This is a genomic window from Candidatus Enterococcus murrayae (assembly GCF_017315985.1).
In the GTDB taxonomy this organism is placed as follows: domain Bacteria; phylum Bacillota; class Bacilli; order Lactobacillales; family Enterococcaceae; genus Enterococcus_A; species Enterococcus_A murrayae.
This window is the reverse complement of record NZ_JAFLVR010000021.1, coordinates 57672-115342: the sequence shown is the minus strand read 5'-3', so window position 1 is coordinate 115342 and position 57671 is coordinate 57672. Positions and strand designations below refer to the sequence as shown.

Genomic DNA, 57671 nt, shown 5'->3' with positions numbered 1-57671 from the left:
AAGTGTTTTTCCATCTTCAGATTGCTTGGTGAGGATTGATTTTACTTTATCCTTGAAGCCTTCAGGTGCTTCATCAGTCCAGGTTTTCCCGCCATCTGTCGAGTATTGGATTTTGCCATCCTTGATTTTCATCGAGACTCCGCCTTCGACTGGGACAGTGAAGCCGTTTTCCAGCCAATCGTCGATCTCCTTCAACGGATCTGACCAGGTTTTTCCACCGTCTTCTGAATATTTCCACTGATTTTCCTTTGGATCAAACTCAGAGACTTTTTTGCCATCCTTGCTTTTCCAAGTTAATTTGCCATTTTTATCGACTTTTACGCCCTCAGGAGCTTCTTCTGTCCAAGTTTTTCCGCCGTCAGAGGAGAATGTCCATTTATCCTCCTCCTGTTTCATGATCACGCCGTTTTCCTTGTCGCTAAAGGGGAATCTGAAGGTGTTCTGATTGGACGTGCTGGTAATACTTTTTGATTTAGAATTCTTGTAGTGGAGGCGCCCATCTTCGTCTTCGTAGATTCCATCGGGCGGCGTTGTTGACCACGAAATTCCTTCATCCGAAGAAAACTCCCATTTCCCATTGTTTCGACGAATTTTCACATCATCCACATTGGTTTTCTGGGTTTGTTTATTGGGAAAGTTCACTTCTGTTTGGCTACTGTTTTTTACCTCTGTGACAGCTTTTCCAATATTATAGGAGACAACGGAAAGTCCGATCAAAAGAGTGAGTGCGAGGACTCTGGCTGTGAAAGGAATAGAACTTAGGAACGTAGAGCGAGAGGATTTGGGTTTTCTGTTGTTCATGTTAACGACCTCATTTCATTTATTGATAATGCTACTATAGGGGGTGAACCTATAATGAAGCTGTAGTATCAACGAAGGAGGGTGAAATTATTTATTTTAGGTAAAGAACAGTTTTATTACTCGTGTTATTTTTGCGATTCAAGCTTCATTAGAGGTTCGTCCTTTATAATTAGGTAGAGTCTAGGTTTTAAGGAGGACGATGAATGAAGCTTTTACTAGTTGAAGATGAGGCGATGTTAGCTGAGGCAACGGCTCAAATATTAAAAAAACAAGGATATTTAGTAGATATAGCAGAAGAAGGCGTTTATGGATTAGATTGTCTTCTTTCAGGTGTCTATGATTTAGCCATTTTAGATATCATGCTTCCAAACAAGGACGGCTTGACGATTTTAAAAGAAGCGCGGGAGGCCGGGATAGAAATTCCAATTCTCATGTTAACAGCAAAAGGAGAGCTGGAGGATCGAGTGGATGGGCTGAACAGCGGGGCAGACGATTATCTATGCAAACCGTTCCAGTATCAGGAATTATTAGCCCGATTAAAGGCCTTAAGCAGACGAAAAGGGTCGTTTAAAATCGATGGGCTTCTTTCCTTTGGGGATTTTGAATTGAATCCGTACAATTTGCGCTTGAAGACCCAGTCCGGCGAACTGAATCTAACAAAAAAAGAGGCCAATATTTTGGAACTCCTAATAGCAAATTATCCGCAGCTGTCCTCGAAGGATCGAATCATCGAAAAGGTCTGGGGCTATGATTCAGAGGCGGAATACAATCATGTAGAGATGCATATGTCGCTTTTGCGAAAGAAGTTGCGGCAAGTGGAGAGTGTGACGCAAATCACGGTTGTGCGGAATCTAGGCTATCGGCTAGATTTTGCGAAGGGTGACGACTATGATTAATCAGTTTAGAAAACGATTGATCGCGATGACGACTGGATTTGTGGCCGTCATTTTAATCATAGCCTTCTCCACAATTTTTATGACTACCTATCTAAACCAAAAGTCAGATACCTATGAAAAATTGAATCAGGCAGAGCAGCTGCGGATCACCGGCGGCAAGGTGACCTTCGATGAAAAGAGCGATGATGCAGTAGAAATCAATCGAATCGTGACCGGCGCAGGCGTCTATTTCAATATGCTGGTAGATAAAACCGGCAAACCGATCATGGTGGATTCAGCCTTAAAGCTGTCCAAAAAGCAGTACAACAAAGCAGCGAAGCATGCTTGGAAGCAGCAAGAGGGCGGCGTGATTAAAATGAATGGGCGAGAATGGCAATACATTGTCGCTCCAGCCATCGCTAATTTTGATTATGGCAGCAATGATCAGGATAAAGAGATCAGGAAGAATGATGAAACGTATCTTATGCGTTTTTTAGACGTCACGGACGCGAAGAAAAGCTTGTCTTCTTTGGCGACCACTTTGGTCATTGTCGGCCTCGGATTAATGCTTCTTTTCTTTTTAGTGATCCTTTTCTTTACTAATCGCGCGATTCGTCCGATGGAGGAGGCCTGGAAAAAGCAAAAGCAGTTTATCGCCGACGCTTCACACGAATTGAAGACACCATTGAGTATCATTTCGACAAATGTCGATGTTCTTTATGCTAGTCAAGAAGAGACCATCAGCGATCAGCTAAAATGGCTGGACAATATCTCCAGCGGAACCAAGCGAATGAATGGGCTGGTAAATAAATTGCTTACGGTCGCAAAAGCCGACAGCAGCTTCGATCAGTTAACTCTTACAAATATTCAATTGGACCAGTTGCTGGCCAATGCGTTGACCAATTACGAAACAAAATTCGAGGAAAAAGGGATTACGGTCAACAAGAAGCTAATGAAATTGACAGCAAAAACCGATGAGATCATGCTGCAGCAGCTCTTTGATCTCTTCATTGATAATGCCAGCAAATATACGAACAAGCATGGCTCATTTGATGTTTTACTAGAAGCAAAAGGACGAGAGTGCGTGATTGTTTTTCGAAACACTGGCGATGGAATCGCGAAAGAGGATCTGCCCAAAATTTTCGATCGTTTCTATCGCACAAACGAGGTTCGTCAAAAATACGAAGGCAGCTATGGCTTGGGCTTATCTATTGCGCAAAACATTGTGGACCAATTAGGTGGAAAAATCGACGTCGAAAGTACAGTGAATGAGGCGACAGAGTTTACGATTCGTCTGCCGTTAAAGAGACTGTAAGAAGGGACCAGCGATCATTGGCAGCTGCCAATAGAAATTTCGGGTTGTTTTATTGTGAGCTGGACGGTGCCGCTTCCAATAAATCGATTGGGCACTCCTTCAAGGCACATGTTCATTAACTATTACGACAATTAAAAGGGAGCAACTGAGAAGGGAAGAAAAGCTTGACCTCAGTTGAAAAAAATTAAATAGAAGAGATTCGATCGGTTGATATGAGGATGACATATCAGCCGATTTTTTATTTTGCTGAGGAATCGCTCCCTAATTCAAGGTTCATTATAGGTTGAGTCGTTATAGTGAGACCACCACATTTCAATGATGTGGGTGAGGAAGGCACAGAGAAGGGGAGTCATAAAATGAAGGCAACGATTTTGAAGACGAATAATTTAACAAAAAAATATTCTGGTAACGCAGGCGTTAAAAATATACATATGACGTTGGAAAAGGGGGATATCTATGGATTTATTGGTCAAAACGGGGCAGGAAAAACCACCCTGTTACGGCTGATCACCTCGTTGATCCATCCAACAAATGGAACGCTTGAGCTTTTTGGAAGCGGCGAAGAGCAGGACCTGATCAACGCGAGAAAAAAAATCGGTGCGATGATCGAAACACCTGCCTTCTTTCCAAAAATGACAGCACGAGAAAATCTGAACTATTATCGCATTCAAAGAGGGATCGCAGACGAAAATGAAATCGAACGGGTTCTGAAATTAGTCAATCTAGATGCGACCGGAAGTAAGAGATTTAATCAGTTTTCCCTTGGAATGAAGCAACGTCTGGGGCTTGCGTTAGCAATCATGGGCGATCCTGAATTATTGATTCTAGATGAGCCGATCAATGGATTAGATCCAACAGGAATGATCGAGTTTCGCGAAATCATTAGTAAGCTAAATCAGGAAAAAAAGATCACCATCTTAATTTCCAGTCATATTCTTTCAGAGTTAACTCAAATAGCCACAAGATATGGCATTATCCATCGCGGAGCACTATTGAAGGAATTTACTAAGGAAGAGCTGAACAAAAATACGCAAGGGTATATCTCTATGAAGGTGAGCAGCGCGGTGAAGGCTGGTGAAATCATTCAGTCAACGATGAGTACGAAGCAGTTTGAGGTTCATTCGACCGAAGAGATTCGACTATTTGATTTCCATAAGGATACGTCCAAGGTGATCGATCTGCTAAGTTCCAATGGGATAAAAATCTATTCGTCAAACGAAATAAAAATAAATTTGGAAGACTATTTCATTAGTGTCATAGATGAAATAGCATGAGGGAGCACAAACGATGGTTAATATAATTAAATCAGATATTTTTCGAATAAAGAAAGGATCAGCGGTCCGCAATGTCTTTCTAGCGGGAATAATCATTATCGTCATTACAGGAGTCAACATGCTGGGTTCCAGCAGCGGTTTCGGAGGTGTCGGTGTTCAATCCACTGCTAGTGCCGCGAGGTCATTACCTGGAAACGGAGCAGAATTCGTTCAGCAGATGCGGGACGACGGGCTATTTCCATTCTTTATTTTAGCCTTCGCTGTGGCGGTGCTGGGTGCTGAATATTCCACCGGAACAATTCGCAACAGCTTGTCCTATTTTGTTGATCGAAGGAATGTCTTTTTTGCGAAATGTGTCACCGGATTTCTATGCTGCTTAACCTACACCATACTATGCTTAGTAGTAAGCTTTGCAGCAGGGACAATTTTGTTTGGATTTGGCGGCTTCAATCTAACCCTTATCACAAGAATTCTGGTCCAGATACTCTTATCTACACCGTTGTATATCGGGATGATCGCTATTGGAAATGGCTTGCTCGTTTTTACCAAGAAAACAAGTATCACCATTACGACCTATTTAATTGGCTTGATTGCTTTTCCGTCCGTCACCTATCAAATCTATCAGCTATTTCCAAAAGCCGAGTGGCTGACGCTTTGCGACCCATTGTCTGCCTTTTCCATGCTATCAAGATTTTGGGAATTTCCTATAATGACTGTAGGGATGGTTCTGCTATTTTGGGTCATCCTAGACGCGCTTTTATTGTTTGCCGGGGCACAGTTGTATGCTGATGCAGACATTGCCTAACAAAAGTGAAACGACCACCTGAAGAGTGAAACACTATGCGCTTTTCAACAAAATAAAAATGAAAACTATCGAAAGGAAACGTTTATGAGAAATACTAAAAAGGCAGTGATCACTTTTCTGATTCTCTGCTTTGCATTGAGCACAATCTTCTATGTACTGATTATCAACTATCAAATAATGAATATGTCATATCTATTGATGTGGTGTCCAGGAATTGCTGCGATCATCGTCAAGCGGCTTTATCATCGTGATGAGAAAATGTTCAATCTAAAAAAAGGGAAATTGAAATACGTGTTATCAGGCATAGAGATTCCACTTTTATATAGTCTTTCGTCCTATGGAATCTATCTAATTATGCGAGGAAATGGTGTTATTACAGGCAATACACTCCGAACCCTTTTAAGTCAGCCGTTAATCCTACTCTTGTATATAGCCATCTTTTTTATTACCGCTTTAGGAGAAGAAATCGGTTGGCGCGGCTTCTTAAATCGTGAAATGTTTGAGCTTTTTGGCTATCGCAAGGGGGCATTTCTCACAGGTTGTATCTGGGCTATCTGGCATCTGCCGCTGATAGTCACTGGCTATGTCTCCAGCATTCCCGTTTGGTATCAGGTTCCGATCTATGTAATCCAATGTATCGCCATGTCCTATCCAATGTCTTATTTAAGCCTCAAATCAAAAAGCGTATGGCCCGCTGCAGTGTTCCATTTTGCACACAATTTCGTCATTCAAATTCTATTAGACCAATCCATCGGTGGTCAAAACAAACCGTACTTAGTAGGCGAGACAGGAATACTAACGATCGCGATTATTTTGATTGTTTGCTACTTCTATGCAAAGAAACCACTTGATTCGCTGGAAGAGAGTCGGGCGTTTGAAAATAGATAGATTCAGTCTTAAAAAAAGTGAGGGCTGTGGGGATTTTTGACAATCTCTACAGCCTCTTTTCGCTACATTATCAATATTCAAAGAAGCGTCAAAAATAGTATAAAGAAAAAATAAAAAAGCGAACGAACAGATTTCTTTAATAATTTAAAGAAATCTGTTCGTTTACTTTAATTTTGTAAAGTATTTTTTGGAAAGACCTTTGAATTGGTTATGCTTCCCATTCGGAACGATGGTAATGAGAAAATATATGAAGATAAAATTGCGTATCTTATTTTTAAACAGAGGGGGAATAAAATATGTATTTTAAAAATAGCTTTGGTAAAATTTATTTAGAAAACGGGAAGTTATATGTCGACACAGAAGTTTGCACAATCACTGTCGATCCAAAGGACGATGACACACGAGAAAAATTCTTGAAAGAGGAGTTTGACTCTCAAGTGGAGAGGCTTCAAATGGCAGAAATGGTTTTACCGCCAAAAAATAAGTTTTAAATCAAAGACTCAACAACAATGAATCGATCTTTCTGCCCAAGACAGAGAATGAATCAGGTCCTGGCTAGGAGGATCGTTTTATTTTGATTAGTACAAAACAGTTAAGGCATTCATAACTCATAAATCAACTAAATCCTTATAGGTCTCATGGTGTTCTTGTATAGACTGATTCATTAGAAAATCGATTTTCGAATCATCATGGGTATTTATTTTAGTGATCGCTTCTTTCAATTTATCCTCATCAAGGAATACGGTCTCTCCAATAGTTAGATTATTCTTAGCCAAAAAATCTTTTGATACGGAGATCATAACGGAATTTCCAACCAAGCGAAGTTTTCTTTTTTTACTATCCATAGGAATAACTCCTTTCCCTCTTTATCTAAAGTATACATCGTTGGTACAAATTGTTGAGTGAGAATGTGGAACCCGCTTAAAAAAATCGCCTTGTCGAAAGAAACGTCAAAATAGTATATAACACAAATAAAAAAGCGAACGAACAAATTTCTTTAATGATTTAAAGAAATCTGATCGTTTACTTTAATTTTATAAAGTATTTTTCGAAAAGACCTGTGGATCGATTGATTTTTCCATGTTTCCATTTCTTCTTTTTTCGATTCATAACGATAAAAACGAGAAAAATCTGTCCAAATAAATATGCTATACTTTTGTTTGAAAGGGTTTTAACGATTCATGGGTAAAGTATTGACGTATCGCGGATAAAGGAGATTGAACAGATGAAATATACGGATCCTTGGAATATGATGCAAATTAGATTAGTCCAAAAAAATGAAAAGGTGCATTATTACGATAGCAATGTTCACATTATTTATGTTCTTGTCGGTGAAGTCGAAATAGCATATGACACCCATACAGTCTCCTTGAAAAAGGATGATTTTATGTTGCTATCCCGGTCTATTCCTCATGATTTATCAATCAATGCTTCCTCAAAAGTATTTGAACTCTCGTTTAACTATTCTGTAGTTGATGAGATTGAAGATAATAATTATGATCTGATATTTTCTGGAAACTCAGTGTCAGAAGGTTCTTTAGTAGATACTGAAATAAAATCGGAAATCAATGGGTTGATCGAATCATACATATTTAAAGAAAAGAGCAAGGTGTCGAGTGTATTGAAGCAATATTTCTCTTTACTTGAACTACTCGAAGATAATTATATTCATCGTAGTAAATTAACTACTGCAAAAACAATGGCAAAGAAAGTAATAGAATTGAAGAGTTTTCTGGATAATAATTTTGATCAAGACATCCGTATTTCTGAAATAGCCGACAAAATGTACGTTTCTCAACATTACCTTTCCAGAAGCTTTACAAAACAGTTTGGAAAATCAATGACAGAGTATCTAATTGAAAAAAGATTAGAAAAAGTGAGGATTGATTTATTAGAAACAGAAAAGTCTATTACAGATATTGCTTTTGCTGCTGGATTTAACAATATCAACTCATTCAATCGGCTGTTTAAAAAATATCAAGGACTCACACCTAGTGAGTATAGAAGTGAAGTTAAAGCAAATGTAAAATTGGCTTCCAAAAAAAATCTGCAGGAAGAAGACCTAACCTATTTAAAAGCTTATTTTGGGAAAGAAAAGAAGCACTTAATTGAAGAAAATCTTTTATTGAATAATGGACTATCAGAAAAAAATGATTTGGATAAGTCGTTGATTAATCTCGGTTATGCTGAGGATATCCTCATGTCTGGGTATTACCAACAGCTAGAAAAGGTATCTGATAGTAATTTTTTTGATTACGGAAGATTATGGGGCTTATTAAGTAACAGTGTTTTTCCAAAAATAGAAGGCAGGTATGATTTCACTAAAGTAGATATGATCTTGTCTTCGATCATTGATGCGGGGATGATTCCCTTTATTGAACTAGGATTTAAAGGAAAGACAATTTATAAGACGCATGGTGAGCCGATTATCCATACACCGTATACTCTCTATTCGAATACGATTGAAGATATCCTTGAAAGATGCACGGTTTTCTTTGAGCATTGTAAGAACAAGTATGGAGAAACCGCATTAGACAAATGGATAGTAGAAATATGGAAGCCGAGCGAAATCGTGGTAAAAACGAATAGTTTATCTGATTTGATGAAAATCAGATCCGAAAATAAAGTGATCGATATTTCAAATACTGAGGGGTACTTGTGGTTTTTCAAGAAGGTCTACAATGAGATTAAAGCGGTCAATTCCAAAATAATGATTGGCGGATGCGGGTTAAGTTTAGATCTCGAAAAGGAAGATATAGAAAATTTTCTGTTAAGCTGGCAAAAAATGGGCACCTATCCGGATTATTTTAGCCTTTCCTTATTTCATATGGACGAGATTACTCATTCACTTTATACAGGAAAAAGATCCAACCCCATTTCCCCAGATACGGAATATATGATCAACAGTGTAAAAGAGTTCAAAAAGATACTGTACAAATTTAAGAGCGATCTTCCTTTGCTTATTACAGAATTCAATGTCACAATTTTGAATCGGCACATCATAAATGATACGGCGTTTAAAATGACCTACATTATAAAAAATATTCTTGATGTAAAGAAAGAAGTATATATGATGGGCTATTGGCTATTGTCAGATATATCGGTTACTTCATATGATACGAATGAACAGGAAATTTTTGGAGGAGCAGGCATACTTACAAAAACAGGGATTCCAAAATCTGCTTATTACGCGTTTGATTTTCTAGACCGTTTATTTTCAGAGGTGATCTATAAGGATAAAGAGGTGTGTTTTACTAAAAAAAATGACCATCATTTTTCTGGTTTATTCTATTTCTATAATCACCTAAATGCGACCTATTATTACAATAGCGAGGGAGACTTCCATGAAAAAAATATTTACTCGATTTTCAAAAGTAAGAAAAAAAAGAGATGGGATTTAAAAATTGAAAATGTCGAACCTGGATACTATACGATTCTATCCTTTAAGATGGGGAGAGATCATGGCAGCTTGCTGGAGAGGATCGTTGAGCTAGGGGAAAATAAGGAGCTTTCTAAAGAAGAGATCGATTTTCTTTGGCATAGATCAAGGCCTGATCTTACTAAGAGCATTGTCGAAGCTCAAAATCGCATACTGAGCTTTTCTGTTGAACTAGAATCACATGAGGCCTTATTGGTTGATTTTCGTCGAAACCAGACATAACTGTTGAATGCAGTTGTGTCTTTTTTTACGCATATTGTACATTTGAAAGGTCAAAAAGAAGTGATTTGAATGTGTTCAAAATAAACAACCCAATGGAAACAGTCATATGAGTACTATGCTTTTTTCTTTTTCGTATTAAGAAGAAAGCTTCGAAAGTGATTAATATGTAATTGTAATCGATTACAACTACATGAAAATGGAGGATTACAATGGCTGAAAGAGAAATGGATATTGAACCTACAACTGTTCAAAAGAAAAAGATTTCTAGAGGACGCATGATGCTTTATGGGATGGGAGATTTGGCCAGCCAGTTCGTTTGGACGTTTACTGGTACATACTTGACGGTATTTTATACAGACGTTGTTGGGCTAGCTCCAGGGGTTGTGTCGGTTATTATGTTATGTGCTCGATTGTGGGATGGTATTAATGATCCTATGATGGGGAGTGTTGCAGAAAGAACTAAGAGTAAATGGGGGAGGTTTAGACCGTACATTTTGTTTGGGACGCCGTTTCTTGCTGCAGCTACAGTACTGACCTTCACAGCTCCCTTTGGAAACGGGACTGCCGGTGTTGCTTGGGCTGCTGTCACTTATGTAGTCGCAGGAATGCTCTATACGCTAGTAAATATTCCGTACGGTGCTTTGCCGGGTGTGATGACCGAGGACGCGAATGAGAGAAATGAACTAAATGCTTGGCGTTCGGCAGGAATGAATGTGGGCATGATCATCGTGAACTTCTGCTCTTCTTTCATTATGTTGAGATTTTCGGAGGGATCTGAAGTAGCGACTGGACGAGGCTATTTTGCGACAGCGGTGATTTATGCCATTATCTCGGTTCCGATGTTCTTTGCTGTTTTTGCTTCAAGTAGAGAAATCATTAAGGTAGCTGATGATAAACGAAAGGTCCCTATCAAAGAAACGTTTAAAAATATTGTTGGAAATAAGTATTTAATGCTCTTATTTGGAATTATGGTTTTACAGATGTCAGGTTTTATGGGGAGAATCGCACTAACCAGCTACTATGTCATTTATTGTTTGGGAGCTTTCACTCTGATTGCATTGTTGATGACGATACCTTCTATTGGGGGAGTCATCGGTTCAATGCTGGTAGTACCTTTGGTTCGACGTTTTGGAAAAATAAAGATGTTGGCAATTCCCTTAGTTGTTCAAGGAATCGCATTGTTGATTATCTATTTTGCGGATTTCGATAATCTTCCATTGATTGTTTTTGGCCATATCCTATTTGGATTATTCAACATGGGAGCGCCAATTACACTTTCAATGATTGCGGATGCGGTGGATTATCAGGAACTAAAAACAGGTATTCGGACGGATGGGACTGCCTATGCAACATATGGATTGGCAACGAAATTAGGAAATGCTATCGGCGCATCAGTTGGCTTGATCATTATGGGCTATTTCGGCTATCAAGCCAATGCGCAGCAAACACCAGAAGCGCTTCAGGGAATCAATCTGGTTACAAATTTATTGCCGGCATTCTTATTCTTTGCAGCTGCTGGACTATGCTTCTTTTGGAAAATGTCAGATTCGGATGCAGATACTATCAGAAAGCAGCTGGATGAACGACGTGTTGAACAAACTTTAGGCGAATAGTGGATGACCATTAAAAGGATTTGCTGCCGCTCAGATAGTATTTTAACGGACATTTCGATTTGATTGGTCATGTTTGAAGATTATTGGAGCGTTAGGATGATGAATAAACTAGGAACTATGTATTTATGGAGAAGAAAAAAATGACAAAATTAAGATTTGGAATTATTGGATGCGGCGGAATTGCTCACAGCAAGCATTTCCCGGCATTAGCAAAATTAGCAGATGAAGTAGAAATGTCGGCTTTTTGTGATATCGAAATTGATCGGGCAAAAGAAGCTGCTCAACAATATGGAAGTGCGGACGCCTTAGTTACAGCGGACTACAAGGAACTGTTAAACGAGAAAAGTATTGATATTGTCCATGTACTAACACCAAATATTTCACATTCGTTCATTACTGTAGACGCTTTGGAAGCGGGCAAGCATGTGCTGTGTGAAAAACCAATGGCGATCAATTATGAGGAAGCTCAAAAAATGTTAGAAGCAGCGAAACGAACGGGGAAAAAGCTAACGATTGGCTACCAAAATCGTTTCAGATCTGATTCCTTAGTCACACATGAGGCCTGTCAGAAAGGTGAGCTAGGAGAGATTTATTTTGCCAAAGCTCACGCTGTTCGAAGAAAAGGTGTCCCGACATGGGGCGTTTTTCCTGACAAAGAGAAACAAGGCGGAGGTCCATTGATTGATATCGGGACCCATGCACTAGATTTGACATTATGGTTTATGGATAATTACAAGCCAAAAATGGTTTTAGGTTCTACTTATCAGAAGCTGAAAGACAATCCAATGGCCAATATGTTTGGTCCATGGAATCCAGAATCATTTGAAACAGAAGATTCAGCTTTTGGCTTAATCAAAATGGAAAATGGTGCGACGATCTTTTTAGAAGCGGCTTGGGCCCTAAACATGATTCAGCCAAAAGAGGCGCAGGTTACATTGTGCGGAACGGAAGCAGGAGCAGAAATGTTTGGCAAAGCCTACTTAGACGAAGGGTATGTCGTGTTTAATAAGGCTGACCATAATCAGTTGGAGCAATCCCAGCCATCTGAAACCGGCGGTGTATTTGGTTTCAGTGGTGAATCGAAAGAACAACGTGATGTAGAAGCTAGACAATGGATTGATGCAATCAAAACAGGAGAAGATCCGCTTGTCAAACCTGAACAAGCTATTGTTGTGACCCAGATACTGGAAGCAATCTATCAATCAGCTAAAACAGGAAAAGTCATTGAATTTGATTAATCAGGATATTTAGGAGGAAAAAAGATGACACATAACATTAAACGAGGGGTCACTGCCTATAGCTACAATAAAGTTTACGGCATTTCTATGGACTTTGATGATATTTTGCAGGACATTCAAGACACAGGTGCTACAGGAGTTGAAATTCTAGCCAATTCTCACATTCCCAAATACCCAAATGTTAGCGATCAGTGGATCGAAGAGTGGCATGGTAAGCTGGCTCAATACAATCTTGAGCCGGCTGAATATGGTCATTGGGTAGATTCTCGTCTATACAAAGGCAGAGAACTAGATACAAAAGAAAGTATTGAGATGCTGGAGAGAGATTTTATTTTAGCGAATAAGCTTGGCTTCAAAGTGCTAAGAACAAAGCTTGGTGTAATCGATGACACATTGACTCCGGTAAAAAATTGGCGTGAATTCATCAAAGGAGCATTAGGCCTGGCAGAAAAATACGATGTTCGGATGTGTCCGGAGATTCATAGCCCAACTATTTTAGATTCTAAAATGATCCATGATTATGTGGAGTTTATTGAAAAAGAAAATACGAAATTCTTTGGACTGAATATTGATTTTAGTATTTTCCAAACAGGCGACAATTCATTGATTGGATTTGGTGAGAATGATTTTGTAGGTCCTCCGTGTGAGCATAGTAAGGTAGAAGAATTAATACCGTTGTTAAAATATGTGTTGGTCTGTCATGCAAAATTCATGCGAATGGATGAGAACTTCAATGAGGTAGTAATTCCATACAAAGAAATCATTGAGATGCTAATTGCCAACAACTGGGACGGATACCTTATCAGTGAATACGAAGGAGCAAAGGCTGACGTTCCGGGACAAACGTCCGATCAAATCAAACGTCACCAGCTTATGATGAAAGAACTGTTAGGAAAGTGAGGAGCACTATGTTAGAAAAAGAATGCATTCAATCAAGAGGATTCAAAAACATCGTTGAGGATAATGAAAAAGTCGGCTTCCAATTTGAGATACGATTAATGTACTACCGTGGTTTATGGCTATCTCAAATTCGTCCGATTTCAGTAAAAATCGATGGAGAAGCGATCAATCAAGAAGATATTTTGTGGGAAATTGAAGGGGAGGAATATACTCAGACAGAGATGGAAAAAATAGGAGATATCCAGTGGAATGTATTGACTCCTGCAATTATCCGCGTCAAAAAAAATGGTGGATTAGAATCGGGATATCATGATTTAGAGATCGATCATCGTTTCAGTTCTTCTTATATGCCTCCTGATATGGATGAGGTCTTGAGCTTCGGTTCGCATAAGCGACGTCTATTATTGATTTAGTAGAAAAAGAATAGAAAGGAGCGCTCTTCATGCTGAACTTTGGAATTATCGGTTACGGGTTTATGGGAAAAACTCATGGGAAAATGATCCAGGAGCTTGATTATGGAAAGCTCATAGCAGTGTGTGATAACCAAAAAGAACAATTGAATGATGTTCCAACAGAGGCTAAGACCTTTTTGAAGGCAGATCAATTATTGGCAGAAGCCGAGATCGGTACGGTCATTATCGCGGTACCTAATCACCTCCATCTGGAAATGGTGAAAAAAGCAGCGGCAGCGAAAAAGGATATTATTTTAGAAAAGCCTGCCGCGATGAACGGAAATGAATTTCAGGAAATGATGGCTGTCACAGAAGCGGCGGGTGTTCGCTTCACAATCCATCATCAACGACGCTGGGACAAGGATTATCGCTTGATGAAGGAAGTTGTTGAGAGTCAAACGTTAGGCGATATCTATACGATCAAAAATAGTTTGTACGGCTTCAACGGAAACATGCACGATTGGCATGTGTATCCAGAGTTTGGCGGTGGGATGCTTTATGATTGGGGCGTTCACCTGCTGGATCAAATGCTGTGGATGATCCCCGGCAAGCTGAAAACGGTTTATGCCGATGTGCGAAATGTCATCAATCAAAACGTTGACGATTATTTTAATATCCAACTGTATTTTGACAGTGGGATCACTGGACAGGTAGAACTAGGAACGTATTTCTTAAAAGACGAAGCTTCCTGGTTTGAACGCCATTGGTTTGCGGGCGGAAACAAAGGCAGTGCCTATGTTGACGGCTTCAATCCGCAAGGAAAGATCGTCCGCACCAGTGAGCTGTTGACCAATGTACCTGGGAAAATCACTATGACTGCCGCTGGACCGACTCGTTCCTTTGGTCCGCCGCCAGAAGGTCGCTTAGTCACTGAAGAATTGCCTGATGTGACGGTTAATCATCAAATGTTCTTTGATCATTACAATCAGTACGTAGAAGGAAAAGAAGAATTAATCGTCAAACCGACAGAAATCCTGCGCTTAATGAAGCTTTTAGATGCGATCCGTGTTTCCGCAGCTGAGCATCGGTCAGTGGAGTTTGAATAAAACAGGCAATCAGGATCAGAACATCATTAATCGAAGTAAGTCATTTGAGAGATCCAACATTCATTTCTAAGGTTGAGAAAACAATTGATTCCACAAATGTTTCCGGTTAAAATAGTTTAATTTGTACGGTTAAAAAAATAAATCGACCACTAAAAAATCTTTTTTTAGTGGTCGATTTTTTCTAATAAATAGAGAGCTTTAGATAGGCTTATAAACGCACCTGAAACCTCTTTTCTTTATCATTCAATTCAATAAAAGCAATCGTTCCGCCATGCTTCTCCACGATTTTCTTACTAATCGCCAGACCTAGGCCGCTGCCGCCTTTGGTCGAACGAGAATCATCGCCGCTGACAAAAGGCACAAATAACTGTTCCTGAAGGTCCTTAGGAATCTGACTGCCATTATCCGTTACTTCAAAGATCATGCGACTGTTTTCGGTATATAGTCGAATATGGACAATCGTCCCAGCTGGGTTGTGGCGGATACTATTGCTGATCAAGTTATCAAACACTCGCCGCAATTCCACGGCATCACCCGCCAGCTTTAAGGGTTCCTCTGGCAGATCAAACATCAATTCAATCTCATTTTCTTCCGCGATTTCCAACTGCTCTAGCAAGACCTCGCGAACCAGCTCAGACACATCCAGCTCCTGCAAATGAAGCTGATAATCTGGGCTTTCCAGCTTAGAAAAAATCAACAGGCGAGTCACCAATTCGCTCATGTGATCGGTTTTAGAAATGATTGTCTCCATCGTCTGTTCCAGCTTTTCTTCACTAATCAAGCCATCAGCAACAGCCTTCGCCGTACCTTTGATGGTTGTGATAGGAGTCCGCAGGTCATGAGCCATGTTGGCAAATAATAGTTGCCGTTCCTTTTCATAGGCCAGCCGCTGCTGTTCTGACTGCTTCAGCTGCTCGGCCATATGGTTGAAGGAATCCTCGATCTCAATGTATTCATACTCTGCATTCAGATGAATCTTCTTCTCGTAGTCGCCATGATTGATCGCCCGCAGACCATCCATCAACACCTCGTTTGGCGCGACAAGATGCTCCTTGACAGATTTAGAATAGCGCCAGATGCAGAAAATGAAAATGAGGAAACTTGGAATCAACAAGAGAAGGATCCCTCGTAAGGTTCTTCTACCAGTGGGGGAGTTGAAGCTTGTAAAGGTCATGTTGAAATTTCCCCAAAGTCGGTTGCGGGGCAGCTTGGCGATGCAGATATATTCCTTCCCATTTTTAGCGGTAAAGGGAGCAAAAGTCGCTAAATAGCTGTCATCCATATTTCCTATTGTCAGCGATAGGGGTCCGATCTGATGGACACGATGATTCATAATCGCCTGCAGGCCGTCCATTGCCAATAATTGATTCTGGGTGTAATGCTCCTTTTTCTCCATTACCTTGCCTTTGGTATAAATCACACGATTGTTTTCATCTAGAATCTCTACCCAGCCGCCGACATCATTCAATGTTGTAATATCTATTTTTTCGTAATCTGGCCGAACGATCGTGTCAGCACCTAGATTCTTAGCCAGGTCATTCGTACTATTCATGAAAAATTGAGCGATTGTGATCAGAATCATCAGTAAGGCTATCAGCAAAAGCGACGTTGTCACATATTTTCGAGTTAAAAACCGTCCTAATGTTTTTGGCTTCTTTTTCATGGCACCATCTTATAGCCTAGACCGCGGATCGTCTGGATATAAGATGCCCCCTCTCTGTCGCCGATCTTATCTCGCAGTCGGCTGATGTAGACCATGATATTGTTATCATCTACGATATAAGTATCCTCCCACGCCGCTTCGTAAATCTGTTTTTTCGTAAAAACTCTGCCCGGGGAGCTCATTAGTAAACGTAAAATTTTAAATTCAATCGAAGTCAGATTCAACGATTCCTCATTTTTATAAAGCAAGCATTGATTCAGATCCAGTGTCAGATCATGGAGGCTCAGTGTCTCAGGTTCAGCGACTTCCTTCGCACCCAAGGAATAGAAGCGGCGGAGCTGGGCTTCTACTCGAGCCACCAACTCCAACGGATCAAAAGGCTTCGTGACGTAATCATCTGCGCCAACTCCTAGTCCCAGCACCTTGTCTGCACTCGCATCTTTGGCAGTCAAAAAAATGATGGGGATATTTTTCTCTGAACGAATCGCCTTGATCAATTGATAGCCATCCATTTTCGGCATCATGATATCTAAAATCGCCAGATCGATGCTTTCCTGCTGTAGACATTCCCACGCCGCAGCGCCATCCGCTGCCGTAAAAACCTGATAGCCATCCTTTTCCAAATAAAGCGTCACAAAATCAAGAATCCCTTGTTCATCATCTGCTACTAAGATCGAAAAGCCCATCACCAACACCTCTTTTTCATTTAGGTAGAACACATACGCGTATATGCTTCATAGATTCATTTATTTTCTATCATTATACCGTTTCCAACCGCTATTTTATATCCACTCTTTTGAAAAGCAGAGAGGCGATGGCCAAAAGGCAGCCAATAATCAAAAACGAAGATAGGAGAGCGGGCAATAAATACTCGGCGTCACCAGCGATAAGATTGTTGCTGACGGATAGGGCAGAATATTTTACAAAAGTAAACGCATTGGAATTAATTAAATAATTTACCGCAAATAGTCCGATCAATGCCGTGATAAAAGCGATGAAAGGGGACATGTACAAACCGACTAAGAATGTTAACGCCATAAATAATGCCAGATGAAGATAGATGAACCCGACACTAGCCGCCAAACCAGAGACAGTCACTGTTGCCGAAGCAAAATTTCCGTTACCAAGACTTGAATTTGCGATAAACAAGTAGTAGCTGCCAAGAGCAGACAAGGTGAATAGAGCAAAAGCCCCCGCGACAACTGTCATCAATGCCAAAAATTTCCCGAAAATCACACGCCCTCTTTTGCCAATTCGAAGCAAGGTCATCTTGATCTGTCCACTGGCGATCTCGCCAGAAAATTGAAAGGCCGCTACTAAGATCAGCAAAATGCCCCAGATACCCAATCCGCTAAAGAACATCCATAAGGTTCCGATAAATTCCAGACAAGCAAAAGTACCGTTGTTCGAAGCCGCATCACCAGTCATGGTCAAGCCGCCGGTTGAGATTCCAAATGCCATAATGAACGCCAGAATTGCTGGGATTACCAAGATCAAGCTGTTTTTCCGTTTCATTATTTTAATCAATTCCATTTTATAAATCATCCACAATTCCATTTTTGTACCCTCCATTTTCTACTTCATTAACTCGATCAAGCGTGCTTGCTGATTCTCAAAATGCCGATTTTCATCAGAATAGCTGATCACGCCGCCGCTTAGAACTAAGATGTTATCCGTCAAATCACAAACCTCCTGCATCTGATGACTGGAAAAAAGAATTGCCGTTCCTCGTTCCCGACACAGCTTTTTCAATAACTCTTTGACTTCTTCCACGCCGATCGGATCCAGCCCTACAAACGGTTCATCCAAAATCAGCAGCTCCGGCTCTGTAATCAGCGCCAAAGCTAGCGCCAACCGCTGTTTCATCCCAAAAGAAAAATTCTTCACCTTTTTCCGCGCCGCATTCCCCAGCTCGACGAACACCAAGCTCTCCTGAATCCGCTGCTTTCGCGCGTTCTTTGGAATCGAATCCGTCAGCCGAATCGACAGCATCAAATTGTCATACGCATTCAGATCCTCATAAAACTGTACATCCACTAGCGAACCAATCTTCGCCTTCACCCGAGTATCAGATGAGTCCAAGCGCTTCCCGCGAAACGTCAGCTCACCATCAAAGTTTGTCGTCAATCCTAAAACACATTTCATCAACGTCGTCTTTCCGGCACCATTCCTGCCAAGTAGTCCAGTAATCTTTCCCGGCACTAGCTCCAGATGGATGCCTTTCAAAATATCTGCCTTGCCATAGCTCTTATGCAGATCGTTGATTTCTAAAATAGTCGTCGTCATTTTGTCGTCCTCCTGTTTGTCTATGGCTCAAGTATAGGGAGACAAGCTTTCAGAGAGAGTGGGTTAACCTTAAAATAAGCTTTAAATGGATGAGGTATCAGGAAGCTATAAATTTTTGCAGCGAGGGTTAATTTGCATTTTAAGGAAGAGCTGTTTAAGAATTGTGAGTTTCGCTTCAGTCTATTCGTGGGTATTGTAGACAGTTTTAAAAAAATGATTTGAGTCATTTAGACTCCAAGCTGTTCAATAGAAATAGGAGTGGAGCGTTATTTTTCCGCTATAAAAAGCAATGTTTATCTTTTCAATTAGTTTTTTGTGAAGGTAGACGTTTTCTTATATGGCTGAAATAGCTAAGGTTTCAGGTATTTATATTTGGAAAAAGCCAAATATAAAATTTGGTTATAACCCAAAACAATCTTCATTATGCTATAATAGACGGCGTACAAATCAATAAGTACGGGTTAGTCTATTCAAGAAAAGGGAGAGAATTTCTGATGGGAAAAGTCGCTTTACGAAGAAAAAAGATTATTGAGATATTAGGCAGCAATCCAATTATTTCATTAACAGATTTGGCCTGCTTATTAGACGTTACCACAGAAACGATCCGAAATGATTTGAAGTCAACCTATCTTATTGATAAGGTGGTTCAAGCACATGGGAGTGTAGCATTAGCTCATACGACAAATGCTAGAGATGTTCCCTATTCTTTTCGTAAAGAAGTCAATTCGCAAGTCAAAAATAAAATTGCTGATCAAGCTTGTCAGTTGATTTCGCCAGGTCAGGTGGTAGTTATTGAGCATAATAGTATTTCGGTAATGTTGATTCATCTACTAAGTCAAAATCCTGAGTTATTGAGTAGCATCACAGTTATTACTAATTCTTTTAGTATTATGCAATATGTTCAGGAAAAGCAGCTCGAAACGCACATCATTTTTCTAGGTGGAACATTTAGTTTAAAACAGGAGAATTCGTTTGGAGCAACTACAGTGGCCCAAATGAAGAATTTAAGAGCAGATATTTCTTTTTTGAGTCCTGGAGCAATCAATGAAAAACTAGAAATTACTGCATACAAAGAGCAAGACGCAGAATTACAAAAAGAGATTATGAAAAGCTGTAAAAGAAACGTTCTGTTGGTTGAAAAAAATAAATATCCGGAAATTGCCATGTGGAATGTGAATCTGGCTACTGACTATGATGAAATTATTACCGAACTTTCCTTTTCCTCAGAACAAGAAAAATGCCTATATGAACACAAAGTAAACGTAATTACAATTTAGAATTTTAAAGAGAAGTATTGGTTATATCCAAAACTTCTCTTTTTTCAACCAATAAATTTGGTTTAATCAAAAATATTATTTGACAAAAACCAAAAACATGATAGTATTTGAGATGAAGAAAACGTTTTATTCAAAAAATAAGGAAGAGGTATCTCAAAACATGGACAATAGTGAAATTTTAAAAAAATTAGAACGACCACAAGGAAAGATTGATGTCGTTTTAGACACGGATACATTTAATGAAATTGATGATCAATATGCTTTGGCATATATGATTCAATCCCAAGATAAATTTAATATTTTAGGGGTTTATGCAGCACCTTTCTTCAATCATCATTCTACAAGTCCCAAAGAAGGAATGGAAAAAAGCTATGATGAAATTTTGAATGTTTACAAATTATTGAATCGTACGGAATTTAAAGCGATTACATTTAAAGGATCTACAGACTTCTTGACGAATGCAGAACCAACAATGACTGCTGCTGTTCAGCACTTGATCGATACAGCGTTGGAGCATTCACCTGAAAATCCGCTATATGTAATTGGAATTGCGGCAGCGACCAATATTGCGACAGCTATTTTGTTAGAACCGAAGATTGTGGACAATATTGTCGTCTTGTGGCTAGGAGGCTTAGGATACGAGTGGCATAACAATTTATCATTTAATTGCCGTCAAGATTTAGTTGCAGCAAGAGTACTATTGGATACACCAATGCCTTTAGTACAGTTTCCTGGAATGGGTGTAATCTCTGCTTTTGCGACGACTGGACCGGAATTGGAGTATTGGTTAAAAGGGAAAAACAGTTTTTGTGATTACATGGTTGATAAAACAGAGAAGGAGGCCCAAATTACAAACTTGAAGAATGGCGGGAAAGTTTGGTCCCGTGCATTATGGGATATTGTTCCTATCGGCTGGTTATTGAGTGATGAGTTTATGAAGGACAAGCTTGTCTATAGTCCAATTATGCAAGACAATCACTATTATAGCTGGGATTTCAGAAGACATTTTATCAAGTATGTCTACTTTGTTGAACGGGATAAATTAATGGAAGATGTTTTTGAAAAGTTGGCGAATATTGACAGTATTTAGAAATGGAGGATTTTATAGATGGGAAAATATGATAATCTGAATGATTTTATCATTGAAAATGTGGGTGGGGATAATAATATAACGGCACTGACGCACTGCGTTACTAGGTTGCGTTTCACATTGAAGGATGAAAGCTTAGTGAACCGAGAGGCATTAGTTAATCACGGTGAGATTATGACTGCACAAGCGGCGAATGGCCAATATCAAGTAGTTGTTGGAATGCAGGTTGATGATATTTATCAAGCTATGCTGCCGAAATTATCTATCTCAGGTTCAACGGTCGAGAAGGATAGTGAACAAGCGAAAGAAGGGGACAAAAAGACGCTATTGAATCGTTTCATTGATACGATCACTAAAATCATCACGCCAACATTGGGGGTGATGGTAGGTTGTTCATTGATACTAGGGGTACAGTCTTTACTAGTAGCTTTTCATGTCATTACACCTGGTGATGGGACATTTGTCATATTGAATGCGATTGGCTATGCATTGTTTACTTTCTTTCCAATTATTTTAGGTTATACAAGTGCTAAGACCTTTGACTCGGATCCATTTATCGGCATGATTGTCGGAGCTGCGTTAGTTTTTCCGAATTTGGTGGCGGATCTGACAGGATCAGATGTTCTTTATAAACTATTTGACGGCACTATTTTTCAAACAAATATTCATAGTAATTTCTTAGGACTTCCAATTGTTTTTCCACAGAATGGCTACACATCGACAGTTATTCCAATTATTCTTTCAATGTTCTTTTTATCTAAGCTAGAACGATTCGTGAAGGGGATTATTCCAAAATCTTTACATTTTACCTTTGTGCCATTTTTTACTTTGATTCTTGGTGTTCCAGCAACGATTTTAGTCTTCGGTCCCATTGCCAATGTAGCGAGCAGTCTTATTTCAAGTGCAATTTTGGGCTTATTCAGTTTCTCACCAATAATTGCAGCGCTGTTTATTGGGACATTGTACACACCTTTAGTTATTCTAGGACTACATTGGCCTCTAGTTGCAATTGGGATCAATAATTTGGCAACAACGGGAACGGATTATTTACTACCCATGATCTTTACAGCACCTTTAGCTCAAATGGCGGTTGTATTTGCTGTTTATTTAAAAACAAAAAATCCAGAGGTAAAGAAAATTTGTGTTCCAGCCATGGTCTCTGACTTTTTCTGTATCATTGAGCCTTCAATATATGGAATAACGCTGCCAGTGAAGAAGCGATTTGTATTTACTTGCATAGGAACTGCAGTAGGTGCTTTGATCATCGCAATGGCAGATGTACACAATTTCGCAAGTACTATTGGAGTGTTGGGGATTGGCGGTTTTATCAATCCGCAAACAGGGAATACTAGCTTTGTATTAATTGTTGCGTTAGCGACACTAGCGACGATGGCTGTTTCATTCTTATTGACCATTTTTACTTACTCAGAAGATTAAAATAGTAGCCAAGCAGGAACGTTCTTGCTTGGCTACTTGTGAATAACAGACAAAACGGAGGTAGAGAAATGTTTTTTGATCGATTTAAGAAAAAGAAAGAAACGATTGTCACACAGCCTGTTGAAGGGAAGCTTTTAGCATTATCTGAAGTGGCCGATCCAGTTTTTTCACAAGGCGTAATGGGAATAGGATTTGCTGTACAACCGTCGAATGGAAAGATTCTTTCTCCTGTCAATGGAGTGGTAGAAAGTGTTTTTCCGACAAAACATGCCATTACTTTAAAAAGTGAGACGGGAATAGATGTATTGGTGCATATCGGAATTGATACAGTTGAATTGAATGGTGAGGGCATTCAACCCCGTGTATCAGTTGGAGAAAAGGTGACTAATAGGACACAAATTGCTGAGGTTGATTTAGAAAAATTAGCAAAAGCAGATAAAGCCAGTGATATCATCATTGTGTTTCCAAGCTTGAATCAGGAATTGATTAAACAGTTCGACCTGTCAGGAACAGCTGCGACAGTAGCAATATTGTGAGAGCAATGAAGATGAAAGCTAAATTGTTAATTCATTTATTTGGAAGCAGCCTTATGGGAATGGGGATTAGCTTGCTGATTTGGTTGGAATTGGGCGTAGATACGATCAGTCTCTTATATTTAGGCATTCAACAGTATTATGCACTGCCAATATGGCTTTTATGCCTTCTATTTAACTTGATAGTCGTCCTGCTTGTTTGTTTGATTAAGCGCAATGAAATTGGTTTAGGAACAGTCATCAATTTCTTAGTTCTAACGCTTTGTCTAAAATATTTTCCATTGTTCTTGATCCGATTTTCACCAGACAGTTTATCTTGGATTTTCCAAGGAGCGCTTCTTTTAGCAGGTGTAGGAATTCTAGCAGTTGGTTGTGGGATGTATGCTTCGGCTAACTTAGGCAGTGCCGCACTAGAATCGTTAAGTACGGCAGTATCCAAGAAATTTTAGGATTTCTTTTCGAAGGGTTCGAATGTTTTTTGATGGTTTATTAGTGGTGACCGGTCTAATATTGGGAGCAAAAATTGGCTTAGGGACTATTCTATGTGTTTTCTTAATCGGTCCTATTTCACAACAGGTGCAGAGAAATATCGTACTATCAAAATAATATAAAAATAAGGGATGATTCTATAAAATGGAGAAATTACTAGAGACAGCAGGCTTTTTGAAGGAGCGAGGAGTTGAAGAGATTGATTTTGGATTAGTATTAGGTTCAGGACTTGGTGAACTAGCAGAAGAAATTGAGGAAGCGATTATAATCCCTTATCAAGAGATACCCCATTTTCCAATAGCTACTGTTGTAGGGCATACGGGTCAACTAATCTATGGAAAATTATCAGGAAGAAGCGTTTTAGCAATGCAGGGACGTTTTCATTATTATGAAGGCTATCAAATGGAAAGAATCGTTTATCCAATTCGTGTTATGAAGGTATTAGGATGTCATTCATTGATTGTAACCAATGCTGCAGGAGGAATAAATAAAGATTATCAGCCAGGTGATTTAATGTTGATTACAGATCAAGTGAATTGCATGGGAAGTAATCCGTTAATTGGTATAAATATTGAGGAGCTGGGTCCACGCTTTCCAGATATGAGTCAGGCATATGACATGGAGTATCAACAAAAAATGAAAGAGCTTGCGAAGAAACTGGGCATACCTTTGAAGGAAGGCATTTACTTAGCGTTCTCTGGACCAGCTTATGAGACTCCCGCTGAGATTCAGATGGCTCGAATATTAGGTGCAGATGCTGTTGGAATGTCTACTGTTCCAGAAGTGATCGCAGCAAAGCATGCTGGAATGAAAGTTTTAGGAATTTCTTGCATTACTAATTTAGCAGCTGGCTTACAGCAGAACCTGAATCATGAGGAAGTTGTTGATACAACTCAGCGAGTAAAGACCATTTTTAGTCATTTAATTAAGAAAGCATTGATGATTTTGTAAGAAAGTAGGAATACGATGGAACCATTGCAAATGAAAAGAATACCTAAGGTTGAGTTACATTGCCATTTAGATGGTTCGATCCGAAAGGAAACGTTGCGCAGTATTTACGTAGAGCAGAATAATCCGTTACAGCTGTCAGATGAAGCGCTGCATCAAGCGATGACTGCAGCTGAACGGTGTGACTTAACTAATTATTTGACATGCTTTCGGATTGTTTCATCAGCTCTGCATACTAAGCAAGCTCTACAGCTAGCACTTTTTGATGTAGTAGAACAGGCTGTTGAGGAAAATATCTTCTATTTAGAAATTCGATTATCCCCATTGCATTTGGCCACGGAGAATTTTTCTATGGAAGAAGTAGCTGAAGCCTTAATTGAAGCCGCAGATTTAGTAAAAGTACGATATCCGATCCAAATTGGGTTAATTTTTTGTTGTATGCGACAGCAATCAGATAGTCAAAATAAGCAAGTCATTGATTTGGCGAAAAAGTTTTTAGGCAAAGGAGTCGTAGCGATTGATCTAGCTGGAGACGAGTTGAAGTTTCCCACGAGAGACTATCGTTCCTTATTCATTTATGCCAATCGACTAGGCATTCCATATACGGTTCATGCAGGAGAAACGGGGAGTTTGCAAAGTGTGCTAGATGCGATTGATTTCGAAGCAAAACGAATAGGTCATGGCATAGCTTTAGCAAAATCGCAGAAAGCTATGGAGAAGGCTCAAAAGCAAGGAATTTTATTAGAAATGTGCCCTGTTTGTAATATTCAGACTGGCGCGGTTGCTAGTTGGAAAGAATATCCGGTTAAAGAATTTCTAGAAAATGGATTGCCAATTAGCTTTAATACCGATAATCGCACCGTTTCTAATACGACATTAACAAATAATTTTCTTCAAGTCGCTCAAAATTGTTATTCGTTGTCTGAAAAAGAAGTTCTCAAACAAGTGAAAACAGCTATTGATTATCTTTTTGTAGATGAAGAAAATAAGCAAGCACTGCAAAAAAAGTTGAATAATCATCAACTATACGGATAGAATGAAACGATGTTCAACAAATATGAGTCAAAGAAAGCGACTATCCATCAAATGTTCGTGGAAAAATCGATTGCTAGCAAGATAAAAGCGCTCCATGCTATAGTTATAAAAAAATGCAGAAGCAGGTTTTGCGAAAGGAGCGTACCTTGGAAGAGCAACGATTGAAAGAACTGTGGCAAACATACGGCAGCGAGAAACGCTTCAACTACTCAAAAATCAAGGACAGATTAGGGGATAATCACTCAATCGTAAAATTTAAGGCGGACGAACCGATCGTCATGCGGGGAGATTTTCCAACATATATCTACTTTATTCGCAGCGGTGTGGCTATTGGAATCAGGGATTATGAAGATGGAAGTGAGTACGATTATTTTCAGCTGGATGAAACCAACGGAAGTATCGGCCTTCTGGAAACATTGGCTCAAAAGGAGGAAATCATCGCAACAATCACCTGTCTCACCGAGGTTACGGCGGTGCGCGTTCCTTCAGCGACTGTTTATCAATGGATCATGCAGGATTTGGAGCTTTTGCGCTTGAGTGCGAATTTGCTAGCGGATGATCTGTATCATCGATCGGGCAGTGACGGGCTATTTTATCAGCTCAATGGGGTTGATCGGCTTCGCTACTATTTAGTGGAATACTACGACAAGCAGGTCAAAAGTGGGGATGAGCTTGTCGAGATACAAGAGATTCGGGAGAAAATCGGCCATAAGCTAGGGATGAGCGTTCGAACGGTTGGCCGTTCCTTGAAAAAGCTGCGAGACAACAAAGAAATTGTGAGTATCGATCGTAAAATTTACGTAGGATCAAATGAGAGGCAGCGATTGCAGAAGCATTTGATTCGCGTTTGAAAACAAGGAAGAGTGTACCGCGAAGGGTCATGTGACCTTTCGTGGTCTTTTCATTTTAAATATACTAATGGCAATAGAAAGGAAGCCCTTACAAAGAAGCGGCTTGCTTTTAAAAATAATGAAAGTAGGAAGAGAGATGAAACGAGGATTAAGGTATGATTTTGGACTGCAGGCATTGATGCTGATCCCAGTCGGTGTTTCCTTGAATGTTGTCGGTTATCAGCTGTGTACCATACTGAAGCTGCCAGTTTTTATTGATCAAATCGGCACTTATTTAGTAGCGATGGTAGCTGGTCCCTGGGTAGGCTTGATGACGGGATTTTTGGGAAATGTCGTAAATGGGATGCTAAACCCGGTAGCGATCCCGTATGGTTTAGTTTCCATGAGTATCGGATTATTTGCCGGCTTTTTCTCACGCTTTAAATTTTTTAACCATTTGATCGGGATGATCGTGGCTTGTGGTGTACTGACGGTCGTTTCTGCCGGAACCGCGGCGATAGTGACGGTATTTATGTTTGGCGGCATCACCGGAGCAGGGACGGACTTAGTAACAGCAGCATTTCTAGCAGCTGGTCGTCAATTGTGGGATTCTGTATTTTCAACGAATATCATCACTGGTACGATCAACACGATCTTGAATTTTGCCATCAGCTATTTAGTCGTCAAACGGATTCCGCCGCGTTTCTTGGTTAAGCTGAACTATGGTGCGCCTTATATCAGCAAGGAGGTGTTGAAGCATGGCTAATCCGATCGAAAAATGGTACCCCTCAACCAAGCTCATGATCGTTCTGACAGTGATCATCATCAGCATGTTTTCAACGATCCCGCCTGTGCAATATGTCCTGTTTGGCGCCGCGCTCCTGTTGAGTGTCTTCTCAGGAAAAATCGGCAGGTTTTTGAATACCTTTTTCAAATCCATTTTTGTCATTGTCATATTTATTTTTTTAGTTCAGGTATTCATTGTAAAAAATGAAGACAGTCAACCGCTTTGGTGGTTTATCGGCTACTCGCAAATCGGGATGGACACAAGTATCGGCTTATCTTCACGAATCGTTGCTATCAGCTCGATCATTATTTGGTTCTTTCAGGTCACCAGTGTGAAGGATATTGTCGCGGCACTGGAAAAAGCCCGAATTCCGAAAAAGGTCACCTTTGTCATTTCCGCAACGATTCAGCTAGTGCCTCAGATGACCAAGCTTTCACAGACGATCTCTGATGCTCAGCGAGCTCGAGGAATAGAAACAGAAGGTTCTGTACTGGTACGGATGAAGGCCTTCATTCCAATGATGGGGCCATTAGTATTAACATCGATTCAGCAAACCGATGAACGAGTGCTGACATTGGAGGCTCGCGGCTTTTCTGCTCCAATAAAGAAAACGGCCTATTATTCTGTTAAGAAAACGCCGCTGGATTACACGATCGTTGTTCTTTGTCTAGTAGGCTTGATCGCCTATTTTGTGGGAGGTCCATTATGAGTTTAATTGAATTAGAAAATGTTACGTATCGATATCCATTGGATTCGGAAGCGATTATCAAAAATATTGATTTATCCCTTGAAAAGGGAAAGGTCTATGGCCTGATCGGCAGCAACCAAGCAGGGAAGACCACGCTTTGTAATATCATTCGCGGATTTATCCCAGAGATGTTTTTAGGTGAGCTGTCTGGAAAAGTGACCTATAAAGGCCAAGCGATCCAGCAATACAATATCGGTGCTCTGGCCGCGGAGATCGGCTACTCCTCGCAAAATCCCTTTACCCAAATTTCAGGTGTCAAGGATACAGTGGAAGAGGAGATCGCCTATGGTATGGAAAATATCGGCGTGTCTTACGAGATCATGCATCAGAAGGTCCAAGAATTGATCGACCTCTTTAAGCTGAATGAGCTGAAGGAAAAGAATCCCTTTGAGCTGTCTGGCGGACAAAAGCAGCGGGTCGCACTTGCGTCGATCGTTGCGCTAGATCCAGAGGTCGTTATCTTGGATGAACCAACCTCGCAACTAGACCCGCAAAGTACCGAGGAGGTCTTTGAGATTATTGCGATGCTGAAGCAGCAGGGAAAAACCATTATCGTCGTCGAGCATAAGGTGGATCTGCTGGCAGAATACTGCGACGAGATTATTTTATTAGAACAGGGTCAGGTAATAAGAAAAGGAACTGCCCATCAAGTACTGAGTGATCCCGACATCCTAAATCATGGCGGTGCGCTGCCTCAAGTTTCCTTGTTCTATCTGCAATATCTTAAGGAGCATGCCGATGTACCAATCACGATGGCGGAAGCAATCAGAAAACTGAAAGGAGCGACTGCGTGATGAGCTTTTTAAAATTAGAGAACGTCAGCTTCAGCTATCCCAACGGGTTTGAAGCGACTCAAAATGTTTCCGCAGAATTTCAGCTAGGTGAAGCTGTCGCGATCATCGGACAAAACGGTGCCGGAAAAACGACGACCGTCAAATTAATGAACGGCCTGCTGCGCCCAACGAAGGGACAGGTGCTAATCGACGGAAAAGAAACCAAATCCCTAACCACCGCCCAAATGGCAAAGCGCGTCGGCTACGTCTTTCAAAATCCAGACGATCAGATTTTCCAAGAAAGCATTGAAAAGGAGATCGCCTACGGACCCAAAAAACAAAAATTAGCTGCCGCTGTTGTTGAAGAAAGAGTACAGGAAGCCGCTAAAGCCTGTGGATTGCTGAATGTTTTAAAGGAGCATCCCTATAATTTGCCCTATTCAAAACGAAAATTTATCACGATCGCTGCGGTGATGGCGATGGACCCAGAAGTCATCATCCTCGATGAACCAACAGCCGGACAGGATCGCGAATCAACCGAATTACTTGGAAAGTTGATCCAGCTGCTGACCGAAAAAAATAAAACAGTCATTACCATCACACACGATATGGAGTTTGTCATTAAGGAATTTCAACGCGTTCTTGTTTTCGCCGAGAAGCAGCTGCAAAAAGAAGGCACGCCAAGAGAAATTTTCTGGGACGAAAGCCTGCTCCAGATCAGTGCTCTGAAGCAGCCATACATTTGTCAGCTGGCAAAAGCCCTTGGCTACCAAGACATCCTAACGATGGATGAGCTGGGAAAGAAGGTCTCCGCATGAAACATCTTCTGATCGATTGCGATCCCGGTCATGACGACGCACTAGCGATCATGGCCGCGTTGGCTAACCCAGAAAGCTTTAACATCTTAGGAATCACGACCATCGGCGGCAATCAAACACTAAAAAAAGTAACCGAAAACGCCAAAAACATTCTGAGCTTCTTAAACGCCAAAGTTCCTTTAGCAGCAGGCCAAGCAGGCCCCTTAGTCAAGCCGCTGCAGACCGCTCCCGAAGCACACGGCGACTCTGGAATGGATGGTCCTTACTTTGATGGCGCCGATTATCCAATCGCTTCTACCAACGGCGTCCAATTTTTAGCAGAAAAAATTCGAACAAGCAAAGACAAAGTCACACTAGTCGCCTTAGGACCATTAACCAATATCGCACTGCTGATCAAAAATTATCCTGAGCTGCTTCCGCAGATTAACGAAATTTCCCTAATGGGCGGCGGTATCCATCACGGCAACCAAACATCACTTGCCGAGTTCAACATCTACGTCGACCCAGACGCAGCAGAGATCGTTTTCCAAAGCGGACTACCAATCATCATGTCCGGCCTAGACGTAACCGAAAAAGCAGAGATCACCGTAGCAGAAATCAATCAGCTAAAAAATCAAGGAAAGGTGAGCCAACTAGCCTATGAATTACTGTCCTTCTATAATCAATCTGGACGACAATTCGGCTTCATCAACTCACCGATCCACGACCTCTGCGCGGTCGTGTACCTATTAAAACCAGAACTATTCAAAGGCAGCTACGCCGATATCCATGTCATCACCGATGATTCAACTGCCAGAGGATTAACCTATGGCGATTTTCGGAGGATTGCCCCCGAGTCGAAGAATACTCTTGTTTTGGAGGATGTGGATCGCGTAGGGTTTGTGGAGGTTTTGAAAGAGGCTTTAGTTAGGCTTGACGAATAATCAATACTTCACGTAAAGACACTCACTATTTCAATTTGTGCGTGTCTTTTTTGATGTGTTCTATAGGTAAAGGTTATCGTGAATTACAACTCATCAACAAGTCCTTATTCTAGAAAGTTCTCCGGAAAAGCCATCGTCTTTTGAAAAAATGACGGTCAGATTTCCCGTACAGCACTCTGACAAAACAGGGGATTTCTTTTGCTAGTAAGGAACATGTGATATAGTAGGGCCTGTAAAATCGTATCAGGATCGCAGTTCTACTTCCTATTTTAGCAGGTTAAGTAGAATGACATACGAACTAGGAGTGGAACTATGCAAACCTTAAAAGAACGGATCATCGCTGAAAGTAAGCAGCTAGGTATTGATAAAATCGGCTTCACAACAGCTGAGCCTTTTGATTATTTGGAAGAGTCATTGTTGGAGCAGCGCTCACTGGGCCATACGTCTGGTTTTGAACATCAAAATATCAAAGAACGGCTTTATCCAGAAGAAACATTTGAAGATCCACAAAGTATCATAGCGATCGCATTGGCATATCCGACAAAATTCCACGAAAAAGTCCCTCGGGATGAAAAACGTGGTCAATTTGCTCGTGCTTCATGGGGAACGGATTATCACTTCATTCTAGAAGAACGGCTGTCTAAGCTGATCTATTTTATCAAAGAGCAGGCCGAAACAGAACAGATTCAAGCCCAGTGGCGTTTTGCTCCGCAGGTTGATACAGGTGAGCTGGTCGATGTCGCAGTCGCACAACGAGCGGGTCTAGGATTTATCGGGCGCAACGGCCTGCTGATAACGGAAGAATATGGTTCTTTTGTGTATCTTGGCGAAATCATCACGAATATCCAATTCGAACCAGACCAGCCAGTTCCAAACGGTTGCGGCGATTGTACACGCTGCATTACCGGTTGCCCAACCGGTGCCTTATTGGGAGACGGCCGGATGAATGCCAAAAAATGCCTTTCCTATCAGACACAAACTAAAGGCATGATGCCGGAGCAATATCGTAAAAAAATCCGCAATGTGATCTATGGCTGTGACATTTGCCAGCAGGTCTGTCCATACAACCGCGGCAAAGACTTTCATTTTCACGAAGAGATGGAGCCAAAAGTCGATGAGGTCTATCCAAAATTGACACCGCTCCTAACCATTTCAAATCGCGAGTTCAAAGAACAGTTCGGACACTTAGCCGGATCTTGGCGCGGCAAAAAACCGCTGCAGCGCAATGCACTGATTGCCTTAGCCAACCTCGGCGGTAAAGAAGCATTGCCAGAAATCCAAGCCTGTCTACAAGACCAGAGACCAGTCATTCGCGGTACCGCTGTCTGGGCATTAGGCCAACTGACAAGAAAAGTACCAGAAGAAACGATCAGTCTATTGCAGGAATTAGAAAAAACAGAAACTGATTCAGAAGTTTTGGATGAGATAGCGAATGTTTTGGAAAGGTTGGGATGAGTTGAAAGATCGAACATGGTTTGTCAAAAACTTTCAAAATGAAATATCAGATTCGATTATGGTTATAGAAAATATTCAACTCGCATTGCCAATAAAATATACAAGAGAAGGATTGGAGGAGATGTTACATGACTGAGAAAGAGTAGAGGCGATTATGATCAAGTACAATCGTAATTTCTCAGAACTCCCAAATAGGGCTACTGTCAGAGAAATCAAGACAGTATTTAAATATATTGCCGAAGAGTCCAACCGAAAACAACGTGAATTAATAGGACTTGATAAAGAAAAGTAGTTGATTCTATTTATGATCTTTCTGGGGCAGGGATGGAAGCCTACTTTAAACATCTGAAAGGTCGAAGTTTTTTTGAAATAGTTGAAAATAAAAAGACGAAGGATTTGTATGCTGAAATTTTTCGTCTTTTTTAATATTGAGAATTCATTGCCCATGTTCAGTTGTGATCCTTACTCTCGTTATTCTTCTTATCAAGTTAAAAGGATGCTTTTTAATGAATTTTTCTAAAGCAAGACAGAAGCCTAATGATTTAAAAATATGAACTAGTGTCAGAAAGCTGATTCGCAATTAGCCAGAGGTTCAAGGGACGGAAGAGCTGACAGACGACTATATGACCCGCTTCAATGTGTAACATTTGATAATCAATCGGGTAAGTTGTTTTTTTGAAAACGCTTTTATCAATCGCAATCACTTGCTACAATAGATACTGAGTTATGATGATATCGTAAAGGTATAGGGCTACTTGATTTACTCTATAGCGTCTGCAAAAATGCAAAAAATATTGGTTTAATATAAATGATACGACATACAAGTGCCGTATTGCTTTTGCTACTCTAAAACTAACTAAAAACGAGGAGGATTTTGTTATGAAAAAAGAGGTGTCACTTGTTGATAGACCGGATAAACTGGCTGGATATGACATTGAGCAATACGTCGCATTTTGCGGCAATTTGTCTTGGTATGATTTTGTTACATCCATGCCACAATTGGTTTTTGTTGTCACTGGTTGGAAATCAAACGGCAAGGAAAACGCCTGCTTGCACTCTTGGTCCAGCTTTATGGGTAGTGGCTTGGAGGATTTTATTTGTATCTTGGGAAAAGTCAATAAAGACGGGCATATGTATCAATCGCTGAAAGAAACAAAAGTCTGTGTGTTAAATTTCCCTTCAAACGACAGTTATGACCGATGTGTTCAAACAATTAAGAATAATCAATTTGAAACAGACGAAATCACCGCTTCGGGACTTACGACAGAGAAAGCGACAACGATCGATGCACCGCGAATTAAAGAATGTTTTTTGAATATCGAATGCGAATACTTATGGGAACAGGAGCTTTTTGAGGGAAGCAAAGAAGTGGCGATTGCGGTAAGGGCCGTCAATATTTGCATGGATAGCGAATCCTACGACCAAACAAAACGCGGAAGATATGGAAACAACGGTTATTTGTACTACATTGACCAACCTACGAATCCAGAAACAGGAGAAATAACACCTGTAGGTCCTGGAATAGTGGAACCAAGCGAACCCATTGAGTGGAGTGGAAATTAAGCATTTTTCAAGGTGACGCATGTCTACAGGAACAGTGTCCGGTCAACCGCGTGCTGTTTTAGTGTTAGGCTGAAAGCATCAGATGAATCCATTCATCTATTGTATGAATTAGAAAAAAAGTAACCCAGAAGCCTTGACCGAGGTAGAAAATGTTTTGGGAAGGCTTAGCTGAGTTAAGAGGATCGAACATGAAGGACGGTGTTCGGTCTTTTTTTTGAGGTATTTTCTTGGAAGTAACTTAGAAGGAGTGTACTGCTTTTCTGCAATTTTAGAATTTATGAAGCTCAATTATCAGAATCAATAATTGAGCTTTTTTTACTTAAGGTAGTATGTTTCTTTTCGCTCTATTTACAGCTCTTCATCCACCAGCTTGGTTTTATTATTCTCCATAACCTTGAAGAATGGATAGTAGATAATAGCACTAATTAGGATCAACACGAAACAGAAGACGATATTTCGCCAATCCATACTTGAAAGATACGCTTGTGCAAAGAACGGGGTGAAGGAGGGATCAACGATAAATCCAACTCCGATCAAACCGATACTTTGAGCGAAATAGGTCAGCAGCAAGGAAACAATCGGTGTGATTAAAAATGGGATTGCTAGAATCGGATTAAAAACGATTGGAAGACCAAAGATCACAGGCTCATTGATTGAACAAATGCCGGGGATCAATGACAGCTTCCCGATTGTTCGGTACTCTGAGACTTTACTTCGCATCATCAAAAGAATTAATCCCAAGGTTCCGCCTGCACCGCCTAAAACTGAAATACGAAACATTTGCAGATTCATTAGGTGAGTCATCGTTTCTCCATTAGACATTTGTTCAGCATTCAGTCCTGTTTGCGCCATCCCAAGAGTAAAGACAATCGGGAAAATGATCGATGAGCCATTAATACCAAACAACCATAAGATATTCCCTAGGGTCACGATTAGTAAGAAACCGCCAAGACTTCCAGCGATATTCGTCGCCGGCGTTAAAACATCCATCACTGTTTCAGGAAAAATCTTTTTCGTTGTTGCTAAGAAAATCAGATTAATCCCATAAAAAAGGATGATATTCGTTAATAACGGAACGAGCGTGTTGATGAAGGTGGCGACCATGGGCGGTACAGTATCCGGCAATTTTAATTTGATATTTCTGACTTCAAAAATTCTGTTCACTTCCACCACCAGCAAACCGATGATGATTGCCACGAACAGCCCATTTGTTCCTAGGTAGTTCAGGTTGATGTTGCCTTCTTTAACCGGAGTACATACCATTAAGAAAATGACGGAGGCCACCATCCCATTCATGGCTGGATTAATCTTGTATTCACTGGCAAGGGAGAAGGCGATTCCGAAAACGCTGATCAGTCCGATGATCCCCATAGTCAAATTGTAAGGAGCGGTGATTAAATCATAATTGGCTACCGCAAAATCCTTCCAACCAGCCATGAATTTCATAAAAAAATTGGCTGTTGCTGGATTGTATTGATCTATGTTAATCGGTGGATTCGCAAAAATCAGAAAAAATGATCCAATCACGATAAAGGGCAGCCCAAACATCATCCCACTCGAGATGGCTTTAAGGTGCCGCTGATTCCCAATTTTTGCCGCAAAAGGGCTAAGCAAATCATTAAGCTTCGTTATGACTGTAGAATTTTCCATGATGCGTCCTCCTATACTTGCCAAGGATTGAAAACAAAGGTACTCGGCACGACATGCTGCGGGTCATATTCTTTTATGATTTCTTCATATTGTTCTTTATAGTCATTATCGACCTCTGCTTGAGGAACAACTTTGCTTGCTTCATGTAAGAAATGTTCTGATCCGCGCCCCATTTCTTGTCCACGCGTGGTATGTTTATCCAACGCAATGTCTGGTATTTCAGGCACATAACCCATGGCGAAGCTTTTTATCACGATATTTTTGAGCAGGTCGGATGAACGGTCTTTTTCTGAATCGCACAAGTACCGAATGGCGTGAAAGAAAAACATCGCCCGGTCAGATTCATTATATTGAAAATCTTTGCGCATCTGATTTAAGTTATTGATCATAATGGCTGCTTGCGGATTTCCCATCCCTACATCCTCAACGCTAATGGCTAATAAACGTCTCCACAGCTTCTCTTCAAATTGAGGGGAGGTAATATACATTTCATAGGCAAATTCGCAGGCCGCTTTTTCTTTTCCTCTGCGGATCGATTTCTGTAATGCTGAGATGACTTCATCACCTTGAAGGCCATTTCGTGTCGTTATTTTTGCCCATGGATCTTGAATAAAATTATTTTTTGTCATGTTATAATACTCCTAACTAAAGAATTTGGGGTGGATCTTATGGATACTGAAACGCTGATTGATAAATATCAGTTGAATGATTCCGAAGCAGCCGTTTTACGTTTTATGGATAAAAATCGTGAGTCACTAAGAGATTTAGGCATTCGCGATGTCGCCAGAGCCTCTTATGTCTCAACGGCGACCATCGTCAATATGGCGAAAAAAATCGGTTATTCCGGTTATAGTGAACTGGTCTTCGCATATGGAAGTAAACCAGTAGCAACGAACCTGACGAAGAATTTCTCAGAGGAAGAAAGAGACGCGTTTGTTCGCCTACTAACTGATTATCGAGAGAAACGGATCATGATCTTAGGTTCAGGATTTTCACAAAATATTGCGAATCATTTTTCTGAAACACTGAATCTTTATGGTTTCCGGGCAACGGCTAACAGTCATCTGGAATTCCTGCGGGAAAACGTTGAAAAGGATGTTCTGATTTTTATTGTCTCTAACTCAGGCGATACCTTTCGTTTAGCTGATCTTGCTCAAATGGCTAAGGATCATCATATTGATCTGATCGCTTTTGTTGGTGAGAAAAAATCAAAAATAGGGCAGTTGGCAACTTTGACTATCAGTACGGAAACATATGCCCCACGAGTCTTATCTGCGTACCAGCCAAACCTTTTCTTTGGAACGACGCTGAATCAATTCGAACTATTATTAAGCGAAGCGTTAAGATCTATCTTTGATTAGAAGAACGATGTGGCCACTGTTTCTTCACTTATCAGTATAAATATCGGATAGCTAAATGTAAGTGTTTTCCTTGGGATGTGAACATGTTTAGACATTTGCAAACGGGTTTACGGAGTTAAGAAAAAAAGACTGTTAACAAGCAAAAAAACGTTAAAAATAGTGGCTACTTTCAAAGCGTCTATAAAAGTTTTTAGAGAACAAAAAGAGATATCAGTCACTGAAACGACTCGTAAAATGAAAAAATTTTAGGATTAATACAATATAATTGGTAAAGATTAACCGAGCATTAAATGGCAAAAAGATAGGAACAAGACCATTAGAAATAAAATCAATTCGTGTAATTAGCGAGTGTTTTCAAATAAAACGGTAAGAGGGACAAGCAAGGTGAAAATTGAGGTGGGTATCGACCTGAACGCGTGATTTGGATTATACTGTTGAACGGACAAAGGGTGGTAAAGTTCATTCTATTGGATCGATTTGGAAACATTTTATTTAGAGTTGAATGAAACAATGGTGGGAATGCTGAGATCGATAATAAGATCACTCAACTGAAGACCAAAAAAAGATATTCAACAAATTCTTGCGAAAAATGAGCTCCACTATGGTTAGTATGATGAAGAGATTGAGGATGCATTGAAGTATTTTGGCTATGAAATAGCGTGCTTATATGAATTAGTGAGACATACACGAAAGCATAATGAGATAGTGGTCGATTACGACATTTTACTCAAGCTATGAAGGGGACGAAGAAAGAAATAAAATCGAAGATCTTTCTGGAATAGATTATCATGAAATAAACATAATAACGAGAGCAAAATTCGAAAAGTTTTCTTTAAAAAGCTTCTTAAACATAAGGAATGAGATACGATCTAACTGAAGATCATAGAGAATAGACAAATTGATAGTTATCTGATGGAGTTTGAAGAACGGGATGAGCGAGAAGGATTTTTTAGTGAAAGATTAGATATGTTTACATATTACAGCATTCAATCATCAAACAATAGTAGTTATTTTACTGTACGTTAAATATTTACTATTTCTAGAGCCCCTATCAAATTTTTATATTTACCAATAAAGTAATATTTTCGATTCGAAATAAATATTCATGTGATGGCTTTAATTTCAAATAAATAATATTTGGTCTTCAAGCGAATATATAAACATTCAGAATCATCCTCTAAAGGTGCTTTTCATTCCATAAAATAAAATTTAATATCTATTGTGTTAAAATAAAATGTGAAAGAAAAAAGATGGGGTGTATAGATGTTTATTGCACATTTCCGAAGTAAAGATGGAGCCGAACAACCTTTAGAAAAACACTTAAAAGAAACAGCAGAGATTGCAAAAGAAAATGGGTCTCCGTTAGGAATCCCTACGATTTGTTATTTAGCAGGTATTCTTCATGATGCGGGAAAATATGGAAGTGCATTTCAAGATTATATTTTTGCAGCTAAACGTGGCGAAAAGGTAGAAAGAGGTAGTGTCGATCATTCAACTTATGGGGGAAAGATGATCCGTTCACTAAGTGCGTCAACAAAATATGAAATGATGGCGATGGAAATGATTGCTAATGCGATTTTTGCACACCATAGTCCTCGCGGGTTGTTAGATTTTATTTCTGGAGAGGAGGATGAAGCGTGTTCTCCATTTATGAACAGATACGAGCGAACGTTAGAAGATTTAGAAAGTGTAAAGGAACTTTTTTTCAGTGAAGTTTTACCGTTGCATAAAATGAATGCGCTTTTATCTGAAACTGGAAAAGAGCTGGAAAGATGGGCAGCTCGGTTTGATCGTGTTAGCAGAACCGATCAATTTTTTTTAATGAAGATGGTATACAGTGCTTTGTTAGATGGCGATCGCAGAAATACTCAGCAGTTTGAAGAAGGAACAGCTATAAGGGAAGAGAGCAACAAAGAGTTATTTTTAGAACTTAGTCAAAAATTGGAAAAGACTTTCGATAGGTTTAAAAAGGGAAATCAGACTGAGATCAATCAGCTCAGGCAAGAGATGGCGGAGGCGTGTTTAAAAGCCGCTGAACGAAAAACAGGAATTTATACCTTATCAATTCCAACTGGTGGTGGAAAAACGCTAAGCAGCATGCGCTTTGCATTAAATCACGCGATCTTTCAAGAAAAACGAAGAATTATCTATATCATTCCATTCTCGTCAATAATTGAACAAAATGCCGAAGTTTTTCGAAAGGAGCTTGGGGATGACAATAACGATTTTATTCTTGAACATCATTCAAACTTAATGATTGAAGAGGATGATGAGTCTGAAGAAAGTGAACGCAAACAAGCACTGATGCAAGACAATTGGGATAGCCCAATTATTGTAACAACGATGGTCCGTTTTCTGGAAAATGTTTTTTCTGGATCGACACGTAATCCTAGAAGGGTTCATCAGTTATTAAATAGTGTGTTGATTTTTGACGAAATTCAATCATTGGCACCAAAGTGTTTGTCGATGTTCAATAGTTTGATCAATTTTCTGAAAAACTATGGTAACACTACTACGTTACTATGTACCGCGACACAACCAACTTTGGGGAAACGAAAATTAAAATTACAGATTGAAACAGACGGAGAGATTGTCCCTAATTTACTTGGGGTGACACAAGCGTTCGAACGCGTTGAGATTATCGATAAAACAATATCCGAGGGTTGGACCACAGAACTGCTGAAAGATTTTGCGGAAGAAGTGATGATGGAAGAAAACAATCTTTTAATGATCTTCAACACGAAAAAAGCAGTTCGAGAAGTATATCAATTATTGCAGGACAGTGAATTTAAAACGTTCCATCTTTCGACTTCCATGACAGCAAATCATCGAAGTGAAATTTTAAAAAAAATTCGAGATGCGTTACGTGACAAACAAAAAATCATTTGTGTCACAACACCGTTAATCGAAGCAGGCGTCGATGTCAGTTTTTCTTGTGTCATTCGCTCGGTTACGGGATTAGACTCAATCGCTCAAGCCGCAGGTCGATGTAATCGGAATGCAGAGTCAGCGGGTTTACAGCCTGTTTATTTGGTGAATCCAGTCAAACAGCTTGAGAATATCGATAAAATGGAAGAAATCAAAACAAAAAAAGAATTGACCACAGAAATTTTGTTGGATCGAAAATTCAATCACGATGAATCTAGTCTCTTGCAGCCGAAATTTATTGAACGATTTTTTGATAAATTTTATGACCGACTCGAACGAACACATGAATCAGAGTATTTAATCAATCAAGGTTCCCAATCCTTATTTCCCATGATGCAAAAAAACAGTAACCGGAAGCAAGCCTTTCAAGATTGCCGAAAAGAACGGGTGCCGACTTGTTTAGTTAGTAGTACAGCGACGATCGCGAAACATTTCAAAGTGATCGATCAAATCGGAGAATCGGTTTTGGTGGAGTTTGGTGAAGGGAAGGAACTTGTCGCGGATTTGGTGGGTTCTGAAGAAATTATTTTTGATAAGAGATGGTATCAAAAAGCACAAAGAAATAGTTTGAATTTATATCAGCATGAGTTTCAAAGATTAGAAAGAGAAGGCATGCTGGAGATTTATGAACCAGGAGTATATGTCCTGCATGCTCAGGCATATAGCAATGATTTTGGGCTGAATATTGAAGGCGATTCAACGGTAGCGCTTAATTTTTAAAAATTGAAAGGAGGAACGAATTTGAAAAATCAAATCAGTTTTCGAGTTTATGGCAAGTATGGATTGTTTACAGATCCATTAACAAAACTGGGAGGAGAAAAAAGCAGTTATCCTGTTCCAACGTATCAAGCATTAAAAGGAATAGCAGAATCGGTGTACTGGAAGCCCACCATTTCTTATGTTGTCGATGAAGTTCGAGTGATCAATCCAATCCGAATGGAATCAAAGGGCATCCGTCCAATGAAATATAATGATTTATCAAAGAACGATCTTGCCTACTATAGCTATTTGCGAGAACCAGAATATGAAGTGAAAGTTCATTTTGAATTTAACAAAAATCGTCCGGACTTACGTCAAGACTATAATGAAAATAAACATTATCAGATTTTAAAACGTTCACTGGCCAAAGGTGGCAGACGAGATATTTTTTTAGGAGCTCGTGAATGTCAAGGGTATGTAGAACCATGCAATTTTTGGGAAAAAGCGGGGGCATATGATAACCAAGAAAATCCGCAATATTTTGGAACGATGGTTCATGGGCTGGATTATCCTGATGAAACAGGCATTGATGAATTACGTGTTCGTTTATGGCAACCTAAGATGGAAAAAGGAGTGATTGTTTTCCCAAGACCAGAGGAATGTCCGAATATTCGATCGATAAGAAAAATGTCTGCGAAAAACGTGGCTTTAGCTGAAATTCAATTGGCGGATGATTTACTTCAAGAGTTGGAGGTGAGTGATTCGTGACATGGATTAGCGATTTGTATGAGACTTATGAAGAGAATAAGGATCAAGTCGGAGAAATATTTATTCGAAATAATCAAAAATTTTCGCTCCTTCCCATTGGTCATATTTACCGGAAAGTTCAAATTGAAGTGACCGTGACGCAAGATGGTGAGTTTTTTTCTGCAAGAGTTTTGGGAAGAGATGAGGCATTGACAATGATTCCGGTGACGGAAAAGTCTGCAAATAAGTCAAATAACCTTGCGCCTAATATATTACATGATGAACTTAAATATGTAGCAAAAGATTTTGAAACATATGTGGATACAAAAAAGAAAAAAGACGAAGAAGAAACAGCGAATCAATTATATATCAGTCAGTTGGCAGAGTATGCAACAGAAAATCGCAGGATGAATGCGGTTTATAATTATTTAAAACAAGGAACATTGATTGGCGATTTAGTTAAAAATAAGATTCTTTTTTTAGATGAAAATGACAAGTTGCTTCCTAAGTGGACAAAAGAACTGACTGAAGAAAAGGGATTTAAACCAGAAATTTTCGATGTGATTTCAGGTACTCAAGATTCCGCGATGGTACGTTTCACCGTGCATGATACGAAAAACTCTATAAATGAACTCCCAATTTGGGAAGATCAAAGCATGACAGATTTTTATATCGAACAAATAAAAAAAGGAGATTTTAAAAAAGAGATTGATTATGTCACTGGTGAAACAATGCCAGTAGCGTCTTATCACAATAAAGGACTTCGCTACGGCGGAGATGGGGCGAAAATAATTTCAGCAAACGATTCAACGAATTTTACTTATCGTGGTCGGTTTGTTGAAAAAGATGATGTAGCAACGGTGGGTTATGAAGTCTCTCAAAAAGCCCATAATGCCCTGAAATGGTTGATAATGAAACAAGGAATTACTCAAAGCGGACGAGTGTATTTAGTCTGGGGAAAAGCATTGCCAGAAAAGCTTACTCCAGTGGCAAGTAGTAATGAATTATTGGACGATGATGACGAGGAAGAAGATTTTTTTGAGGTCAAAGATCGTACGCGAGAAGCGTATGCGAAACGTCTAAGAGGTTCGATCTATGGAAGAAAGAATGAATTAGCCATCGATGCAAAAGTGAACATCCTGATTTTAGATAGTGCTGGTAAAGGTCGATTGGGAATCCTGTATTATAATTCCACGAACCAAAAGGATTACTTAGAGAGAATTGAAAAATGGCATCGACAGTCATCATGGCGCCATACTTATTTTGTAAATAAACAAAGAAGATTTTCTTTTGGAGCGCCCAACTTATTTAGCATCGCAAAAGCAGCTCTGGGTGAAAGAACAAATGAAAAATTGATACAAAATACGGTAACTTTATTATTTACATGCGTAGTAGAAGAGAAAAAAGTTCCATTCGACATCACGCAAAACTTGTTTCATCGTGCTTCAAATCCACAAAGTTTTGAACAGCATGAGGATTGGCTAAAAACAATTGAGATTGCTTGTTCAATGGCAAACAATTATTATTTTAAAGATAAAGGAGGATGTTCCGTGAGTCTTAATAAAGAAAGTAATGAACGAAACTATTTATTCGGTCGCCTATTGGCAGTTAGTCATATTTTAGAGCAAGAAGTTTTGAATGAACAAAAACGATCGACGAACGCAGAGCGGTATATGAACGCATTTAGCACTCATCCGGTAAAAACGTGGTTGATTATTCGAAAAAACTTGCAACCATATATTTCTCGCTTAAGCCCACCTAGTAAAATCAGATACAACAAGCTCTTTGACGAGATTATGAATCAGTTTGATGAAACAACTTATACGGACAAAGCGTTAGATGGTCGCTATTTGTTAGGTTATTACAGTCAGGAATATGATATTTTCCATAAATCAACTTATGAGGAGGCAGAATAGAATGAGTTTAGAAAATAAATACGATTTTAAAGTGATTTTTTCAGTAAAAAAAGCGAATCCAAATGGAGATCCATTGAATGGTAATCGTCCAAGACAAGATTTTGAAGGTTTTGGTGAGGTCTCTGATGTAGCAATCAAACGCAAGATAAGAAATCGTCTACAAGATTTTAAGGAGCCTATTTTTATTCAATCCAGTGATCGCTCTGATGATGGATTTAATAATTTAAAAGATCGTTTGGAAAGTGTCGAAGAGTTGAAAAAAATTTTGAAAGATAAGAAAAAGGCGGATGTCGATGCCTTTGCGCGAGCTGCATGTGAAAGTTGGATAGATGTACGATCTTTTGGTCAGGTCTTTGCGTTTTCTGGCACACAAGTCTCTGTCGGTGTGCGAGGTCCCGTTTCTGTTCAACTTGCTGAAAGTGTGGAACCAGTTGAAGTCAATTCGATGCAGATCATTAAAAGCGTCAATTCTGTCCCAGGCGCTGGAAAAGGACCAGACACCATGGGTACGAAGCACTTTGTTACTAATGGATTGTATACATTCAATGGTAGTATCAATCCACAATTAGCTGAAAAAACAGGTTTTTCAGATGATGATGCTAAAAAAATCCTAGAAGCTTTGAAGTCACTATTTGAAAATGATGCATCAGCGGCTCGACCTGAAGGTTCGATGGTGGTGGAAAAAGTTTATTGGTGGAAACATCCAAGCAAATCAGGGAAATATCCTTCAGCGAAGGTTCATCGCTCCGTCAATATAGCGAAAAAAGAAGGGATCGATAACCCGCATTCTATCGAAGATTATATTATTACAGTTGAGGAGTTAAATGGCTTACCAGTTCAAGCATTTGATGGTATGTAGCCATGTTTCAAGAAGAAGATTTTTTGATGATATCAGGGATTCAACATTTTATTTTTTGCAAACGACAGTGGGCACTGATTCATATCGAGCAGCAATGGGCAGAGAATGTGTTGACTGTCACAGGAAGCCATCTCCATGAAAAAACGGATCAACCTTTTATCAGAGAGAAAAGGAAAGACCGATTGATTGTTCGCGCATTGCCTGTTCATTCAAGAGAGCTTGGGATTAGCGGGATTTGTGATGTTGTTGAGTTTATTCGAGATAGTGAGGGTGTTTTTATACCGAAGTATCAAGACTCATTTAGAGTAAATCCTGTGGAATACAAAAAAGGGAAGAAGAAAACAGACTTAAGTGACGAGATGCAAATGATCGCTCAAGCGTTTTGTTTGAATGAGATGCTAGGAACGGAAATAAACGAAGGCGAGATATTCTATTTTGAAACGAGAAATAGAACATCCATTGAAATCACAGATGAAAAAGTGAAATTGTTACGAGACATCACAAATCAGATGCACGATTATTGGCGAAAACAATGGACGCCCATCGTCAAGGTCACAAAAAAATGTGATCGCTGTTCATTAAAAGATCTCTGTTTGCCTGTATTATCGAAAAAAGAAACTGTAGCCAGTTATATGAAACGGAGGTTGTCTGAATGAGGAAGTTATTAAATACGGTTTTTATTACGACCCCTCATTTGTATTTAAGGCTCGATGGCGCAAATCTGGTCGTTTGGAATGAAGAGAAAAAAGTTGGACGACTTCCACTTCATAATCTTGAAGGCATCGTTACAAACAATTATACGGGGATGAGTCCAGCTCTCATGGCAGAGTGTATGACAAGGAATATTGCGATTTCTTTTATTACAGGGAGTGGAAAATTTCAATGTCGAGTGGTTGGGCCAACATTCGGAAATGTTCTTTTAAGAAAACAACAGTATCGTGTATCTGATTCTGAAAATGACAGTTTAGTGATAGCGAAAAATTTTATTATTGGGAAACTATACAATCAGCGATGGGTACTTGAACGTTTCACCCGCGATCATTCTTTAAGAATCGATCAAGAACTGTTCAAACATGTTTCTAGTGAGTTGAAAGAAGGTATCGACGCCATCTGTACACAGACGATCGGCTTAGAAAATTTAAGAGGAATCGAAGGCCAATTGGCGAGTCGCTATTTTTATGTTTTTGATCAAATGATTTTGCAGCAAAAGGAAAGTTTTCGATTTAATGGACGTAGCCGCCGACCTCCGCTAGATCGAGTAAATGCGTTGCTTTCTCTATCATATACGTTATTAACACATGATTGTGCGGCAGCTCTTGAGTCAGTTGGATTGGATCCTTACGTTGGTTTTATGCATCAAGACCGACTAGGTCGACTATCATTAGCGTTAGATATGTTGGAAGAGTTGAGATCTGTTTATGCTGACCGTTTTTGTTTGGGTTTGATTAATCGTAAAATATTAAACGAACGTCATTTTCTGCAAAAAGAAAGTGGAGCAGTTTTACTAACAGAAGAAGGGCGGAAAATCTTTTTTGATGCCTGGCAGTCTAAGAAAAATGAGAAATTACGTCATCCGTTTCTTGGCGAGCAGATTCAATGGGGCTTGGTACCTTATGTTCAAGCATTATTACTTGCAAGGTACCTGCGTGGTGATCTGGATGAATACCCGCCGTTTCTTTGGAAGTAGGTGATTTTATGATGATTTTAGTAACGTATGATGTGTCAACTCAAGAACGAAGCGGAGCAAAACGGTTAAGAAAAGTCGCTAAAATTTGTCAAGATTATGGCATCCGCGTTCAAAATTCCGTTTTCGAATGTATAGTCGATCAGACACAATATTTTCAGATGAAAACAAAATTATTGGACACGATTGATGAGAACAAAGACTCGCTACGAATTTATCAACTTGGAAAAAATTACAAATCAAAAGTGGAGCATTATGGCGTAAAAGAAACAATCAACGTGGAAGATTCTTTAATTTTCTAATGTGTGCGAACCACAGTCAAACATAAAATAGATAGGTCTTTCGCACCAGAAAATGCTGACTCTGATTATGTTTATGAGAAAAAAGTTTAAGAAAAGTAATGGATCCATCATTTGAATAGCTTTTTTGAACAAAATAAGGGAAAAAATACTCTTATTTTGCAGTCGCTCCTCTTGTAGGAGTGTGGATTGAAATAATTGATCGCTCGCATTGACGTACATTTCTGCGCGGTCGCTCCTCTTGTAGGAGTGTGGATTGAAATAAAATATACAGGGGAGTTTTTAGAAGTGCAAAGCATGTCGCTCCTCTTGTAGGAGTGTGGATTGAAATACACCTGTTGAAGTTGAACTTTTGAGAAATGCTTGTCGCTCCTCTTGTAGGAGTGTGGATTGAAATAATCAATATTAATTATGAAGATTTGGATGCTCCATGTCGCTCCTCTTGTAGGAGTGTGGATTGAAATATAAAGAAGGTGTTTAAATGTCTGACTGGTACGAGTCGCTCCTCTTGTAGGAGTGTGGATTGAAATATCTTCTGAAATACTGACGACCAGTTCAAAGACCTGTCGCTCCTCTTGTAGGAGTGTGGATTGAAATCTTGCTACAGCAATGGAAACACTACGACATAAAGGTCGCTCCTCTTGTAGGAGTGTGGATTGAAATATTGGAATGGCAACCTTTTTTTTGACAAAATTTATAAGGTGTCATAAAAACTTCGTGTTAGTGCTCCGATTGTGAGCCTTCTCGGCAGAAGCTCAATCTAAAGTGATTACGCTGCCTCTCCACCAGTGTCACATCCAAGCTCATTATCAAGGGCGTGCTTCGCCGATCTCTGGTGACGATACGCCATCGGAGTCTCATAGCCCAGTGTGCCGTGCAATCGCAGATAATTCCACCAATGTACGTAATCAAATAATTCTCGTTGTAAGTCTTCTAGCGTTTCAAATTGAGACTGACGAATAAATTCCACTTTGACCGATTTGTATGTAGACTCCGCAACCGCATTATCATAGGGACAGCCTTTCTTGCTTAAAGAACGCGTGATATCAAAGGCTGATAGAATTTCTTCAATGGTTTGATTATCAAATTCTTTTCCGCGATCTGTATGAAAAAGAGTCACATTCGTCAAAGGATAGACGATTCGAGCGAACGCCGCTTTGACTAACGCCGCGTCTTTTTTCTTGCCGCATGAATACCCAATAATTTCTCGATTGAACAAATCGAGGATAAGACAGATATAATGCCAGTGCTTGCCAACACGCACATAGGTAAGATCGGTAACGATTGCTTCCAATGGCGTTTCTTTTGAGAAGTTTCGATCCAATACATTCGCTGTCTTGGCTTCGTTACAAGAAGAAGCGGGTACCTTGAGATGAGCGAGTGTGTAGGTTGAACGCAATCCGCGTTGCTTCATGATACGTCCAATTCTGCGGCGACTGACTTGAAGTCCAAGATTCGCCAAGCATTTCTTCAATTTTCGGGTACCATACGCGTTGCGATTGCGTAGAAATTCTTCTTCCACGAGTGCTTCTAGTTCGGCTTCGCTTTCGACTGTTTTGGTTTGATAATAGTAGGTTTGACGCGAAATGTTTAAGACCTTGCACATCGCTGATATCGAGTATTTGTGTTTGTTGGCATCAATTACTTGTCTTTTCGTCCGAATATCAGCGCCGCTTGCTTTAAAATGTCGTTCTCCATTTCCAGTTGCTTATTTTTCTTTCGCAGAGCGATCAGCTCCTGTTGCTCTGGAGTAAGGTTGTCTTTTTCCTTAAAGGAGCCAGTGGTCTGAGCCTGCTTCACCCATTTATCAAAGGTAGAAGCGGTCAACTCGTACTCACGAATGATCTCGGCTCTCGGTTTTCCTGCGAGATATAAATCGACAATTTGTTGTTTGAACTCTTTTGAATAGGTTCGACGTTGACGTCTTGACATAAAAAATCCTCCAGTGTGTTTTTTCTTATTCTACACACCTTATTTTTTCTGTCTAGTCTAGTGTAGCCGATCCATATTCAAGTCTCTCTTAGATAAATTGCATCCAATTGTCGCTCCTCTTGTAGGAGTGTGGATTGAAATAACTATACAGAAATGATCTCTTATACTTTGATCGATGTCGCTCCTCTTGTAGGAGTGTGGATTGAAATATTGATGGATACACTAAGAAATCAATATATGCCTATGTCGCTCCTCATGTAGGAGTGTGGATTGAAATATGCTCACAAAATACTGTTTATATGCTGCAATATCGTTGCTCCACTTGTAGGAGTGTGGATTGAAATACACCAATTCAAGCATTAACAATGGGCTTGAACTAGTCGCTCCTCTTGCAGGAGTGCGGATTGAAATTAGAATAAAAAGGTTGATTTAATTAAGCTAGATTTGAGTTCTAGTAAAATTGACTATATTTATGAATTGATCTGTATATAACACAATGACAAAACTCTCTCGATAATCAAAATACTCTACGTTATAATTAAACCAACATAAGAAAAAACGACATTATCGAGGTGCAGCATGGAAGTATCAAAGCCAATTATCTATGAAGTTGATTATGCAAAAGAATCTCTGAATCATTTAGAAGAAAAAATTCAGACCAAAGGGAAAAAAGAGCAAAAGGTGATGCTCAGTTATCCTACGGTTTATATCGTAAATGACAAGAAAACTCCATCAAAGTATTCCGTTTATATTGGGGAAACGAATGATATTAAACGGCGTACTATTGAACATTTAAAAGAAATTCGTGATGATTGGCAAGAATTATCGAATTCTGATCAGGCCAAGATGTTTGTAATAGGTCATGAACATTTCAACAAGTCATTAACCTTAGATATTGAAAATCGTTTAATGCAGTATCTGTCGAGTGTTGAAGCGGTTGAGAATTTAAATAATCGTAGAACAAATCCACAGAACGATTACTATACTTCAGAAGAGCTAGGTAGTATTTTTTCGGAAATTTGGAAGAAGCTCCAGCGGAAAAATAAAGAACTATTTCCCCTTGAAAGAATAATTAGGGATTCAGCTATTTTTAAAGCCTCACCTTTTCACAAGTTAACTAGAGAACAAATGAACGCGCGTGAGGATATTATTCTTAAGGTGACTGAGGCATTAAACCGAAACAGAGAAGGCCAATTAATCATCGTTGAGGGTGAAGCTGGATCGGGGAAAACAGTATTGATGAGCAGTCTGTTTTATGAATTAAATCAGCTTTCATTGGATGATTCTGAGAACATCGTGCTTAAGGATACGAGCCAGTATTTATTAGTGAATCATGATCAGCAGTTGAAGGTTTATGAACAAATCGCTTCGAAATTAGGTATCCTATCAAAACGAAATCCAGATGTTGTGTCAAAGCCGACGAAATTTATTAACAATCACTCAGAAGATGAGAAGGTAGATATTGTTATCGTGGATGAGGCTCATTTATTGTGGACTCAAGGGAAACAATCTTATCGAGGTCAAAACCAGCTTGAGGATTTATTGAAGCGGGCAAAAGTTGTTGTGGCAGTGCTTGATCGTAATCAAATTCTTTCACGTGAGCAGTATTGGGACGAACAGGATATGATGGAAACAATTCTTGAAGCTAATCTCAGAAACAACTATATTCATCTGGAAAATCAATTACGAATTAATGCGGATAAGGAAACTGTGAACTGGATTCGGAATCTTATTGATAACGGGGCAATTGAAAATATCCCTGTTGATTCTAAAAACTATGCGATTGAAATTTTTGATGATCCTGGAGAAATGTACAAAGAAATTCAAAAAAAAGCAAAGAATGAGGAATCTGGTATTTCTCGTATTCTAGCAACCTTTGATTGGGCATATATAGATAAGAAAAAGCCAGAAAATGAAGATTACTGGAATGTAAAGATTGGAGATTGGCAGTTGCCTTGGAACTTGCAGCTTCCACAAACCCGTCAAGAGAAACGAAAAAATCGCAATCGTGCCTGGGCGGAGCAAGCTCAAACAATCGGTGAGGTAGGCTCAACCTTTACTATTCAAGGATTTGATCTGAACTATGCAGCCGTTATTATTGGACCATCAGTAAAATATCGGAATGGCAGAATCGTTTTTGATAAGGCAGCAAGCAAAAACAAAAAAGCAATTCAAAATCGTGCGGGAAAAGATGGCGAGAAACTGGATGTTTCTGATTTTCTGCTTAAGAATGAGTTGAATGTTTTACTAACTCGGGGTGTTAACGGCTTATATATTTATGCCGTGGACGATGAGCTTCGAAAAGCTCTTAATGAAGCAAAAAAAGAGAAAGTTTGAATCAATATGAAAAGTTGTAATGCGGAGAATTTTTGGAACGTAAGTATTATCCCTCTTTTCAAAGTTTGGAGACATAACTGTAGCTATGTCTCCAAAAAAATCATTATTTCATTCAATTCTATAAAAACAAGCTCATCTCAAAAGCCTCGTTTTAGAAATGAGAGCTTTAAGTTGAGCTTGTTTTTTGTTTAGAAATGACTTGAATGCCAGCTGATAATGGATAATTGTTTACTAAATAGTTGTTAAAGATGTCGTATAGAATGCAAACATTGTTGTTCCTCTGATTTTAGTCTAAGCCTCTTAATAACGATACTTTCCCTTCTTATTTTGAAGTCCGTTCATATGATATAGGTATCCAAACAACGCGCCTAACAAGCCACCAATGATATGAGCCATTCTCGAAATATTATCATTGGATATCACACCGCTTACGATTTCATTTCCGATATAAAGCGTGCCTACCAAAATAACTGTAAGGGGAATCCTGCCATCCTTCATGTTAGCGAAGGAGGCTAGCAGTATAAACATAAACACGATGCCGCTTGCTCCCAAAAGCATTGTACGCGGAAAGAAAATGACATTGATCAAGCCGATGATTGCAGATGTAGTCAGTATCATGATTAACACGTTTTTACTGCCATACTTTTCTTCCACTAATGGTCCAACTGCTAATAGTAGTAGAAAGTTTCCCGAATAATGGCTCAAATCTTGGTGGGCAAGGGTGTGGGTGAATAATCGTAAATACATCATTGGATCTGCCCAGGATGAATAGTATACGGCAAATAATTTGTTGATTTCTCCATTCGTCACTACATTTAGAATCAGTACGACAAATGATGCTATGGCCAGACCTAAAATAACTGGTGAGTTGAAGCTGATTAACTTATTCATTTTTCTTTTTTCCATGTCATGCCCCTTTTTTAGTTAATTTAACTAGTTGAGCTGCTCACTATACTTTTAAAATAATTTGGACAAGTTGCATCTGGCATTCGCATGATCCTGTTCTTATCTAATTCCATTGAATAGTCAGATAAGACAAGTAATGATAGTCAACCGATCGAAATCGAAGCTTTTCTTATTAATGAAATAAGCTTTAATAAAAAAGTGTTTTAGAAAAAACGACTAGTCAATGCTTAATCCAAATGTAATTCATTATATATAAAGCGATGATAGCATTCAATTTTTTCTTATTCAATAAGACTTAAGTTGTATTGCTCCACGTAAACTAGGATATTGGGTTCTGTTCTCTACACTAAGTTCTGCTTCAAAAGGATAAAAAGGGTACACAAAATAGGAGGGCTTGGTAATAGTAAAAACCTATTAGTACGAGAAGCAATAAAAGACTGTGAAAAGCTCGTCATAAATGCTCGTCAGTTTATGGAGATTATCACTAATGATAGGATCTATTGCGCTTGTTCACTACATTCGATTTCTTTTAATACTCTCATGTTGCCTGCTTTTTATTGCTCCTGCTTTCTCGTCAAAATCCTTCGCAGAAGAACAAAAAAGACAGCTCATAGCTGCCCAAAATTATTGCATCAAAATCATTGCGATCGCGCCTATAGCGTTATTGAAAAAATGAACCATAATTGAAACTTCCAGTCTTCCGGTTTTGTAATAAGCCAACGCGAAGACTAATCCCATCGACGCATATAGAACGAAGTTAGGAATATCTGTCGCCATATGAAGAAATCCGAAACAGATGCTGCTTAATACAACGCCTAGGATTGGCAGCTTCTCACAAAGCAGTTTAATGATTCCAGCACGAAAAACAATCTCCTCCATAATCGGTGCTGAGATGGCGATTATCAGAAAAAGCAGCAGAGGATTCACATTGTTAAACATTACGCCTAACGCAGCATCGTTATCACTGGTCTGTGTTCCATTAAGTTGCTGAATAAGCAGCGTGCCCCCAATCGCGATGATTCGCAATAGCACTGTTGAGCCGATGATGATTAACATATTTTTCTTTGTGAGCCAAGCAGTATTAAATTCAATCAGCTTCAGTTTTTTCGCGAGCCATAAAAGTATGGCAATATTAACGACCACCATCAAAATCATAGCCGATAGACCCAAAACAGATAATGGCTTTGTGATACTAATTTGAACAATGCTAAAAACAGTCATGCTTATTTGACTTAAAATAAATAGAGCTATGACAATGAAAAAATTTTTAATGACCTTCAAAATAAATATCCCCCTAATATAGTTCGTTTCTTTTCCAATTTGTAAAACCTTCCTTATAGTTCTTGATAAATTTAGGAACATCTTGATTGTCACTATTAATTTGCGTCATTCGAGTAAAAAGTTTTGAGTATTTTAAGTTGATATCTCGAATCTTCTGATTTGTGATATATTCATTACTTTTCTGAAAATGATCCAACTCAGCTTGAAAAAACTCCATCTTTTTATGATCATAATCTGTGATTGTTCTTTTAGGTAACGTTGGAGTTGGAGGTGAAGATGTCATATACTTCATGAGTACAATGACAATTAATAGTGAGAATAAAATGATAACCATAATAGCTCCTAGTTTCTAAATGTATTATACACTTAAATATAACTTTATTCATCACGTAGTGTTTTTTAGCATTATCAGATAACTGTTTAAGATGATATTCAAGAGAGTCTTTGACGCATAGCAAGCGAATCGCTATTTCAAAAGTTATGCTCCTAATACGAAGAGCCATACATCCGAATTTTATAATGAAGATTTTGAATATATCATCTTGAAGCCGCATAACTCAGAATCACTACCTTGCATGAAACAAACCATGCAGCATTTGAGATATAATGATAATCACGATAACACCGACGATTGCAGAGAGCAGCGATTTTTGTCCAAACAGTAACCAGAGAATGATGGCGACAATTTCTATTCCAAAAATGATATACTTCATTTTTTATCCTCTTTTCTTAGCTGAAGTGATGGATTTTTATAGTTGTTTCAGGTAGCTAAAGAATAGCGAATCCTTCTAATTATAGTCAAATGTACTGCTTGCATTGTTCGATAAATGACTTTCGTCTTCTTGACAAAAGAGAAAGAACCTGTACTATTTTTAGTGAGAACGGTTCATCCTGCCGTTGGAATTGTTTGTGGTGTTGCATCTGTAATAGCTTCGAATAGAGCTATGTGTCAGATAGTTATTAATGCAGCTGTACGAGGAAGTACCACATACTTCATATTCAGCAACTGTAAAAATCTTAGAAATTAGATAAGAATTCAACCAATAAGGAAAAGTGATATGAAGATCAATTTTAAAAAATATATTAGGAATTACATTTTAATAATGGGAATCTATGTAATCTCAAAATATCTTATCAATGGAGTATTCATTTTCAATTGGAAGGTTCTTCTTTTTACAATTATCCTAGGTGTCTTATATGTTCCGGGTGCTTACTATATGGATAAGCATAGATAAATAATAGCAGTTCATTTTTAAATTAAAGATAAAGATTACCCTAATCAAGAAAAATCAGGGACAGATTCGTGTGGAAGATTACATTGCAGAGCTGCGGGAATGGAATGATAATTCTCCTGTTTCGGCATTCGTTTCAGGACCATCGACACTAAAGGCTTTGGAGAAAATCGCTCAAGGTGTGCCCATTGAAGAGACTGGCGTCACAGGGACTACAAATGGCGCATCCATGAAGATTGCACCGATTGGACTAATCAGTGATTATCGTGACCTGCCTTCATTAGTGAAAAATGTCGCGGAAATCTGCCTGCCGACCCACAACACAAAAATCGCTATTGCGGGAGCTAGCGCTGTAGCGGCGGCTATCAGCTATACTGTTCGAGGGGGACGATCCATCGAAGAAATCTGGTCAGTAGCCTTTGATGCTATCGAAGCAGCGAAAGAATACGGGTACGACTTTCCTGCGGCATCCTTAACCTTCCGTATGAATCAAGCAAGAAAGATCCTGCGACAGGAAACGGATGAACACGTCATTTTGCAACGTTTGTACGAAGAGATCGGGACAGGTATGGAGACGATCGAAACGATCCCAAGTTCCTTTGTGATTGTCGAATTAGCAAAGGGTGATCCATTGAAAGCTGCACAATTAAGTGCCTCACTTGGTTGGGATACAGATACGATCGGAGCAATCAGTGCGGCGATCTGTGGCGGAATGAATCCTAATTTGCCCAAAGAAATGATTCAGCAAATCGAAGAAGTCAATCAGTTGGATTTTGATCAGTTAGCGGAGGATGTATTGCCGTTTGTGAAGTAGGACTTGGAAATAGAGAAATCTAGATTGAAAAATATCCTTCTAATAGAGCTGTCAGCAACCTAAAAATGGTGACAGCTCTATTTCTTTTTATTTAATTGTCTAATACTCGAATATACTTTTGGGAGAGTTTAATGAAAGCTGTTATAACCAATAATACAAGAAGGCTGATAGTATTTTGCACCACCAGCCTAAACACAATTTACACCTGAATGGTCAGCTCACTTTCAGGATCAAAGAAATGACTATTATTCAGATCCAATCCCAGCTCGACGATGGCGCCAGGATTATGGAAATCTCGGGCGTCTACTTTTGAGACAAACTCTGAATCGCCTGAACGTGCGTAAAGCATGGTTTCAGCACCTAATAATTCAGAGACGACAACCTCAGCTTTGATTACTGTTTCTGGGGTGGAGTCGATGAAAACTTGTTCTGCGTGAATATCTTCTGGACGAATCCCGAAGGTTACAGCTTGATTATCATAGCCTTTTTCCACCAATCCTTTATATTTTCCTTCAGGGACTTTTAAGCGAATCCCCGAATTGTTGACTAAGTAGCCATTTGAAAGGGTTACTTCAAAGAAATTCATGGCAGGGGAGCCGATAAAGCTTGCGACAAAAATATTTTCTGGTGCATTATAAACCTGCTGAGGAGGCCCGATTTGCTGAACGATTCCGTCTTTCATAATGACAATACGATCAGCCATCGTCATGGCTTCTGTCTGATCATGGGTAACATAGATTGTTGTTGTTTCGAGCCGTTGATGAAGCTTTGCGATTTCTGCACGCATGGCAACACGAAGCTTCGCATCTAGGTTAGATAAGGGTTCATCCATTAGGAAGACTTTGGCGTCTCTGACGATCGCACGGCCGAGAGCGACGCGTTGTCTTTGTCCGCCGGATAGAGCAGCTGGCTTGCGGTTTAGGTACTCAGTTAGTCCTAAAATTTCAGACGCATGATCGACGCGCTGTTTGATATCTGCTTTATCTAGCTTGCGCAGCTTCAAGCCAAAGGCCATATTGTCGTAAACGGTCATATGAGGATAAAGGGCATAATTCTGAAAGACCATTGCAATATCTCGATCCTTTGGTGCGACATCGTTCATTTTCTTTCCATTGATCAGAAATTCTCCCTCTGAAATATCCTCCAAACCGGCGATCATCCGCAAGGTGGTTGATTTTCCGCAGCCAGATGGTCCGACAAAGACAATGAACTCCTTATCTTTGATCTGGAGGTTGAAATCTGTCACTGAGTAATGGGTACTATTGTCATATTTTTTATAGACGTTTTGTAAAGCTAATTCCACCATGTTTTTCCCTCTTTTCTTCTTATTAATATCCCTTTACAAATAATTTTGATTTTCAATGTGTTCTTCTTAAGACAACGATCCTTTCGAAAGCATCGTCGGAACGAAGGTAAGCGTTGGATCACAGGTTTCGTCGTTTAGTAGTTTTTTCAAATTAGCGATGACTAGTCGTGAGATTTCCTCGACGTCCTGCTCGATGTAATAGTTGCATCCCGCTGGATTATCGAAGGATAAATGAAAGATATTGTTTGTCTCTGTATAATCATGGATCAGTTTTGACAGATGGGCATTTACCGTAATAACGACATCAGGCTTGTTCTTCTCTAAAAAAGCAATCAGCGATTCATTGGATTCAATCGTTGATGGAACGAATAACCAAAGATTTTTATCAATGGGTATTTGATTTTTTACGTAAGCGCATTCAATTCCTTTTGTACGATCGATTGTCGCGGAATTTTCTTCGACGGTTGTGATAAAGGCAAATTTTTTGAATCGTTTTTGTATGACCATATCTGCAAGTTTAAAGCCGGCGCTGAAATTATCAGAAGTCACACTGGTAATTCCCAGCTTATTAAAGTAACGGTCGACTAGCACCAACGGAAATTTTTCGAGGTGCAATCGTAAGATATCTTCATTATAGTTCTCTGACTCCGTTGGAAAAATGATCAGACCCTCTACGCCGCATTCGATAAAGTAATGAATCAGATTGATTTCTTCTTCCATTGATTCTCGAGATAAACCAAAGAAGAAACGTAATTTTTCTTTTCTAGCGAAAGCTTCTAAATGGCTTAGCAGTTGACGGTCGATACTTGTTTTCATGGTTGTAAAGATGAATCCGATGATCCGTTCTTTCTTTTCTACATTTTCAAAATCGACAAAGGTTCCTTTTCCGCGAATACGTTTCACATAGCCTTTTTCAGCTAGATTATTTAGAGCATTCTTGGCAGTAATCTGACTGACGTGGAACTGGGAGACAATTTCTGTTTCGGAAGGGATTCGATCTCCTTTTTTTAATTGTCCGTGCTCGATTTGTTGGATGAAGCTCTCTTCGATTTGCTTATATAATGGAATATTTTTTTTCATGAGCATCACTCGATTTCAATTATTTTTTCTAAACAAAGTATAAAGGAAACTACCTGTTTAAAATATACTAAATATAGTATATATCAATATTTTTTTTTATATTAATATGGAGTCAAGAATAAGGAGGGCGTCTTATGGAGTATATAAAAAGGAAAGTGAATCGAACACTGCATTTGATATTCGTTGCACCATCCATGATATTTATTTTCTTTTTGGCAATTGTTCCATTAGTCTATGCGATCTTTTTAAGTTTTCGCAATTATAAGCTAACCATGCCAAACGGCAGTGCCCGATTCATTGGAATCGAAAATTATGTAAGCGTTATTAAAGATGAGGCGTTTGTCCAATCAATCAGCTGGACATTAATTTTCAGTTTGTTTGCGGTGACCATTTCAGTTGGAATTGGACTGCTTTTAGCGGTGCTGCTAACCAATTCCGAACAGAGTCGTGGCGTTCGCCTATTGAAGAGCTTTTTGATTTTACCAATGATGGTTGCCCCTGTTGTCTCGAGTACAATGTGGAAGATATTGTTTGGTGCGGTCTACGGTCCAATCAATTATTTGATTGAGCTGTTTAATGCCTCGGCAGTTTCTTGGACAGGTGAGACCTTACCTGCTCGGTTAGCGATTATCATCATTGATTCATGGGGGTCTATCCCTTTTTGTATGTTGATTTTCTTAGGCGCCTTGACCACCATACCAGATGAGCTGTACGAGAGTGCTTTAATTGATGGAGCGAGTGCTTTTACTTCATTTAGAAAGATTACCCTGCCATTGATTCGCAACTTTATTTCTTTAGTAGTCTCTTTACGATTGATGGATTCACTGAAGGTATTTGATCCGATCATGATCATGACGGATGGTGGACCCAGCGGAACAACGGAATCCATCGGCACGATGATGTATAAGATGGCTTTTCGGTACATGGATGTGGGTAGAGGTTCGGCAGCGGCAATCATATTCTTCATTATTATTGCGATCGTATCCATAACAACACTAATGCTGACGCGAAAAGAGGAGGTGAAATAGCAATGAAAAAGAAAAAATTTCCACTATCATTGGTGCTCCTCGTCATCTTTTCGATTATTTTCCTTTTTCCAATTTATTGGACGATCACG

55 protein-coding genes and 1 CRISPR repeat array (2 of these 56 cut by a window edge) are annotated in these 57671 nt (G+C 39.4%); of the genes, 40 read left to right on the top strand and 15 right to left on the bottom strand.

The genetic code is table 11. The annotated features are described in order from the left end of the window. Positions 1-801: the 5' portion of a beta propeller repeat protein gene (locus JZO85_RS10230; protein WP_207108421.1), read on the bottom strand. It extends 147 nt beyond the left edge of the window; 801 of the gene's 948 nt are visible here — the first part of the coding sequence; the start codon lies at positions 799-801; its stop codon lies off the left edge, out of view. 203 nt (positions 802-1004) lie between these two features. On the opposite strand from JZO85_RS10230, the gene JZO85_RS10225 reads away from it, so the two are divergent. The 6 genes from JZO85_RS10225 to JZO85_RS10200 all read left to right on the top strand — a co-directional run bounded on the left by JZO85_RS10225 (position 1005) and on the right by JZO85_RS10200 (position 6449). Further along, entirely contained in the window at positions 1005-1697 is a 693-nt protein-coding gene (locus JZO85_RS10225; protein WP_207108420.1) for a response regulator transcription factor, read from the top strand. After that, positions 1690-2991: a sensor histidine kinase gene (locus tag JZO85_RS10220; RefSeq protein ID WP_207108419.1), complete on the top strand. Its 1302-nt coding sequence runs from the start codon at positions 1690-1692 to the stop codon at positions 2989-2991. The genes JZO85_RS10225 and JZO85_RS10220 overlap by 8 nt, the downstream gene beginning before the upstream one ends. Positions 2992-3347: 356 nt before the next feature. Then, entirely contained in the window at positions 3348-4265 is a 918-nt protein-coding gene (locus JZO85_RS10215; protein WP_207108418.1) for an ATP-binding cassette domain-containing protein, read from the top strand. Positions 4266-4278: 13 nt separating this feature from the next. Further along, complete coding sequence (locus JZO85_RS10210) at positions 4279-5070, top strand: ABC transporter permease (protein WP_207108417.1); 792 nt, start codon at positions 4279-4281, stop codon at positions 5068-5070. A gap of 84 nt (positions 5071-5154) precedes the next feature. Beyond that, positions 5155-5958, top strand: a complete 804-nt coding sequence (locus JZO85_RS10205) for a CPBP family intramembrane glutamic endopeptidase (RefSeq protein WP_207108416.1) — start codon at positions 5155-5157, stop codon at positions 5956-5958. Between the two features lie 296 nt (positions 5959-6254). Next, positions 6255-6449: a hypothetical protein gene (locus JZO85_RS10200; protein WP_207108415.1), complete on the top strand. Its 195-nt coding sequence runs from the start codon at positions 6255-6257 to the stop codon at positions 6447-6449. 117 nt (positions 6450-6566) lie between these two features. Here JZO85_RS10200 and JZO85_RS10195 read toward each other — a convergent pair whose 3' ends face one another. Next, positions 6567-6803 carry an AbrB/MazE/SpoVT family DNA-binding domain-containing protein gene (locus tag JZO85_RS10195; RefSeq protein WP_207108414.1) on the bottom strand — a complete coding sequence of 79 codons (237 nt, stop codon included), beginning with the start codon at positions 6801-6803 and terminating at the stop codon, positions 6567-6569. Positions 6804-7183: 380 nt separating this feature from the next. Between JZO85_RS10195 and JZO85_RS10190 the strand changes: the two genes are divergently transcribed. The 6 genes from JZO85_RS10190 (at position 7184) to JZO85_RS10165 (ending at position 14868) form a co-directional block, all read left to right on the top strand. Continuing rightward, the gene (locus tag JZO85_RS10190) at positions 7184-9619 is read left to right on the top strand and encodes a GH39 family glycosyl hydrolase (protein ID WP_207108413.1); all 2436 of its coding nucleotides are present in this window, start codon (positions 7184-7186) and stop codon (positions 9617-9619) included. A 209-nt stretch (positions 9620-9828) separates the two neighbouring features. Beyond that, positions 9829-11232, top strand: coding sequence for an MFS transporter (locus JZO85_RS10185; RefSeq protein ID WP_242550311.1), 1404 nt, complete (start codon positions 9829-9831; stop codon positions 11230-11232). Positions 11233-11372: 140 nt separating this feature from the next. Beyond that, a complete protein-coding gene (locus JZO85_RS10180) occupies positions 11373-12470 on the top strand; it encodes a Gfo/Idh/MocA family protein (RefSeq protein ID WP_207108412.1) in 1098 nt (365 codons plus the stop codon). A gap of 24 nt (positions 12471-12494) precedes the next feature. Beyond that, positions 12495-13370 (top strand): sugar phosphate isomerase/epimerase family protein, encoded by an 876-nt coding sequence (locus JZO85_RS10175; RefSeq protein WP_207108411.1) that lies wholly within the window; start codon positions 12495-12497, stop codon positions 13368-13370. Positions 13371-13378: 8 nt separating this feature from the next. Beyond that, entirely contained in the window at positions 13379-13783 is a 405-nt protein-coding gene (locus JZO85_RS10170; RefSeq protein WP_207108410.1) for a C-glycoside deglycosidase beta subunit domain-containing protein, read from the top strand. 29 nt (positions 13784-13812) lie between these two features. Then, the gene (locus tag JZO85_RS10165) at positions 13813-14868 is read left to right on the top strand and encodes a Gfo/Idh/MocA family protein (RefSeq protein WP_207108409.1); all 1056 of its coding nucleotides are present in this window, start codon (positions 13813-13815) and stop codon (positions 14866-14868) included. 208 nt (positions 14869-15076) lie between these two features. On the opposite strand, the gene JZO85_RS10160 is transcribed toward JZO85_RS10165, so the two are convergent. The 4 genes from JZO85_RS10160 to JZO85_RS10145 all read right to left on the bottom strand — a co-directional run bounded on the left by JZO85_RS10160 (position 15077) and on the right by JZO85_RS10145 (position 18817). Continuing rightward, positions 15077-16531, bottom strand: a complete 1455-nt coding sequence (locus tag JZO85_RS10160) for a sensor histidine kinase (RefSeq protein ID WP_207108408.1) — start codon at positions 16529-16531, stop codon at positions 15077-15079. Further along, a complete protein-coding gene (locus tag JZO85_RS10155; protein ID WP_207108407.1) occupies positions 16528-17217 on the bottom strand; it encodes a response regulator transcription factor in 690 nt (229 codons plus the stop codon). Before JZO85_RS10155 ends, JZO85_RS10160 begins: the two co-directional genes overlap by 4 nt. 91 nt (positions 17218-17308) lie before the next feature. Further along, a complete protein-coding gene (locus JZO85_RS10150) occupies positions 17309-18088 on the bottom strand; it encodes an ABC transporter permease (protein WP_207108406.1) in 780 nt (259 codons plus the stop codon). 18 nt (positions 18089-18106) lie between these two features. Next, the gene (locus JZO85_RS10145) at positions 18107-18817 is read right to left on the bottom strand and encodes an ABC transporter ATP-binding protein (protein WP_207108405.1); all 711 of its coding nucleotides are present in this window, start codon (positions 18815-18817) and stop codon (positions 18107-18109) included. Between the two features lie 494 nt (positions 18818-19311). Here JZO85_RS10145 and JZO85_RS10140 point away from each other — a divergent pair, with 494 nt between their 5' ends. The 16 genes from JZO85_RS10140 to JZO85_RS10070 all read left to right on the top strand — a co-directional run bounded on the left by JZO85_RS10140 (position 19312) and on the right by JZO85_RS10070 (position 33523). Beyond that, positions 19312-20094 carry a DeoR/GlpR family DNA-binding transcription regulator gene (locus tag JZO85_RS10140; protein ID WP_207108404.1) on the top strand — a complete coding sequence of 261 codons (783 nt, stop codon included), beginning with the start codon at positions 19312-19314 and terminating at the stop codon, positions 20092-20094. Between the two features lie 160 nt (positions 20095-20254). Continuing rightward, positions 20255-21184 (top strand): nucleoside hydrolase, encoded by a 930-nt coding sequence (locus JZO85_RS10135; RefSeq protein ID WP_207108403.1) that lies wholly within the window; start codon positions 20255-20257, stop codon positions 21182-21184. An 18-nt stretch (positions 21185-21202) separates the two neighbouring features. Next, complete coding sequence (locus JZO85_RS10130) at positions 21203-22621, top strand: PTS transporter subunit EIIC (protein WP_207108402.1); 1419 nt, start codon at positions 21203-21205, stop codon at positions 22619-22621. A gap of 68 nt (positions 22622-22689) precedes the next feature. Further along, the gene (locus tag JZO85_RS10125) at positions 22690-23157 is read left to right on the top strand and encodes a PTS sugar transporter subunit IIA (RefSeq protein WP_207108401.1); all 468 of its coding nucleotides are present in this window, start codon (positions 22690-22692) and stop codon (positions 23155-23157) included. An 11-nt stretch (positions 23158-23168) separates the two neighbouring features. Next, entirely contained in the window at positions 23169-23603 is a 435-nt protein-coding gene (locus JZO85_RS10120; protein ID WP_207108400.1) for a DUF6198 family protein, read from the top strand. 1 nt (position 23604) lies between these two features. Continuing rightward, complete coding sequence (locus JZO85_RS23535; protein ID WP_488350008.1) at positions 23605-23760, top strand: DUF6198 family protein; 156 nt, start codon at positions 23605-23607, stop codon at positions 23758-23760. A gap of 27 nt (positions 23761-23787) precedes the next feature. Next, positions 23788-24594 (top strand): purine-nucleoside phosphorylase, encoded by an 807-nt coding sequence (locus JZO85_RS10115; protein WP_207108399.1) that lies wholly within the window; start codon positions 23788-23790, stop codon positions 24592-24594. A 15-nt stretch (positions 24595-24609) separates the two neighbouring features. Continuing rightward, positions 24610-25626, top strand: a complete 1017-nt coding sequence (gene add, locus JZO85_RS10110) for an adenosine deaminase (protein WP_207108398.1) — start codon at positions 24610-24612, stop codon at positions 25624-25626. Positions 25627-25772: 146 nt separating this feature from the next. After that, positions 25773-26477 carry a Crp/Fnr family transcriptional regulator gene (locus JZO85_RS10105; RefSeq protein ID WP_207108397.1) on the top strand — a complete coding sequence of 235 codons (705 nt, stop codon included), beginning with the start codon at positions 25773-25775 and terminating at the stop codon, positions 26475-26477. A 136-nt stretch (positions 26478-26613) separates the two neighbouring features. Beyond that, positions 26614-27222, top strand: a complete 609-nt coding sequence (locus JZO85_RS10100) for an ECF transporter S component (protein ID WP_207108396.1) — start codon at positions 26614-26616, stop codon at positions 27220-27222. Further along, positions 27215-27952 (top strand): energy-coupling factor transporter transmembrane component T, encoded by a 738-nt coding sequence (locus tag JZO85_RS10095; RefSeq protein ID WP_207108395.1) that lies wholly within the window; start codon positions 27215-27217, stop codon positions 27950-27952. Before JZO85_RS10100 ends, JZO85_RS10095 begins: the two co-directional genes overlap by 8 nt. Continuing rightward, positions 27949-28785, top strand: a complete 837-nt coding sequence (locus JZO85_RS10090; RefSeq protein WP_207108394.1) for an energy-coupling factor ABC transporter ATP-binding protein — start codon at positions 27949-27951, stop codon at positions 28783-28785. Before JZO85_RS10095 ends, JZO85_RS10090 begins: the two co-directional genes overlap by 4 nt. Next, positions 28785-29582 carry an energy-coupling factor ABC transporter ATP-binding protein gene (locus JZO85_RS10085; protein ID WP_207108393.1) on the top strand — a complete coding sequence of 266 codons (798 nt, stop codon included), beginning with the start codon at positions 28785-28787 and terminating at the stop codon, positions 29580-29582. The genes JZO85_RS10090 and JZO85_RS10085 overlap by 1 nt, the downstream gene beginning before the upstream one ends. Further along, a complete protein-coding gene (locus JZO85_RS10080) occupies positions 29579-30505 on the top strand; it encodes a nucleoside hydrolase (protein ID WP_207108392.1) in 927 nt (308 codons plus the stop codon). The genes JZO85_RS10085 and JZO85_RS10080 overlap by 4 nt, the downstream gene beginning before the upstream one ends. 312 nt (positions 30506-30817) lie before the next feature. Continuing rightward, positions 30818-31960: a tRNA epoxyqueuosine(34) reductase QueG gene (gene queG / locus JZO85_RS10075; RefSeq protein ID WP_207108391.1), complete on the top strand. Its 1143-nt coding sequence runs from the start codon at positions 30818-30820 to the stop codon at positions 31958-31960. Between the two features lie 879 nt (positions 31961-32839). Next, positions 32840-33523 carry a flavin reductase family protein gene (locus JZO85_RS10070; protein ID WP_207108390.1) on the top strand — a complete coding sequence of 228 codons (684 nt, stop codon included), beginning with the start codon at positions 32840-32842 and terminating at the stop codon, positions 33521-33523. Positions 33524-33871: 348 nt separating this feature from the next. On the opposite strand, the gene JZO85_RS10065 is transcribed toward JZO85_RS10070, so the two are convergent. Both JZO85_RS10065 and JZO85_RS10060 read right to left on the bottom strand, forming a co-directional pair. Further along, positions 33872-35173, bottom strand: coding sequence for a PTS sugar transporter subunit IIC (locus JZO85_RS10065; protein ID WP_207108389.1), 1302 nt, complete (start codon positions 35171-35173; stop codon positions 33872-33874). Between the two features lie 11 nt (positions 35174-35184). Continuing rightward, on the bottom strand, positions 35185-35802 hold the full coding sequence (locus JZO85_RS10060) for an AAA family ATPase (RefSeq protein ID WP_207108388.1): 618 nt from the start codon (positions 35800-35802) through the stop codon (positions 35185-35187). 39 nt (positions 35803-35841) lie between these two features. Between JZO85_RS10060 and JZO85_RS10055 the strand changes: the two genes are divergently transcribed. From JZO85_RS10055 to cas2, 8 genes are all read left to right on the top strand, one after another. Then, positions 35842-36534 (top strand): MurR/RpiR family transcriptional regulator, encoded by a 693-nt coding sequence (locus JZO85_RS10055; protein WP_207108387.1) that lies wholly within the window; start codon positions 35842-35844, stop codon positions 36532-36534. Positions 36535-37797: 1263 nt separating this feature from the next. Then, complete coding sequence (gene cas3, locus JZO85_RS10050; RefSeq protein WP_207108386.1) at positions 37798-40182, top strand: CRISPR-associated helicase Cas3'; 2385 nt, start codon at positions 37798-37800, stop codon at positions 40180-40182. Positions 40183-40203: 21 nt separating this feature from the next. Next, positions 40204-40929 carry a type I-C CRISPR-associated protein Cas5c gene (gene cas5c, locus JZO85_RS10045; RefSeq protein ID WP_207108385.1) on the top strand — a complete coding sequence of 242 codons (726 nt, stop codon included), beginning with the start codon at positions 40204-40206 and terminating at the stop codon, positions 40927-40929. Further along, positions 40926-42824, top strand: a complete 1899-nt coding sequence (gene cas8c / locus JZO85_RS10040) for a type I-C CRISPR-associated protein Cas8c/Csd1 (RefSeq protein ID WP_207108384.1) — start codon at positions 40926-40928, stop codon at positions 42822-42824. Before cas5c ends, cas8c begins: the two co-directional genes overlap by 4 nt. Position 42825: 1 nt before the next feature. Beyond that, positions 42826-43683, top strand: a complete 858-nt coding sequence (cas7c, locus tag JZO85_RS10035; RefSeq protein WP_207108383.1) for a type I-C CRISPR-associated protein Cas7/Csd2 — start codon at positions 42826-42828, stop codon at positions 43681-43683. A gap of 26 nt (positions 43684-43709) precedes the next feature. Beyond that, a complete protein-coding gene (gene cas4, locus JZO85_RS10030; protein ID WP_242550310.1) occupies positions 43710-44339 on the top strand; it encodes a CRISPR-associated protein Cas4 in 630 nt (209 codons plus the stop codon). Beyond that, complete coding sequence (gene cas1c, locus JZO85_RS10025; RefSeq protein ID WP_207108381.1) at positions 44336-45370, top strand: type I-C CRISPR-associated endonuclease Cas1c; 1035 nt, start codon at positions 44336-44338, stop codon at positions 45368-45370. The genes cas4 and cas1c overlap by 4 nt, the downstream gene beginning before the upstream one ends. 8 nt (positions 45371-45378) lie before the next feature. Further along, positions 45379-45669, top strand: coding sequence for a CRISPR-associated endonuclease Cas2 (gene cas2 / locus JZO85_RS10020; RefSeq protein ID WP_207108380.1), 291 nt, complete (start codon positions 45379-45381; stop codon positions 45667-45669). 160 nt (positions 45670-45829) lie between these two features. Further along, positions 45830-46330: a CRISPR direct-repeat array (repeat unit 34 nt; unit sequence TGTCGCTCCTCTTGTAGGAGTGTGGATTGAAATA). A 105-nt stretch (positions 46331-46435) separates the two neighbouring features. On the opposite strand, the gene JZO85_RS10015 is transcribed toward cas2, so the two are convergent. After that, positions 46436-47598, bottom strand: a protein-coding gene (locus JZO85_RS10015; RefSeq protein WP_207108379.1) for an IS3 family transposase whose coding sequence is annotated in 2 segments (ribosomal slippage) — positions 46436-47322 and positions 47322-47598 — 1164 coding nt in all. Because the reading frame shifts where the segments join, the coding sequence is not laid out codon by codon here. 579 nt (positions 47599-48177) lie between these two features. Between JZO85_RS10015 and JZO85_RS10010 the strand changes: the two genes are divergently transcribed. Then, complete coding sequence (locus JZO85_RS10010) at positions 48178-49935, top strand: DUF2075 domain-containing protein (RefSeq protein ID WP_207108378.1); 1758 nt, start codon at positions 48178-48180, stop codon at positions 49933-49935. A 300-nt stretch (positions 49936-50235) separates the two neighbouring features. On the opposite strand, the gene JZO85_RS10005 is transcribed toward JZO85_RS10010, so the two are convergent. From JZO85_RS10005 to JZO85_RS09990, 4 genes are all read right to left on the bottom strand, one after another. Then, complete coding sequence (locus tag JZO85_RS10005; RefSeq protein WP_207108377.1) at positions 50236-50841, bottom strand: rhomboid family intramembrane serine protease; 606 nt, start codon at positions 50839-50841, stop codon at positions 50236-50238. Between the two features lie 624 nt (positions 50842-51465). Continuing rightward, complete coding sequence (locus JZO85_RS10000; protein ID WP_207108376.1) at positions 51466-52122, bottom strand: CPBP family intramembrane glutamic endopeptidase; 657 nt, start codon at positions 52120-52122, stop codon at positions 51466-51468. A gap of 13 nt (positions 52123-52135) precedes the next feature. Next, positions 52136-52456: a hypothetical protein gene (locus JZO85_RS09995; protein ID WP_207108375.1), complete on the bottom strand. Its 321-nt coding sequence runs from the start codon at positions 52454-52456 to the stop codon at positions 52136-52138. Between the two features lie 232 nt (positions 52457-52688). Beyond that, positions 52689-52835, bottom strand: coding sequence for a hypothetical protein (locus tag JZO85_RS09990; protein WP_207108374.1), 147 nt, complete (start codon positions 52833-52835; stop codon positions 52689-52691). Positions 52836-53370: 535 nt separating this feature from the next. Between JZO85_RS09990 and JZO85_RS09985 the strand changes: the two genes are divergently transcribed. Further along, the gene (locus JZO85_RS09985) at positions 53371-54168 is read left to right on the top strand and encodes an ADP-ribosylglycohydrolase family protein (RefSeq protein ID WP_347401797.1); all 798 of its coding nucleotides are present in this window, start codon (positions 53371-53373) and stop codon (positions 54166-54168) included. 199 nt (positions 54169-54367) lie between these two features. Here JZO85_RS09985 and JZO85_RS09980 read toward each other — a convergent pair whose 3' ends face one another. Next, positions 54368-55474 (bottom strand): ABC transporter ATP-binding protein, encoded by a 1107-nt coding sequence (locus tag JZO85_RS09980; protein ID WP_207108373.1) that lies wholly within the window; start codon positions 55472-55474, stop codon positions 54368-54370. A 66-nt stretch (positions 55475-55540) separates the two neighbouring features. Next, the gene (locus JZO85_RS09975; RefSeq protein ID WP_207108372.1) at positions 55541-56554 is read right to left on the bottom strand and encodes a GntR family transcriptional regulator; all 1014 of its coding nucleotides are present in this window, start codon (positions 56552-56554) and stop codon (positions 55541-55543) included. Between the two features lie 134 nt (positions 56555-56688). Between JZO85_RS09975 and JZO85_RS09970 the strand changes: the two genes are divergently transcribed. Continuing rightward, on the top strand, positions 56689-57582 hold the full coding sequence (locus JZO85_RS09970) for a carbohydrate ABC transporter permease (RefSeq protein ID WP_207108371.1): 894 nt from the start codon (positions 56689-56691) through the stop codon (positions 57580-57582). Positions 57583-57584: 2 nt separating this feature from the next. After that, positions 57585-57671 carry the start of a carbohydrate ABC transporter permease gene (locus JZO85_RS09965; RefSeq protein ID WP_207108370.1) on the top strand. 741 nt of this gene lie beyond the right edge of the window, so only the first 87 of its 828 coding nucleotides appear in the window; its start codon is at positions 57585-57587; its stop codon lies beyond the right edge, outside the window.

Bases quoted from the DNA above. Each gene is read 5' to 3' on its own strand.
- JZO85_RS10225 (WP_207108420.1), top strand. From the start codon at position 1,005: ATGAAGCTTTTACTAGTTGAAGATGAGGCGATGTTAGCTGAGGCAACG.
- JZO85_RS10220 (WP_207108419.1), top strand. From the start codon at position 1,690: ATGATTAATCAGTTTAGAAAACGATTGATCGCGATGACGACTGGATTT.
- JZO85_RS10215 (WP_207108418.1), top strand. From the start codon at position 3,348: ATGAAGGCAACGATTTTGAAGACGAATAATTTAACAAAAAAATATTCT.
- JZO85_RS10210 (WP_207108417.1), top strand. From the start codon at position 4,279: ATGGTTAATATAATTAAATCAGATATTTTTCGAATAAAGAAAGGATCA.
- JZO85_RS10205 (WP_207108416.1), top strand. From the start codon at position 5,155: ATGAGAAATACTAAAAAGGCAGTGATCACTTTTCTGATTCTCTGCTTT.
- JZO85_RS10200 (WP_207108415.1), top strand. From the start codon at position 6,255: ATGTATTTTAAAAATAGCTTTGGTAAAATTTATTTAGAAAACGGGAAG.
- JZO85_RS10195 (WP_207108414.1), bottom strand. From the start codon at position 6,803: ATGGATAGTAAAAAAAGAAAACTTCGCTTGGTTGGAAATTCCGTTATG.
- JZO85_RS10190 (WP_207108413.1), top strand. From the start codon at position 7,184: ATGAAATATACGGATCCTTGGAATATGATGCAAATTAGATTAGTCCAA.
- JZO85_RS10185 (WP_242550311.1), top strand. From the start codon at position 9,829: ATGGCTGAAAGAGAAATGGATATTGAACCTACAACTGTTCAAAAGAAA.
- JZO85_RS10180 (WP_207108412.1), top strand. From the start codon at position 11,373: ATGACAAAATTAAGATTTGGAATTATTGGATGCGGCGGAATTGCTCAC.
- JZO85_RS10175 (WP_207108411.1), top strand. From the start codon at position 12,495: ATGACACATAACATTAAACGAGGGGTCACTGCCTATAGCTACAATAAA.
- JZO85_RS10170 (WP_207108410.1), top strand. From the start codon at position 13,379: ATGTTAGAAAAAGAATGCATTCAATCAAGAGGATTCAAAAACATCGTT.
- JZO85_RS10165 (WP_207108409.1), top strand. From the start codon at position 13,813: ATGCTGAACTTTGGAATTATCGGTTACGGGTTTATGGGAAAAACTCAT.
- JZO85_RS10160 (WP_207108408.1), bottom strand. From the start codon at position 16,531: ATGAAAAAGAAGCCAAAAACATTAGGACGGTTTTTAACTCGAAAATAT.
- JZO85_RS10155 (WP_207108407.1), bottom strand. From the start codon at position 17,217: ATGGGCTTTTCGATCTTAGTAGCAGATGATGAACAAGGGATTCTTGAT.
- JZO85_RS10150 (WP_207108406.1), bottom strand. From the start codon at position 18,088: ATGGAATTGTGGATGATTTATAAAATGGAATTGATTAAAATAATGAAA.
- JZO85_RS10145 (WP_207108405.1), bottom strand. From the start codon at position 18,817: ATGACGACGACTATTTTAGAAATCAACGATCTGCATAAGAGCTATGGC.
- JZO85_RS10140 (WP_207108404.1), top strand. From the start codon at position 19,312: ATGGGAAAAGTCGCTTTACGAAGAAAAAAGATTATTGAGATATTAGGC.
- JZO85_RS10135 (WP_207108403.1), top strand. From the start codon at position 20,255: ATGGACAATAGTGAAATTTTAAAAAAATTAGAACGACCACAAGGAAAG.
- JZO85_RS10130 (WP_207108402.1), top strand. From the start codon at position 21,203: ATGGGAAAATATGATAATCTGAATGATTTTATCATTGAAAATGTGGGT.
- JZO85_RS10125 (WP_207108401.1), top strand. From the start codon at position 22,690: ATGTTTTTTGATCGATTTAAGAAAAAGAAAGAAACGATTGTCACACAG.
- JZO85_RS10120 (WP_207108400.1), top strand. From the start codon at position 23,169: ATGAAAGCTAAATTGTTAATTCATTTATTTGGAAGCAGCCTTATGGGA.
- JZO85_RS10115 (WP_207108399.1), top strand. From the start codon at position 23,788: ATGGAGAAATTACTAGAGACAGCAGGCTTTTTGAAGGAGCGAGGAGTT.
- add (WP_207108398.1), top strand. From the start codon at position 24,610: ATGGAACCATTGCAAATGAAAAGAATACCTAAGGTTGAGTTACATTGC.
- JZO85_RS10100 (WP_207108396.1), top strand. From the start codon at position 26,614: ATGAAACGAGGATTAAGGTATGATTTTGGACTGCAGGCATTGATGCTG.
- JZO85_RS10095 (WP_207108395.1), top strand. From the start codon at position 27,215: ATGGCTAATCCGATCGAAAAATGGTACCCCTCAACCAAGCTCATGATC.
- JZO85_RS10090 (WP_207108394.1), top strand. From the start codon at position 27,949: ATGAGTTTAATTGAATTAGAAAATGTTACGTATCGATATCCATTGGAT.
- JZO85_RS10085 (WP_207108393.1), top strand. From the start codon at position 28,785: ATGAGCTTTTTAAAATTAGAGAACGTCAGCTTCAGCTATCCCAACGGG.
- JZO85_RS10080 (WP_207108392.1), top strand. From the start codon at position 29,579: ATGAAACATCTTCTGATCGATTGCGATCCCGGTCATGACGACGCACTA.
- queG (WP_207108391.1), top strand. From the start codon at position 30,818: ATGCAAACCTTAAAAGAACGGATCATCGCTGAAAGTAAGCAGCTAGGT.
- JZO85_RS10070 (WP_207108390.1), top strand. From the start codon at position 32,840: ATGAAAAAAGAGGTGTCACTTGTTGATAGACCGGATAAACTGGCTGGA.
- JZO85_RS10065 (WP_207108389.1), bottom strand. From the start codon at position 35,173: ATGGAAAATTCTACAGTCATAACGAAGCTTAATGATTTGCTTAGCCCT.
- JZO85_RS10060 (WP_207108388.1), bottom strand. From the start codon at position 35,802: ATGACAAAAAATAATTTTATTCAAGATCCATGGGCAAAAATAACGACA.
- JZO85_RS10055 (WP_207108387.1), top strand. From the start codon at position 35,842: ATGGATACTGAAACGCTGATTGATAAATATCAGTTGAATGATTCCGAA.
- cas3 (WP_207108386.1), top strand. From the start codon at position 37,798: ATGTTTATTGCACATTTCCGAAGTAAAGATGGAGCCGAACAACCTTTA.
- cas7c (WP_207108383.1), top strand. From the start codon at position 42,826: ATGAGTTTAGAAAATAAATACGATTTTAAAGTGATTTTTTCAGTAAAA.
- cas4 (WP_242550310.1), top strand. From the start codon at position 43,710: ATGATATCAGGGATTCAACATTTTATTTTTTGCAAACGACAGTGGGCA.
- cas1c (WP_207108381.1), top strand. From the start codon at position 44,336: ATGAGGAAGTTATTAAATACGGTTTTTATTACGACCCCTCATTTGTAT.
- cas2 (WP_207108380.1), top strand. From the start codon at position 45,379: ATGATGATTTTAGTAACGTATGATGTGTCAACTCAAGAACGAAGCGGA.
- JZO85_RS10010 (WP_207108378.1), top strand. From the start codon at position 48,178: ATGGAAGTATCAAAGCCAATTATCTATGAAGTTGATTATGCAAAAGAA.
- JZO85_RS10005 (WP_207108377.1), bottom strand. From the start codon at position 50,841: ATGGAAAAAAGAAAAATGAATAAGTTAATCAGCTTCAACTCACCAGTT.
- JZO85_RS09995 (WP_207108375.1), bottom strand. From the start codon at position 52,456: ATGGTTATCATTTTATTCTCACTATTAATTGTCATTGTACTCATGAAG.
- JZO85_RS09990 (WP_207108374.1), bottom strand. From the start codon at position 52,835: ATGAAGTATATCATTTTTGGAATAGAAATTGTCGCCATCATTCTCTGG.
- JZO85_RS09980 (WP_207108373.1), bottom strand. From the start codon at position 55,474: ATGGTGGAATTAGCTTTACAAAACGTCTATAAAAAATATGACAATAGT.
- JZO85_RS09975 (WP_207108372.1), bottom strand. From the start codon at position 56,554: ATGAAAAAAAATATTCCATTATATAAGCAAATCGAAGAGAGCTTCATC.
- JZO85_RS09970 (WP_207108371.1), top strand. From the start codon at position 56,689: ATGGAGTATATAAAAAGGAAAGTGAATCGAACACTGCATTTGATATTC.